The sequence below is a fragment of the Pseudoalteromonas sp. SG43-3 genome, assembly GCF_014164385.1.
Taxonomy (GTDB): Bacteria; Pseudomonadota; Gammaproteobacteria; order Enterobacterales; family Alteromonadaceae; genus Pseudoalteromonas; species Pseudoalteromonas distincta.
Genome location: NZ_JACJFC010000012.1, coordinates 57,672 through 115,342, shown reverse-complemented (window position 1 = coordinate 115,342; position 57,671 = coordinate 57,672). Strand labels below are relative to the sequence as shown.

Here is a 57,671-nt window from a genome sequence, read left to right as displayed (position 1 = left end):
GCAATAGAAAAAACCACCCTAATTCAAAAGTTAGCGCAATCGCTATCTAAAGGTAGTTTAGTAAAATCGGTAACAAAATTGGGGTTATCAACCGCCTTTTTATCGTCGTTCACTAACAATACCGCCGTTGTTGCATCGCTTATTACCGCGATAAAAGACAATCCTAATCACTCCCCTTCAAAGCTATTATTACCGCTGTCGTACACTGCTATTTTGGGCGGCACTATCACGCTTATTGGTACATCAACCAACTTAATCGTTAATGGCTTTGCAGTAGATGCGGGTATGGAACCGCTGGGCTTTTTTGACTTTACCTTAGTGGGTTTAGGCGCGTTAAGCGTAGGCCTAATTACCATTTTAGTGATGCTTAAATACTTACCCGACAACGGTAAAAGCGACCAAGAAGTCGTGCCTTTTTACCTAGAAGGTAAAGTACAAGCAAGCTCAAAATTAATAGGCCAAACCGTAGAAGAAAACGGCCTACGTGATTTAAAAGACTTATTCCTTGCTGAAATCATTCGCGATGGCAGCCGCATTTGCGCAGTCACCCCGCTGCAAATTATTCAAAAAGACGACGTGCTGCTGTTTGTAGGTGACATAAAATCGGTGCCATTACTTACCCGTTTCGACGGCCTAAAAGTAGTACACGAAAATCATCAAAAAGACATAGAACACTTAGTAGAAGTAGTTGTAAGTCAATCTTCAAAATTTATTGGTAAAACCGTAAAAGAAGCCCGCTTTAGAGAGCAGTTTCATGCAGCCGTTATTGCCATTCGCCGTGGACACGACCGCTTACAGGGCGGCCTTGGGCAAGTGCAATTACAAGCTGGCGACTCACTTATACTCGCACCAGGCAAAAATTTTTACACTTTGCCTAATTTAAAGCGCGAATTTGTGTATATTTCAGGGTTTGACTTACAAGCCCACCTTGCACCTAAGCAATCAAATATTGTGCTACTAAGCTTTGCTGCAGTACTGGGTTTAAGCATTATTGGCATAGTGCCGCTGGTTAAAGGCTTATTAGTATTACTGATTGGCTTAATGCTCAGCGGCACCATAAAACTTAACGAAGTAAAACGCCGTTTTCCTATCGAGTTATTGGTGGTTGTAGGTAGCGCCATTGGCCTTGCTAAATTAATGATAGGCACCGGACTTGCCGGGCAAATATCCGACGCCATGTTTATGGTACTTGGGGATTTTGGCCCGTACGGCGCGTTTATAGCTATATTTTTAATGACCGTATTATTTACCGAGCTTATAACTAACAACGCAGCAGCTGCCTTATCGTTCCCTGTTGCTTACTCGCTCGCGGTTGGTTTTAATGTAGACCCACTACCGTTTATTATGGCGGTTGCCTTTGGCGCATCAGCCAGCTTTATATCGCCATTTGGGTATCAAACTAATCTAATGGTTTATAGCGCGGGTAACTATCGCTTAAAAGATTACATAGTGATGGGCTTACCCCTTTCTATTATTTATTCAATCACGGTATTAACCTTGATCCCGCTGGTATTTCCGTTTTAATACCTGCGCTCACAGCATAAGAGACTCTCACTATGGATGAAAATATAGTTTGGCATAACTACGCAACGACAAAAGCACAGCGTAGTGAGCAAAAAAAACATAAGCCCGCTATTTTATGGTTTACCGGCTTTTCAGGCTCTGGCAAAAGCACCGTAGCAAACGCACTAGAAGCGGCGCTTAACCAGCAAGGTACGCACACTTACCTGCTCGATGGCGACAACGTACGCCACGGTTTGTGTAAAGATCTAGGCTTTAGCGACGAAGACCGCATTGAAAACATACGCCGTGTAGGCGAAACCGCAAAACTAATGACCGACGCTGGCTTGTTAGTACTTACTGCGTTTATATCGCCTTTTAGAGCAGAACGCGACATGGTGCGCAGCTTAGTAGACGAAGGCGAATTTATCGAAGTCTTTATCGATACCCCACTTGATGTATGCGAAAGCCGCGATCCAAAAGGCTTATACAAAAAAGCCCGCGCTGGAGAGATAAAACACTTCACAGGTATCGATTCAAACTACGAAGTGCCAAACAATCCAGAAATAATTTTAGATACAAGTAAAAACACCCTAGACCAATCGGTTACACAACTGATAACGTATCTAAAACAAAAGCACATAATATAGGTTAACCCCATGAATCAAACCGAACTGCTAGAAGAAACCCTCATCCTTGCCCGCAAAGCAGGCCAAGCGATAATGGGAATTTACGAAAAGGATTTTAACGTTGAGTACAAAGCCGATGAAAGCCCCGTAACCGACGCCGATTTAGCAGCTCATAAACTGATTGTGGCAGGGCTTCAACAGCTCACACCTGATATTCCAATACTCAGTGAAGAAAACGCCGACATAAGCTGGGATCTACGCCAAACGTGGAAAAGCTACTGGTTAGTTGATCCAATCGACGGCACTAAAGAATTTATTAAAAAGAACGGTGAATTTACCGTAAACATCGCCCTAATTAAAAACGGCATTCCTATTTTAGCCGTAGTAGATGCACCTGCCCTTGGCGTATCGTACTTAGCTGCCGAAGCCATTGGCGCATTTAAAGATAAAGGCGATGAGCGAATTGAGCTTAAAGTAACGACTAAACCTAACAAAGGGTTAATTCGAGTTGTAGGCAGCCGCTCGCACCCATCACCCGATTTAGCCGAGTTTGTAAAACGCTTTGATGAGGTTGAAATGGTGTCTAAAGGCAGCTCACTAAAGCTGTGTTTAGTCGCCGAAGGCAGCGCCGATATTTACCCGCGCTTAGGTCCAACTTGCGAATGGGATACAGGCGCAGGCCATGCCATCGCCGAAATAGCCGGTGCTAAAGTCACTAAGCTTGATGGCAGCCCGCTTATTTATAACACCAAAGATGAATACTTAAATCCGTATTTTGTGGTTTCGGCTTTAGAGGGATAAGAGCAGTTTTGAGTGGTTAGCTATCAGTTGTTAAAAAGACAATTGGTAGCTTTTTCTCTTCATATTATGAAAAGGTGACAACTACACGTTGAGAAGACTATTACCCTGTTGAAAGCGCTTATTATATGCCTCTAGTTTGCAGGCTTATTTCTGTATCTTCGCAACTTTCTTAACAAGTGTTCGGGATCTTCGTCAGAGCCTTTAGCTCTCAAATATTCTTCGGCTATTTCATATTGCGAACGTTTTTTCTTTTTGTTACCAATGGCTTCCATAGATAATGTCATCTCTAAAAATTTAACGTCTTCCTTTTTTGCTTCTCGCCCAGAAAAGTTTCCAATACCTTTAATGGGCTTCCCATAAAATGATTCTTCAAGATCAACTTTACCAGCTTGTAACATATACACTTCATAAATCTCTGATATTTTTAGTAGTAATTCAGGTGGTGGGTAAATCCCAAATTCCATAAAATATGCAAGTTTACCAAGTGGATTTTCCGACTCTATAGGGCGATTACTTTCTAAATTTAACTCACTATAAAAATGTTTATTGAGGTACTTCCACGCCTCCTCTAATTCATTAATGGTTTGCTCATTAATATCTAGATATTTACTCTTCATAGCCAACCTTTAAAATATTACTGTAAAAATGAATGCAGCAATTATGCTACCTAAAGTATTTAACGCTAATATACCACTTGGTTTCTCGTACCACTTTATTGAATTATTACTCATACTATTCCCCCTTAATTAGTTAAGTAATAATTATTAATTAAATAAACCTAATAAGTAAGGACACTCAAGCTTCTAGATATCCGTTGCCACACCTACTCAGATAAAATCTAAAAAACTATAAAATAAAGTAAGAGTTGGCGGGAGCTATGGCGTGTTGGGTTTTACTACTTTAGGTCTTGTTTTTAGTTTAGGACGAAAGCCAAAAAGAATGATCTAATCCAATTTACTAAGTACTTACCCCTCATTGCACACTTTTTAAAAGCAACAACCCTTAACGATTTTGCTGGGCGATAAACGCAAGCGAGTGCTGATTGAATAAGTCAGGGCGTTCCACATTACAGACATGGCCGCAATGGTGAATAGTTTGCAGTACGCTGTTTTTATGACGCTTAACCATTTCTTTAACAGGGCCAAGGAACATATGATCTTCCTTACCCATAATGTACAGAATGGGAATATCAATGTCTTTTTCTTTGAAATATTGCATTAAAGGATTTACGTCCATGGCTAATTTAAACCATTTTATAAACTCTTTTTGGCACAAGCGTTTTGCTTCACGAACAAACAAAAGTCGAGATTCTTTATGACGCTTTTTCGGCATCATAATAAAAGCAAATAAGCGATACAGCCACATATAAGGCAAGAAGTGTTTAAAAGTATTACCTAAATAAACCAATGTATTACTGCGCGTATTAAAACGAGTAACCGCTCCACCTAGCACCATGCTAGAAACATATTGCGGCGCAATTTCAGCAATATTTCGAATAAGAATTGTACCCAATGAAATACCAACAAAGTGTGCGCTGGAGATATAGTTATGATCTAACACATCAATGATGTCTTTAGAGACATTATTAAATGAATAATTATTATCAACAAAGTTTTGTACTAAGTTATTCGATTTACCGTGACCACGAAGATCTAGCAGCAATACATTATATTCTTTTTTATAGGCTTTAAGCTGACGAAACCAAATTGCCGAACTACCACCTGCTCCATGGACAAATACAACCCATGTTTTACTGGTTTCGTGCGCAAAAGTAGTATGGAAGAGAATCTCTTTGCTCATTGCAGTTAGTGGCCTATTTACTTCGTTTGGCATATTCAATTGCAGGAAGTATAACGGAGTTTAATAAAAATCTCTTATGAAGTTCAGATCAATGGCTTCTACTTAACAGCTTTTCGGGGCAGATTCTGATTTTTAAATGAAAACCAATAAAAATGACCTTCCCCTATTTTTACGTTATGAAAACCGCCTACCTCGGCTTTGCTGCTCGCGTGACACTATAGCGTGTTGGGTTTCGCTCCAACTAACCAACCTACCCCGTACAGTAACTCTATAATGTGGCTTGCCATTTAAGGCTTTTGCTCACTTTTACACCGCTGTTTCGTATTCATGACACTTACCCTTCAATTTGGTCTAATTAATTAGTCTACAAATCCTCTCAAAACATGAAATTTTTAGCTAAAAACTATATTCTTGCGCGCGATTATTATTTAAATAATGGATAAACACACACATGACAACATCTCAAGATGCAACGCTTTCAAATGCATCAACAAAAGGTGCACACACACCTTCAAACACACCCACTTCTAAATGGAACCTGCACGATACGCAGTGGACTTTAAGCCTTTTTGGTACCGCCGTTGGTGCGGGTATTTTATTTTTACCTATTAACATTGGTATTGGCGGTTTTTGGCCGTTAATTATTTTGGCATGCTTAGCATTTCCAATGACCTTTTGTGCACACCGTGGATTAGCGCGTTTTGTACTTTCATCAAAAAATAAAGATGCCGATTTTACCGATGTAGTTGAAGAACACTTTGGTGTGACTGCGGGGCGGTTAATTTCTTTATTGTACTTTTTATCTATATTCCCAATTTTGCTTATTTACGGTGTGGGCTTAACCAATACCGTTGATAGCTTTATGGTTAATCAAATGGGGATGGAATCACCTTCTCGCGTGTTGCTTTCGGGTGTATTAGTTGCAGGTATGATTAGCTTAATGATGGGCGGAGAGCGCTTAATGCTGCGTGCCTTTGCTATTTTAGTTTATCCGCTTGTGGGTATATTGTTCTTTTTATCACTTTATTTAATCCCAAGCTGGCAAATGCCAGATATGACACTGCCTGAAATGGGCAGCTTTGGTAAAACGTTGTGGTTATCGATTCCTATTATTGTGTTTTCGTTTAGCCACGCAGCGGCTATCTCAAGCTTTGTAAACGTGCAACGCGGTCACTACGGTGAACAAGCTACACATAAGTCTGAGGCGATTTTAAAGCGCACTAGCTTACTACTTATTACCTTTGTACTGTTATTTGTGTTCTCTTGCGTGTTGTCGCTTACAGGCGAGCAAATGGCCGCAGCTAAAGCCGCTAACGTATCGGTTTTATCCTACCTTGCTAATATTACTGATAACTCGTTTATTGCCACACTTGGGCCGCTTGTTGCCTTTATTGCTATTACATCGTCGTTTTTGGGTCACTTTTTAGGGGCACGTGAGAGCTTTACGGGTTTAGTAACTAAACAAACAAGCTTAAGCGCAAAAGCGGCCGATAAAATTGGTGTGCTAATTATGTTTTTAGCTATTTGGTTTTGCGCTGTTAAAAACCCAAGTATTTTAGACATGATGGATCAGTTATCGGGCCCTATCATCGCAATGATTTTATTCATCATGCCAATGATTGCAGTTTATAAAGTGCCTGCACTTCATAAATACCGCAACCGATTAAGCACGCTATTTATATTAGCGGTTGGCTCACTTGCTGTATTTGCACTTATTTACAGCATGATTAATTAATACGCTATATATTCAAAAGCCCAGCTAATTTAATTAGCTGGGCTTTTTTGTTTGTACGCTTTGTCTCAAATTATTTTTTTATAGTGTGGGTTCTGGCATGTTAAGTACAAATTAGCCTAAAAATAGCCCAACTATGCAATACAATAAATTATTACTAATAAGCGCATGTTTGCTCGCAACACTATTTGTAAACCCTTTAGTTCAAGCTTCAGAATCTCCAACAATTCTATCAATGAAAGAGCGCGCAGCGTTTATAGATAAAATAACTGAGCTTAGAATCAATAGCTTAATGCCCTCGTTAATGAAGCAGCACAACACTGATATGTGGCTTCTTATAAGCCGCGAATACAATGAAGATCCAATATTAAAAACAATGCTGCCTGCAACATGGCTTTCAGCCAGACGCACCACTATTTTGCTATTTGCTCTTAATAAACAAGGTGGGGTTGATGCTTACGCTATTGCGCCTTATAAAATAGGTAATGTATTTAAAAAAGGCTGGGATAAGCAAACACAACCTAGCCAGTGGCAGGCACTCAATACGCTTATTGAGCAATACAAACCTCGCAACATTGCGCTTAATACTTCTACCGACTGGGCACATGCCGATGGCCTTGTGCTAGGCGATTACAAAACCTTAATGGCTAACTTACCCGCCACTTATCATAATAAAATAATTTCTGCAGAGCCGCTTGCTGTTGCGTGGTTAGAACAACGCATTCCTGAAGAAGTTAAAATGTATAAACATATTGTGGCTATTGCCCATCATATTATTGCAGAGGGGTTTTCGGGTAAAACAATTACGGTGGGTGAAACAACTAGCGATGACTTGGTATGGTGGTTTAGAGAGCGTGTAAAAGAGCTAAAACTACAAACATGGTTTCATCCAAGCGTTGCTATTCAGCGCGCCGATACGAAGTCGTTTAATCATGAAGAAAGCTTCACTAATGGCTACGATGATAACGTTATACAAGCCGGTGACTTGCTTCATGTCGATTTTGGGATTACTTATTTGCGTTTAAATACCGACACGCAGCAGCATGCGTATGTGCTCAAAGAAAACGAAACGAGTGCGCCTAGTTACTTAGTTGAAGCACTAAAAAGCGGTAATAAACTCCAAGATATATTTACCAATCAATTTGCGGTAGGAAAAACCGGTAATGAAGTTTTAGCTGCAGCACGAAAAGCCGCTATTGCTCAGGGATTAAAACCCACTATTTATACTCATCCTCTTGGCTATCATGGTCATGCTGCTGGTACTACATTAGGTATGTGGGACTCTCAGCAAGGTGTACCGGGAGATGGGGACTATCCGCTACATTTAAATACAGCTTACTCAATTGAGCTTAACAATGCGGTGTTTATAAAGCAGTGGAATAAAGAAATAAGAATAATGCTAGAGGAAGATGCTATTTTTGATAAAAGCGGTGTCTGGTATTTAAATGGCCGACAAACACAATTATTGCTTGTAAAATAAAGCAAAAAAATGGCGCTCACTGAGCGCCATTTTTAATTTAATTCGTTGCTATTATTCTGTATCTGGCAGGTTACGGCCATAGAATATTTCTTGCATTTCGCGAGTCAGCTTAGAGCGGATCTCGTCTTCTTCTTCGTCCGATAACTCATCAGTAGAAAGGCCGAATAAATAGGTATTTAAGTCGGTTTCTTTTAACATCATTTTAGTATGGAACAGGTTTTCTTGATACACGTTCACGTCCATCATTTGGTACGCTTCTTTTGTATCTTCTGTCATGAAGTTTTGAATCGAGCTAATAGCATGATCAATGTAGTGCTTAACACCGTTTATGTCGCGGGTAAAACCACGAACGCGGTAGTCTATTGTTACTACGTCTGACTCAAGGCTATGAATTAAGAAGTTTAACGCTTTAAGTGGCGAAATAATGCCACAGGTAGATACTTCAATATCAGCACGGAATGTACAAATACCATCATCAGGGTGAGCTTCTGGGTATGTGTGTACACAAATGTGGCTTTTATCTAGGTGTGCAACAACTGAATCAGGTAATGGGCCTGGTGCTTCGTCAGCATCGTAATTTTGCTGCTCTTCTACTGGTTCTTCTGAAACCAAAATAGTTACACTTGCGCCTTGCGGTTCATAATCTTGGCGCGCTACATTTAAAATGTTAGCACCAATAATATCAACAACTTCACCTAAAATATCGGTTAGTCTATCTGCACTGTACTGCTCATCGATATATTCAATATATTCTTTACGTTGTTGCTCGGTCTTTGCGTAACAAATATCATAAATACTAAAGCTTAAACTTTTGGTTAAATTGTTAAAGCCATGAAGTTTAAGTTTATCGAAGGGTTTGTTCATAATAAACCAACCTATAAATTAGTGGGTTCTGCACCTGCAGAATGAAAAGTTCGCGGATTTTATACGAATTTTCCTCGTGGAAAAAGCGTTATTTTGCTTGATCTTGCACAACTTCGTGGCTATGCGTAATTTCTACTGTTTTATCAAGCATTAATGCAACCGAGCAATACTTTTCAGCAGAGAGTGAAACTGCACGTGCAAGGTGCTTTTCAGACACATTATTGCCTTTAACAACAAAGTGTAAGTTGATTTTGGTAAACACGCGCGGTGCTGTTTCGGCGCGTTCTGCACTGAGTTGCACTTGCACGTCTGAAAAATCTTGTTTAGCTTTTTTTAAAATACTAACCACATCAACTGATGAGCAACAGCCAACTGACATTAAAACCATTTCCATTGGGCTTGGTGCTGCGCTATCGCTGCCGCCATCAAACACAACATTGTGGTTAGAATTAGAACGGCCAATAAACGTATCGCCTTCAACCCATTTTACATTTGCTTGCATTGTTATATCTCAAAAAAATATTTTCTTGATTGTAAGCAACTTAGCCGTAGTTGCAAATGAAAATGCAACGCAGGGCTATAAAATGGCTAAGATTGTTGTGCTAAAGCGCTATCAAAGAGGTTTTTCACTAAACCTGCAAATTCATCTATAAAGGCATGCTGTTCAACCGTGACAGGCTGTGAGGTGATGCTGCTGAGGACTTCTTCTAAATCGTAAACTATGCCATCAACTTCACGTACAATTTGACTACGCTGCTCTGTGTTGAGGTCTGTGTGCTGCTCGCAAATAAGCATCACATTTTGTGCAATGACGTCTTCGATTAATTCCATTACTGTTGGAGCGCCTGGTTTTATTTCGCCTGGCTTCTCAAACAACGCTAAATTTTGAGTTAGATACATGATCAAATCATCGTACCCTTGCCTATCTAAAACCATTATGCGAACCACCTAAATATATTTAATTATGCTGATTTAAGCAGAAAGAGTCGATAATTACTAGCCTTGTACGATAGCAATACAAAAAAAGCAGCCGAAGCTGCTTTTGTAATGATTAAGTAGTATTACTGCTTAATCTATTTTTAAGCCTGGGCTTAGTGTTGCTGGCATCGCTACTTTTTCAAGCTCTACTGAAGCAACTGGGTATGCACAGTAATCAGCTGCATAATACGCGCTAGCTCTGTGATTGCCCGATGCGCCAATACCACCAAATGGTGCTGCGCTTGATGCGCCAGTAATTGGGCGGTTCCAGTTAACAATACCAGCGCGAATACGACGTAAAAAATGGTCGTAATCTGCTGCACTATCACTTAATAAACCAGCCGATAAACCAAAGGTTGTATCGTTTGCTTTATCAATGGCTTGGTCAAAGTCGTCAAAGCGGAATACTTTTAAAAGTGGTCCAAAATGCTCTTCATCTGGGAAGTCACTAATATTTGTACACTCAATAATACCTGGTGTTACAAAGCCAGTATTAGCTGTGTGCTCAAGCTCTACTAATACTTGAGCGCCAAGCTCAACAAGCTCGTTTTGCGCTTTAACCATGCCCGCTGCTGCCGCTGATGAGATCATAGAGCCCATAAATGGCTGGTCTGCATCATCGTAGTTACCTACTTTAATCGCTTTAGTTGCAGTGATAAGGCGCTCTAAAATTACATCGCCTTTGCTACCTTTAGGTAAAAACAGTTTACGTGCACATGTACAACGCTGGCCGCTTGAGATAAACGCTGATTGAATAATATCGTGAACAACCGCTTTAGTGTCTTCAACGTCAGTAATAATAAGTGGATTATTACCACCCATTTCTAGCGCTAAAATTTTACCCGGTTGACCCGCAAACTGTTCATGTAAAATATGACCAGTACGCGAAGAACCCGTAAAGAACAAGCCATCAATCCCTTTGTGAGCAGCAAGGGCTTTACCCGTTTCTACTTCACCTTGAACGAGGTTGATTACACCGGCTGGTAAGCCTGCTTTTTCCCACAGTTTAAGCGTAAGCTCGGCAACTTTAGGAGTCAGTTCAGACGGTTTAAATACAACCGTGTTACCTGCTAAAAGCGCTGGCACAATGTGGCCATTAGGTAAGTGACCCGGAAAGTTATACGGACCAAATACGGCTACAACCCCATGTGGCTTATGACGGATCATTGCACGGCCAAGTGGCATTGCGTTTTCTACGTCGCCAGTGCGCTCTAAAAATGCTTTTTCAGAAATGGCAATTTTACCAACCATAGCACCCGCTTCTGTGCGAGTTTCCCACAGTGGCTTACCTGTTTCTTGTGCGATAGTAATAGCGAGCTCTTCGCTGTTTTCTTTTAATTGCGCTGCGAATGCTTTAATTATTTCTAAACGCTCAGTAAAGCTTTTATCAGCCCATGCATAAAACGCTTCGCGCGCTGCATTTACTGCGGTGTCTACTTGCGCCGCAGTTGCTGATGATGCCTGCCAAATAACGTCGTTATTTGCAGGATTTACTGAATTAAATTCTGTGCCTTGGCCTTGTGACCATTGACCATTAATAAATTGTGCAGGATGAGTCATATACTTTCTCCTAAATTAAATCGTGGTTGCACTAACAATATCGCCAGTTTGCAAATGCAATGCATCTGCTACTTCTTGCGATAAAATAAGGCTTTTTGCGCGCTCGTCAAATGTCATTGGTGCAACGGTTGCTCTAAAATCTTCAAGCTTTTCGTTAGCTAGTAACACCATGGTGTCGCCAGTCATTTCGCCAATTTCAACGTTAAAGTTATTTGCATTACGAATCGTCGCAATGTTATCTACTTTTGCTTCAACCGTTGGGCCGCCGTCAAAAATGTCTACATAGCCATTAAACGTAAAGCCTTCGCTTTTTAATAACTCGATTGCTGGGCGTGTGTTGTCGTGTACTTTACCTATTACGGCTTGCGCATCTTTACTTAGCAAATTTACATAAATTGGGTATTTAGGCATTAGTTCAGCAATGAAAACCTTTTGGCCAATACCTGTTAGGTAGTCGGCTGTTGGAAAATCCATTGAGAAAAAGTGCTCTTCAAGCCACTGCCAAAAAGGGCTACTGCCGTTTTCGTCAGACACACCGCGCATTTCTGCAATCACTGTTTGTGCAAAACGCTCTTGATGCTGCTTTATAAACATAAAGCGCGCTTTTGAAAGTAGCTTACCGTTACAATTTTTACGATAGCCATCTTTTAAAAATAATGTGCAAAGCTCTGTAGCGCCTGTGTAGTCGTTACATAGCGTTAAAATATCAACCGCTTTGTATACGTTTAATGTGCGCGAAGAGTGAATCACTTTACTTAAGTGATAATGATAAAATGCATCATCAAGCCCTACAGCAGCTTCAATTGCAGACGTACCTACAACATCACCGGTTTCGCTATCTTCAAGAACAAACAGGTAGCCTTCGTCACCGGGTTGTGACGTTTGCTTAGCAAATGAACTTACAGAATGGTCTATTTTCTTTTGCAATAGTTCTTCGTTTAATGGCAAAGACGTAAAACCATGCCCCGATTCGTGGGCAATTTTCAGTAATGCTGAGTAATCATTTTGCTGGATTGGGCGAAGGATCATCATGAGTCCGCTTGCTCCCTTATAAATAACGGTAAATAGGAATTGCAGGGCAAGCGGTGCTTGCCCTTAATTGGTTGGCTTAAGTCGCTTATGCGTTTACTACGCTTGCTACTGCTTTTTCAAAGCGTGCCATACCTTCGCGAATGTCCGCTTCAGGAATTACTAAAGATGGAGTGAAACGTACTACGTCTGCACCAGCAACTAGTGACATAAGGCCTTGCTCAGTACCTGCCACTAAAAACTCTTTTGCACGACCTTTATATTGCTCGTTCACTACTGCACCAATTAATAAACCTTGGCCACGGATTTCGCTAAATACGTTGTATTTTTCGTTAACCGCGCTAAGTAGTTCATTAAATAATGCTGCTTTTTCTTTTACGCCAGCCAGTACGTCTGGGGTATTTACTGTATCAAATGCCGCTTCTGCAACAGCACAGGCAAGCGGGTTACCGCCATAAGTAGAACCATGTGTGCCTACTTTAAGGTGCTGTGCAATTTCAGTTGTTGTGATCATAGCGCCAATAGGAAAACCGCCGCCAAGTGCTTTAGCCGAAGTTAAAATATCAGGTACTACGTTTAAGCCTTGGTATGCATATAAATCGCCAGTACGACCAACACCTGTTTGAACTTCATCAAAAATAAGCAGTGCGTTATGTTTAGTACATAAATCGCGAACGCCTTGAGCAAACTCATCAGTTGGTGAAACAATACCGCCTTCACCTTGTAGAGGTTCCATCATTACGGCACATGTTTTATCGCTGATAAGCGCTTCAAAAGCAGCAAGGTCATTGTAATCACAATGTACAATGTCGCCAGGCTTAGGACCAAAACCATCTGAATATGCAGCTTGGCCGCCAACAGTTACGGTAAAGAATGTACGACCGTGGAAACCTTTGTTGAACGCGATGATTTGTGATTTTTCTGCGCCAAACTTATCAAGTGCAAAACGACGCGCTAATTTAAGCGCGGCTTCGTTTGCTTCTGCGCCAGAGTTGGCAAAGTAAACTTTTTCAGCAAATGTCGCATCAACCATTTTTTTAGCTAGGCGAAGTGCCGGCTCATTGGTCATTACGTTAGATAGATGCCAGATTTTTTCGCCTTGCTCTTTTAATGCGCCTACTAATGCAGGGTGGCAATGGCCAAGACAGTTAACTGCAATACCACCAGCAAAGTCGATAAACTCTCGACCTTGTTGATCCCATACGCGAGAGCCTTCGCCTCGAACAGGAATTACGCTTGAAGGTGCGTAGTTAGGAACCATTACGTGATCAAATAATTCGCGATTGACTGTCATTTTATTTCCTCTTAATTGTGAGCAACACAAAACATCAAAATAGGTGTTTGGTTAATATTTGTAACCAACTTTATAGGCAAGATCAGTAACCTGATAATTGCGCAAAATTGCTTTGTGGTTCAATTTTCAGACGCACATTATTTCAGAATTACTTATATCTGTCTCGTTAAAAACTTTCATGTATCCCTTGAAAATAAAGGGCTAAAGATATTATTTCATAGATAGTGAATAACTATTTGCATAGCTATTTATGCTTATTTTTAGGCAACTAACCGCATGAGTACAGAGGCGCACACGCTTTAATCGGCAAATATGTAATATAACAATAAGATGAGAATGAATGGTTAGTCGCAAAAAAAATTAACAAAAAATTCAGATTTTTAGTCAATTTGAATAGCTAAATTGGTAAAATTACTCGATTGGAGGGTTTTTAGTTCCGTTTTAGTGAACTTAAAGTGCGAAAACCAGCTTAGAGCTTCATCAGGTTCAATAAGTTGATGTTCTTTTAAATTAAGATATTGAGAATAGCACCGTGCCTTTAGCATTACTTCTGTTAATGGCAGTAATGTATCGCCCTTATCTACCCCATTTACTAGCTGCTGCATTACCCCTTTAAACGGTAAATATTTAAAAGCCATTTTGTCTATTACCTTAGCGCTTACTTCTATCGATTTATTGCTAAGTAGAGTAGTTAAAAATAGCGGGTCGGGCTGAAGCTCTAATAATGCGGTGTGTAAATCTTTTTGGTTTTCATTTCGGGCTAGCTGTACTTTACGTTGCCATATTTGCTCAAACGTTTTTAAGTACAAGCGCACTAATGCAATTCGCCCTACATCTAAAAGCATACCAAGAGTAAATGCATGTACGTCATTTACATTATTAATTTGTGCAATTTTTTGCGCAGCAATGGCGTTTGCCATGGCACTGTCACGTAAACGACGCTTTAATAACGAAAATGGTTCGGTGCTATGTGGCATCCAATGGCGGGCAGCAAATGTAGGAATAACTAGCTGTAAGTTATCAAGGCCAATATAACGAAGGGCAAGCGATGGTTTATCTACTTTTACAGACGTGTTTTTACTACGTTGATTACGATAGTAAGGTAAATTAACGAGCGTTACTAACTCCCTACCCAACCAGCTTATATCATTAACCAATGGCTCTAAACGCCCTACCGACGCTGACTTTACCGCTAATATATCGAGTATATTGGCAATACCATCTTCAATACCTATGGTGCTATGAATTACGCCATCTATATCTTCGAGCTGCTTATATATAGCTGTTTCAATTGTTTTGTGCAGTTGCTCACTGGCTTGAGCGCGGTACTTATGATGTGCAGTACTGCTTTGCTGGCGTTTATTCTGTGCGGCCACTTCAACCTGCAGCAAGGTACGCTGCTTCATGGGTTCGCCGTAATCTATATCTAATGTATGAATGAAACCAATTTGCTGATGCGCAAAGCTGTGCCCAAGCAATAAGTCATGAGCTCGTTGGCTTAGTATTTTGGCAGTACGCTGCTGGGCTACAAGTTCAGTCATGACATCCATTAATAAAGTATAAAATGCTATGTGTATTATAACATTAGAAGCGAGTTAAAAAGTTATCAAGCAGTTCTAAGCCTTGAGCAGTTAAAATAGCTTCGGGATGAAACTGCACACCTTCGATAGCAAGTTCATTGTGTAACAACCCCATAATTTCGTCAAACTCGCCTTGCTCAGTTTGAGTCCATGCGGTTACTTCAAGCTCTTTAGGCAGAGTTTGCGCTTTAACCACTAAAGAATGATAACGACATACCGTTAACGGATTAGCTAAGCCTTTAAACACCCCTTTATTAGTATGAACTATGGGTGATGTTTTACCGTGCATTACTTTTTTAGCACGTATTACATCTCCACCTAAAGCTTGTGCGATAGTTTGATGCCCCAAGCAAATCCCTAAAATAGGATATTGCCCTTTTAGTTGCTCAACAACATTTAGTGAAATACCCGCTTCGTTAGGGGTGCATGGCCCTGGCGATAACACGATGTGCTGCGGGTTTAACTGTTTTATTTGTGCAATGCTTAGCTCATCATTACGTTTCACTAAAACGTCTTGATCTAAACGCTGAAAATATTGCACTAAGTTGTAAGTAAACGAATCGTAGTTGTCGATCATCAACAGCATTACACAACAGACCTTATAAATTATTGACCACTACTTTACACAAGTGGTACTAAGCGCTGCATTCTACCACTATTAATTAACCAACATAAATTAGCAAAAAGCGTTAAAAATTAACTCTTTTAGCTAAAATGCTTAAAAGCCTTTAGCGGGTATTGGTTTACTAAACTTTAACTCTGGTTAAGAGATTTACTAACGTATTGAATCATGATGATATTTAAATTTATTTTCTCTAGCCAGAGATTCCTTGCACCTTGAGCAATAATATCGAACCCTAAGCTTTTTACGATTAGTTAATACACCTACGTAGGCTGTATACCCCAACAATAAATTATTGACCTCTAAAGTACGTGCATTTATTGATCGCACTATTAAATACTTTGGTGAAATGCCTTACTGAGCAAAATAAACAGATTGTTTGTGCTACATCAAATTAGTGGCTCGATGGTTGAATTATATCTATGTAAGCCCCAGTGTATTATATGAAAGGCAGTAATTCACTTATACAACTCACTTACTTGTGAGCTCATTTATATCCTACTAAGGAGCGAATATGTTAGGCGAAGACCACTCATTAACAAATGACTTTCCAGAGTACTTAAAGACCATTGCCGAGTTAAATGAAAGCGATACTGAATTTGCAAAAAAAGCAGATAAGTACGACAAGCTAGATAAAGAGATTAGAGTGTTAGAGCTCAAAGATGCGCCCATAAGCGATGAACAAATGCATCTATTAAAACACGAACGTACAGAATTAAAAGATTGGTTATACGAGCGCTTGCAGCAAGAGCAGTAATGCCACTAAAAAAAGAGCTCACTGATGAGGTGAGCTCTTTAGATCAACAATGGGTATTTTCTCTAAAACTTTACAAAGCCACCCACAGGTTTCATAAATACACTGCTTGGGCCTGCAAAGGCTTGTGCAAACTCTTCTGATAATTGACTAAATACCGTTACTTTATCCATATCAACTACGCTTAAAAATAGTGGGCCACTTTCGCCCCAACCAGCAAGATGCGCTTTAGCAGCATCTTCATCTTGGTAACGCTCGTAAATATGTACATTGCGCTTGTCATCACTTACTGTCCACTCATACACTAAAGTGCCCGCTTCACTTTTAGCCAAAGTAACTAATTGTGCCATTACCAGTAAAAACTCATCGTATTTACCTTCTTTAATTTGGCCTTGTACTGTCCAGGTAACATGCTTTTTCATTATGCTTTACCTAATTTAAGCTGTGCTAAAATACTGTCTAACGTATCTACGAGTTGTTGATTTTTAGCATTATTAAGTGCATCAACATGAGGAGGCGCAAAGCGTCCTGTATCGTTATCAAAATACAGGCCTGCGGCATCTTTAAATTCATCACTAAGCGCTGCGCGACAAAAAATATCTGCGCCAATTTTTAAATCCCCACCATCTATACCGTAAGCGTCTTTTACCATTTTGCTTCCCAGTAACGATTTAGGGTTTACCGATACAACTAATGGCCCAATATCTTTAAGCTCAAGCCCTAAATGACGTGACCACATAGTAATAGCCAATTTACTTTGTGCATAAGCCGCACTATCAGAAAGTTCAGTGTTACCTATAAGTGCATTTAAGTTAACGCTTGATTGCGCAGCTGATGACACATTAACCACTCGCGAATCATGACCAAGGACAGGTAATAATAGTTTTGTAAGAAGATATGGCGCAATCGTGTTTACAACAAAGCGAGCATCAAGGCCGTCAATTGTTGTAGCATCAACTAATTGATAAACGCCTGCATTATTAATAAGTACGTCGAGCTGGTTATTATTTTCGGCCATATCGGCTAATACATTTTTTGCCAAAGTTTGAACTTGGCTCATATCGCTTAAATCAGCAATATAAGTATGTGTACTTGCATTTGGGTATTGCTCGGTTAAAGCTACTTGTAGCGCATTGAGCTTTGCTTGGCTGCGGCCATGTAATAATACGGTGTGACCTTGTGCTAATAACATCTTTGCAGTTTCTAGCCCAATGCCATCGGTTGCGCCGGTAAGTAAAATTGTTTTGTTCATGTTGATCTCTCCTTACTTTATTTTCGCTATATTAGCACCCCGACTTACTGCTGATAATTAGGCCAATAGTTGAATCAGTTTATAGAATTAATTGATAAAGCTAAGCCTATGTTAGTTAATATAAAAGCATTCCTTTAAGAGGAAGATGAGTGTTTAAGCTGAATATTTTTTATGCTTTTATTTGAATTACTCAGCAATCATAACTATTGTTTTTAAACCACCTTAATAGTAGTATTTATCATATAAATACACTTTTCGAGAAATAACATGAAAGTTTTAGTTACTGGCGGCATGGGTTACATAGGTAGCCACACATGTATTGCATTGCATGAAGCAGGTATTACACCTGTTATTTATGATAACTTGTCTAATGCAAGTGCGCGGGTACTTGACCAACTCGAAAAGATTACAGGTACTCGGTTTGAGTTTATTTTGGGCGACATACAAGACGAGCAACAGTTTAAGCTCGCTCTAAAACACACTAAAGCCGAAGCTGTTTTTCACTTTGCAGCTTTAAAAGCCGTTGGCGAATCTACCGAGCAACCGCTGCGTTATTATCAAAATAACGTGTCGGGCACATTAAGCATGCTACAAAACATGCAAGATGAAGGCGTTAACCATATTATATTTAGCTCATCGGCTACAGTATATGGCGAGCCAGACTACCTCCCTATTGACGAAAAGCATCCTATACGCGCAACGAACCCTTATGGTTGGACTAAAGTCATGGTTGAACAAGCCATGCAAGACGTATGTAATGCCAACAGTCAATTTATGGGTATTGCGCTTCGTTACTTTAACCCAGTAGGTGCACACCCAAGTGGTTTATTAGGTGAAAGTCCTAATGGTATTCCTAATAACTTAATGCCATTTATTGCCCAAACTGCAGTAGGTAAACGTGACGTGGTTAATATTTTTGGTGACGACTACGACACCGAAGATGGCACAGGCGTGCGCGACTATATTCATGTTTTAGATTTAGCTAAAGGTCATGTTGCGGCATTTATGCAGCATAAAACAGATACCGCCTTTCATGCTTACAACTTAGGCACAGGGCAAGGTTATTCTGTGCTTGATATGATCAACGCATTTAGCGTATCAGCCAATAAAGATATTCCGTATAAGATTGCACCGCGCCGAGCAGGTGATATTGCCTGTAACTACGCCGATGCTACAAAAGCGCAAAACACACTTAACTGGTACGCAGAACTAACACTTAGCGACATGACAAACGACACATGGCGCTGGCAAACTAATTACCCAAGTGGGTTGGAGAGTTAATATGGCTTTATTAGAAAGTACTCACAGACGTAAAAATCCGCTAACGGGTCGTTGGGTATTAGTGTCACCACATCGTAATAACCGTCCATGGTTAGGCGCAACAGAAGCCGTTAACGAAAACGTATTACCAAAACACGATGAAAACTGCCCACTTTGCCCAAGTAATACCCGTGCAAATGGCGACAGTAACCCTGATTATAAATACACACACGTATTTAGAAATGACTTTGGTGCATTAACGCCTAATGCCAGCGAGCAATTACAAAGCTTAGAATCAGACAGCGATTTATTTATTGCCGACGAAGCCAGTGGCGAATGCCGCGTAATTTGTTTTTCTCCAGAGCACAACAAAACACTACCAGAGCTTAGCCAAAACGCATTGCACGAAGTAGTGAAAACCTGGAAACAAAATTACACAGAGCTTGCACAGCAGTACGAATGTGTACAAGTTTTTGAAAATAAAGGCGAGATCATGGGCTGTTCGCAACCTCATCCTCACGGCCAAGTTTGGGCTCACTCGCATTTATCAACCGAAATAGAAGCCGAAGATACCCAGCAGCTCGCCTATTATAAAAAGCATGGCACAGCTATGCTTGCCGATTACGCGCAAAAAGAGCAAGCAGATCAAACACGTGTTGTATTTGAAAACGAACATTGGCTTGTTGTAGTGCCATTTTGGGCAGCATGGCCGTTTGAAACAATGCTAGTAACTAAAGATAACATTCAAAACTTTAGCCAGCTAAACGATGCGCAAACAGACTCTTTGGCTCAGGCACTTAAAGTATTAACCACTAAGTACGACAACGTATTTAATTGCAGCTTCCCATACTCAATGGGATGGCACAATGCACCGGCTAACAGAGGCTCTGATGAGCAACATTGGCGTTTGCATGCCCATTTTTATCCGCCGCTACTTCGCTCTGCTACTGTTAAAAAACACATGGTAGGCTACGAAATGCTAGGCGAAAGCCAGCGCGATTTAAGCGCAGAAACAGCTGCTTCTATTTTAAAAGCAGCCAGTACAACACACTATAAAGATACAGCAGGACACACAGATGAAGCTTAACGAATTCCAACAACAATTTTTGTCACTGTATGGCGCGCCTGCTCAAGGTATTGCAGCAGCACCGGGGCGTGTAAACCTTATTGGCGAATTTACCGACTACAACGACGGTTTTGTTTTACCCTGTTCGTTAGAGTTTCGTACCCAAGTGATGTTTAAAGAGCGCGACGACAATATTATTACTGTGCATTCTTTAAATTACCCAGGCGAAAAAGACAGCTTTAGTGTTGATGAAGAAATCACTGAAGGCCAGTCGCAATGGGGTAACTACATTCGTGCTGTTACTTATGTTCTTAAAAGAGCGGGCTACACACTGCGTGGCGCCGACCTACTTATTGACAGCAACTTACCGCAAGGTAGTGGCTTGTCGTCATCGGCCGCACTAGAAGTTGCTGTAGGCGGTATGTTTAACCATATTGCACAGCTTGGTTTACCGCCAGAGCAAATTGCGCTATTTGGTCAAGAAGCCGAAAACGACTTTATGCATTGCCAATGCGGCATTATGGATCAGCTTATTTCAGCTAAAGGCGAGAATGGTCATGCACTATTAATCGACTGTGAAAACCTCGCAACCAAATCAGTTAAAGTTCCTGATGATTTAAATATTGTTATTGTTAATTCAAACTACCCGCGTAAGTTGGTTGATAGCGAATACAACCAGCGCCGTATTGACTGCGAACAAGCTGCTGTAAAAATGGGTGTAGAAACACTTCGCCAAGCCACCATGGCTGGCCTGCAAGCAGTAAAAGCGACATTAAGCGAAAACGAATATAAACGTGCACACCACGTAATTAGCGAAAACGACCGTGTAATTGCAGCAACTACTGCACTACAAAATAACGATATGGATGCACTTCGCACGCTAATGGCAGCATCGCATCAATCACTTAAACACGACTTTGAAGTAACCGTACCTGCAACCGATGGCTTAGTAGAAATTTGTAAAGAAGCGATGGGCGAGCGTGGCGCAGTTCGTATGACAGGGGGTGGTTTTGGTGGCGCAATTGTATGTTTATGTCGTGATGCGGAAGTACCACTAATTAAAGCAGCGGTAGAAAAGCATTACTTTGAACGCTTTAATTTAAATGCTGATATTTACGTATGTTCAGCGGGTTCAGGATTACAAATTACGTCTTTTTAAATAAACTTAAGGAATAAGCATGGCAAAGGTTAATTGGGGAATTATTGGGTGTGGCAATATAGCTCACACCTTTGCTACAAGCATTGCGCATTGCAGTGATGCACAGCTTATTGGCGCGGCATCAACGAGTATACAGCGCGCTAAAGAATTTGCCACACCGTACAATATTCAAGGCTATGAAAGCTATCAAGCTCTTATGCAATGCCCAAATATAGATGCTATTTATATTGCCAATACCCACGATCAACACTTTAAAACTATCGCCCAATGCTTAAAACACAATAAGCACGTGCTAAGCGAAAAACCAATCACCGTTAATGCTAAGCAGTTGCAAAGTCTCACTGAGCTTGCCAAGCAACAAAACTGCTTTTTAATGGAAGGCGTTTGGATGCGGTTTTTACCAGCCATAGTAAAATTACAACAGCTCCTAAGTGAAGGTGTTATTGGTAATGTGCACAGTGTTAATGCCAACTTTAGTTTACCCGGCAGCTTTGCCGACAGCCACCGATTAATGAACCCTGTAACAGCGGGTGGCGCCCTACTCGATTTAGGTATTTATCCTATTTCGATTGCTGATGTGGTATTTAATAAAGCCCCTAAACACATCAAATCCTTTGTACATAAAAGCACAACCGACGTTGATGAGCGAAGCACTGCTATAGTTGATTACGGTAACGGGCAATTTGCATCTCTTGCCAGCGCACTGCAGCAAAATGGCCCAACAGAAGCATGTATTAATGGTGAGCTTGGCTATATTCGAATACCTCAGTTTGTAGGTGCACAAACGTTAGAGCTACACATAAAAGACCAAGACCCTCAGTACCTTGAATACGACTTTAGCGACGATGAAAACTTTAAGTTTGAAATTGCACATGTCACGCAGTGTATATTACAAAAACAAACCCAAAGCAGCGTGTTGCCCCTCAGTACTAGCTTACGAGTTATGAATATAATGGATACCTTACGAGCACAATGGCAGTTGCAATATAGCAATGCCGTCGAGTCGGCTGAACTGACTAATTAAAAAATAAAAATACACAACAAGGACACACAATGACACACACACTCAAGGCGCTTTCAAAAGCCATATTACTTGCAACGTGCAGTTTATCTGCCAGTGTAGCTGTTGCTGAATCTAATAAACCAGAGCAGCTATACCCGCCACTCACTAGCGAAGTACTGCCAGAGCTTGCAGCTAAAGGTAGCTACAATGTAGGTGTGCAAACACTTGATTTAGTTAACCCTGCGCAATTTGACCCCGCTACACAAGGTCAAAAAGATCGTCCTTTAAAAGTAGAGGTGTGGTATCCGGCTGCAAATACAGCAAAAGCGCCACTTAGCAGCTACACAGATGAAACTCGCTCAGGTAAAGAGTTTACTTTGCAAGCCGATGCAATGCGTGATGTCGCCATTAATAATAAAGAGCACTACCCTGTGATAGTGCTTTCGCACGGTTATACCGGTTACCGTACAATTATGTACTATCTTGGCGAGCATTTAGCGTCGCACGGTTACATTGTGGTAGCTATTGACCATACTGACTCAACCAATGCCGATGTTGATTTTAAAAACGCACCGTTCTCTGGCTTTTTTAGCACGCTTATAAATCGCTCACGCGATCAGCAGTTTGTAATTAATTACTTTAATGAGCAAAACAACTTTGCCAGCAAGCAGATAGATAACAAAAGCGCAGGTGTAATTGGTTACTCAATGGGTGGCTATGGCGCGGTAAATACGATAGGTGGTTGTTACGCTTTTAATGAGCAAACTACGGCTATGTTTACGGGTATGAAAGACCCAGCTCAAATTAAAAAAGTACAGCAATTACTAAACAGCTGCGCTGGTGGACAATACCAAAACCCAAAAATAGACCCTCGTATAAAAGCGATGGTGGCCTTTGCACCGTGGGGCGGACAGCACGCTATATTTGATGCCAAAGCAATGGCAAATATTAAAGTACCTTCGCTTTATGTAGCCGGTAACTTAGATGACATTTCAGGCTATGAAGGCATTAAAAGTCTTTATGAACAAACAGGCAGCAAATATAAGTACATGCTTACTTACAAAAATGCACGCCATAATATTGCACCACACCCAGCCCCTGCTATTGCAAAAAGCAGCAGTGAGCTAGATATAGGCCATTACTACGAGCCTTCGTGGTCTATGCGCACACTAAACGAGACCAACAAACACTTTGTACTTGCCATGATGGATTGCCACGTAAAAGGCATAGCCAGCGAGTGTAAATACTTAGATTTACCACAAAACGGCGACCAAGCTGTTGTTGATGGTAAGCCGCTGCCACAGTGGCGCGGGTTTGATAATCGCTTTTCTACCGGTATGGATTGGCAACAAGCTAAACCTCACACCAAGTAATAATAAGCTTTAAGCGGTTATTTTAATCAATAGCCGCATACGCCCTTAAAATAATGCAAAAATAAAACGCCTTTTATATAAAAGAGTTACCAGCAAATATCAGCGTGTTTATTTTTTAATCTGCTATTTTAAGAAAAAACCATTGCCATTAACTTCGGTTAAAGGCAATCTAGTCATATATAAGATAAGATAAATAACACAAATATCATGTCCAAATACATACTCTCAATTGATCAAGGAACCACAAGCTCTCGGGCCATCTTGTTTACAAAAGATGCAGACGTTTTTGGTACAGCACAACAAGAATTTTCGCAGCATTTTCCACAAAATGGTTGGGTAGAACACGACCCTAACGATATTTGGCAAACAGTGCTTAGCACTAGTAGCGAAGTGTTAACTAAAAACGATGTAAAGCCTGAAGAAATTATTGCCATTGGTATCACCAATCAGCGCGAAACCACTTTGGTATGGAACAAAAAAACAGGCAAAACAATTTATAACGCTATTGTATGGCAAGACCGTCGCACCAGTGACTATTGCGAAAGCCTAACAACTGATGAGCTTTGCCAAACAATAAGCGATAAAACAGGCTTATTACTCGACCCTTATTTTTCGGCCACTAAAGTTCGTTGGATTTTAGATAACGTTGAAGGCGCACGCGAACAAGCCCTTGCAGGCGAACTCGCCTTCGGTACGGTTGACACTTACCTACTTTGGCAGCTAACTGGCGGTAAAGAGCACCGAACCGATGCAACCAATGCATCGCGCACCATGTTATTTAATATTCATACCCAGCAGTGGGATCAAGAGCTTTTAGAGTTATTCGATATTCCAGAATCTATGCTGCCAGAAGTAATGGATTCAGCTGACGAGTTTGGTTCAACCAGCGCTGACATTTTTGGCGCGCCAATTCGTGTTTGTGGTATTGCAGGCGATCAACAAGCTGCGCTTGTAGGACACGCATGTTTTGAACAAGGCATGGCTAAAAGTACTTACGGTACTGGCTGTTTTTTAATGCTTAACACTGGCGAAAAAGCACTGACCTCAGAAAACCGCTTACTGACCACTGTTGCTTATAGATTAAACGGCAAGCCAACTTACGCCATTGAAGGCAGTATATTTATGGCTGGCGCAACTATGCAGTGGATTGTTGAAGGCTTAAAACTACTTAGCCATGCTGGCGAAAGTGAGTCGATGGTTAAAGATGTACCGCTCGATCATGGTGTATTTTTAGTGCCTTCGTTTACTGGTTTAGGCGCTCCTTATTGGGACCCTAATGCACGTGGCGCTATTTTAGGGCTAACACGCGACTCTGGTATTAGCACTATTGTTGCTGCAGCGCTGCAATCAGTTGGCTACCAGACCAAAGATTTACAAAAAGCGATGGAGCGTGATGGCCTTCGCCCAAGTGTGCTTCGTGTAGATGGCGGTATGGTAAAAAATAATTGGGTTATGACCTTTTTATCAAATATTTTAGGTGCAACAGTTGAGCGACCAACAGTGACCGAAACCACCTCTTTAGGGGTCGCTTATTTAGCAGGCTTGCAAGCAGGTGTGTACGAGTCAACTGAACAGTTATCTAAAATGTGGACATGCGACCGTCGCTTTGAGCCCACCATGAGTGCCGACGAGCGTAACGATCTATACGCAAAATGGCAGCACTGCGTAGCTCAAGTGTGCTTAACGAATAAAAACTGCCCGCAGTAAATACTAAGTGGTTAAGGCCAGTACTTTAGCCACTTTGCTTTTTTAACTTAGCTAAATGCTAGATTTAAAAGGCATGTTTTACTGCTTTAAATTGAAAATGGATTGGCGTCAAAATTAACGAATAAAAAACTGGGTTTTCTATTGTCAAATGAAAACAGCAGCTTTATGATGTTTATGTCTTATTTATATTACAAATAAAAAGGTTAGCTCAGTGGAATTAGCAGATAACGAATATGACTTACTAGTCATCGGTGGCGGTGTAAACGGCACTGGAATAGCAGCTGATGCAGCTGGCAGAGGGTTAAAAGTTCTATTGTGCGAACAATCAGACCTTGCCTGTGCAACATCTTCAAACAGTTCTAAGCTGATCCACGGCGGTCTGCGCTACCTTGAGCATTACGAATTTAGATTAGTAAAAGAAGCGCTAGCAGAGCGTGAAGTGCTACTTAAAAACGCACCTCATATTATGTGGCCGCTAACCTTTAGATTGCCGCATCAAAAACACCTCCGCCCTGCGTGGATGATTCGTATTGGCTTGTTTATGTATGACAACCTAGCAAAACGCGAAACACTAGCGGGTTCTCGAAGCATTAAATTTGGTGAAAATAGCGTTTTAGAACCCTCTATTACTAAAGGTTTTGAATACTCAGATGGCTGGGTTGATGACTCTCGCCTAGTCGTTTTAAACGCCCTAGCAGCGCAGCAAAAAGGTGCTGTTATTACCACGCAAACTAAGTGTGTACATGCTAAACGTGAGCAAGGTAAATGGCAGGTAACGCTTGAGCAGCAAAAGAGTAAAGCTAAATACACCATTTCTGCCAAAGGGATTGTTAATGCTGCGGGTCCTTGGGTTGCTAAATTATTTGACGAAGCACTAACAGAAAAATCACCACAAAATATTCGCCTTGTAAAAGGTAGCCACATTGTAGTGCCTCGTATTCACGATGAAAAACAAGCTTATATTTTACAAAATAAAGATCAGCGTATTGTGTTTGTTATTCCGTTTGAAGATGACTTCTCACTTATTGGCACAACCGATGTAGAACACAAAGGTGAAGCACAAGACGTTAAAATTAGTGATGAAGAAATTGATTACTTAATTGATATTACTAATACCTACTTTAAACAACCGATTAAACGCGAAGACATAGTACATACCTTTTCTGGTGTACGCCCATTACTTGATGACGAATCAGTTAATGCACAAGCCGTTACTCGCGATTATAAATTAGAGCTTTCGAGTGATGCTAAGCAAACACCTCTACTGAGTGTGTTTGGCGGAAAAATTACAACTTATCGCAAACTTGCCGAAGCTGCGGTTAATAAGCTTGAAGATTTTTATCCGCAAATGAGCAATGCGTGGACCAAACATAGTCCGCTCCCTGGTGGTGATTTTAGCTCTGTAGAAGCACTTAAATCAGAGCTAAAAGCAAAATACGCATGGCTACCTGAAATAACACTTAAACGCTTTGTACGCACTTATGGTACTCGTGCTAAACATATTTTAGGTAGTGCAACTGGGCTGAGTGATTTAGGCCAGGATTTTGGCCATGGTTTATTTGCAGCAGAAGTAGATTACTTGCTAAATGAAGAGTGGGCAGAAAACGCATACAATATTTTATGGCGCCGCAGTAAATTAGGACTACGTTTTAATGAGGCGCAAGTTGCTGCGCTTAATGATTATATTGAGCATAACCAAGCAGCTAAAAGCGCTTAACTATCAAGTTATAATAGCTTCCTGTTAACCCCTTTATAATTTAACCGTTATAAAGGGGTTTATTTTTTTGACTCTAAATTAAATAAATAATTAAAGCCACTAAGCGTCGCTGTTTTAATATCAAACTCAACACACTTCACACCTATTTGGTTAAGCGCCGTAGTAAAACACTTATTCAGCTGCTTTGTGCCAATCACCACAACTTGTGTATCACTTAATAATTGCCATTCACTAGCGTGGCGAGCTGCTCGTACATCGCTGCCAATTAATACACCCGACAAATAGGCTTTAGCTTGTACTGGCGTTAACTCCTTTGAAAGCTGGCGGGTACGCACACTAAAAATACCATGTGCCAAGTTACCGCTATCACTACCTAAAGTTAGCTCACAGCCTTGCTCAAATGCTTTAAAGTCAAACTCACCTTCTGCACAGTCGTTAGGAATTAAAACACTTTGATGACATAACAAATCATATAGCTCGCCGGTCATGGCTGTTTTAAAGCAAATGATTTCGCCATTATTTATAAGCACCCATTTGGTATGTGTGCCAGGCAAACAGAGTAATATTTTACCTTGTTGATACTCTGGGTTTTGCTTTAAAAACCCTAAAATTTGCAGCTCTTCGCCGCGCATTACATCAAACAAGCCATTTTGCAGCGTACACTTTGTGCCAGGTAACGCTTTAATAATATGCCCATCGCAATCAAAGCTAACAGCAGCATTAAGTAACCCTTCGGGATTAATTGGGCATTCTAAATAAGGTGTTTCGTGCCAGCCGATGCTTGAGGTAATTTGTCCTGCAATATATATAGGTAAGCTGCCATACTCTTGCTTCCACACCGCAATGGTGTCGATTAGGGTTTGCTCAAAATTTTGATTTGCCTTAACAACGCCAGGGCCATCACGTTGTGCTAATAGTTTAAGTGTTAATTGCGCTTGTACTTCGCACAAATAAGCGCGTAAATGGCTCGTGCCCCAGTCAACAGCAATAAAAAGAGATGAAGTAGCCAAGCTTTAAAGCCTCCCACCGTCAATTTTAATACTTTGCCCGGTGATCATACTGCTTTCATTGGCGGCTAAAAAGAGTGCCAAATTAGCAACATCTTCAGGAGTTACTAATTTTTTAAGCGCCATGGCTTCCATCCACTTAACTTGCTCTTCTTCGGTAAACCAGCTTGCTAGTTGACGGTCGGTAGCCACCCACCCTGGTAAAATAGCGTTAACGCGAATACCAAACTCGCCGTAATCGCGAGCCAGTGCCTTAGTCATACCAATTAGGCCTGCTTTTGCGGTTACATAGCCTGCCATTTGAGGTTGCCCCATAATAGCGTTAATAGAACTAAAGTTAATGATACTGCCCGCTCCATCGCCCTTCATAAAAGACATAGCAACTTGAGAGGCAAAAAATGCAGGGTTTAAGTTTATTTGTAAGCACTGATCCCAGTCTTGCACTGTAACGTCTTCGCTTGCTTGACGGCGATCGTTCGCTACATTATTAACTAGTACATTAATGGCACCAAAAGCGGCGCATGCATCCACAAGTGATTGCTGAAGTGCATGAGAGTCAGTTACATCAACTTGCCTATACCATAGTTTTGCATTGGGTAAATCACGAATAAGCGATTGCGCTGCCTTATCATCAATATCTATAAATGCTACTTTTGCATTTTGGTTTACAAAGGATTTAACCATTGCTCTACCAATGCCTGATGCACCGCCTGTAATAAAAATAACTTTACCAGAAAGACTATGATATTGAGCTAGGGTGTTCAAATTCAACTCTCCATACAGCGCATTTTCAATTTTATTTAAACTCTTTATAAACTTACATTTACAGTATAAAGAGCCAAACTAAGTCGTTATTGCTGTGTTAAAATATTTAGCTAATTAAAAGTTTATATCATATCCTTGAGTACATTAATATGATATATGATATATAATAAAGCAATATATCAACTCGGAATCCTGCGCAATGAAAAGCCAACCCCGTCAAAATTTAACACAACAATTAACCCACGATTTGGGTTTTGCTATTGTGCGTGGTGTTTACCCTGTAAGCGAAGGCCTGCCTTCTGAAGCCGATTTATGTATAAAGTATGATGTAAGTCGCAGCGCTACCCGCGAAGCGGTAAAAATGCTCTCTGCTAAAGGGTTAATTTCATCGCGTCCTAAGCAAGGTATTCGTGTATTACCTGAAAGTAGCTGGAACATGTTTGATACCGACGTACTACGTTGGATTTTAAGCAGTAAGCCATCACTGTCGTTATTAAAAGAGTTTACTCAAGTACGCGTAGCCCTTGAACCACAAGCGGCCGCTCTTGCAGCACTAAATGCAACTGCTGAACAACTCGCTGATATAGATAGTGCCTTAGCCCGTATGGCTGAAGCAGACGAAGGCTTAGACGACCCATTAGAAGCCGACATTGCTTTTCATACCAGCATATTAGTGGCCAGTAACAATCGCTTTTTTGTGCAGTTAACTGAGTTTATTAGTACAGCTCTTAGAGTAAGTATTCGTTATACAAACCACATTAAAGGTGTACCGGGCGCAGATGTTGCTAAGCACGCTGATATTTTAGAGACTATAAAGTCACGCGATCCTGAGCGCGCTAAAAAAGCAGTAGAAACAATTTTAGAAGAAGCACTACAGTTAATTGAATCTAAATTAGTGTAATGTTAGTTCAACATATTATATAAATATTGAGTCCATCGAATTTACTCTTTGCAGTATATTTTATGGACTTTTTTATTGCCTATAAAACTTAAATTACAGGCATTAAAAAATCCGATATCGGTCTCCTGATATCGGATTTTTAATTATTTAAATCAGCTTAATAACTCGGGTTATTAACTAAGATAAAACGCCTTTTTACAGACTAGAATTACAATCCTAATTTCTTCTCAAGATAGTGGATGTTAGTACCACCATTTTGGAAGTTTTCATCTGCAAGAATTCTCTTATGCAAAGGAGTATTAGTTTTAATTCCGTCAATTACTAGCTCGTTAAGTGCATTGCGCGCGCGGGCAATAGCTACGTCACGGTTTTCACCGTAAGTGATTAACTTACCAATCATTGAATCGTAATGTGGTGGAACCGTATAGTCAGCGTAAATATGGCTGTCCCAACGAATACCTAAGCCACCAGCAGGATGGAAACGTGTAATTTTACCCGGTGAAGGGATAAACGTTTCAGGGTCTTCAGCATTAATACGACACTCAATAGCATGACCACGAATAACAACGTCGTCTTGCGTGAATGATAATGGCTGACCCGCAGCAATTTTTAACTGCTCTTTGATTAAATCAATACCAGTAACCATTTCAGTTACAGGGTGTTCAACCTGAATACGTGTATTCATTTCGATGAAGTAAAACTCGCCATTTTCGTATAAAAACTCAAACGTACCTGCACCGCGGTAACCGATTTCGATACATGCACGTGTACAGCGTTCACCAATAAATTTACGTGTTTCTGCAGTAATACCTGGCGCTGGTGCTTCTTCAACTACTTTTTGGTGACGACGTTGCATAGAACAATCACGTTCACCTAAATGCACTGCATTACCTTGGCCATCTGCTAATACTTGAACTTCGATATGGCGTGGGTTTTCAAGGAATTTCTCCATGTAAACCATGCTATTACCAAAGAACTGCTTAGCTTCTTGCTGTGTTAATGCAATTGAATCAATAAGTTCAGATTCGCTACGAACAACACGCATACCACGGCCACCACCGCCACCAGCGGCTTTGATGATTACCGGGTAACCGATTCGTTTAGCGATTTGCATGTTACGTTCTTTATCATCTGATACCGGACCATCAGACCCTGGTACACATGGAACGCCTGCTTTACGCATTGCTGAAATAGCAGAAACTTTATCACCCATAAGGCGAATAGTGTCACCTTTTGGACCAATAAATACAAAACCACTTTGCTCAACTTGGTCGGCAAAATCAGCGTTTTCTGCAAGGAAACCGTAACCTGGATGAATCGCTACAGCGTCAGTTATTTCAGCCGCAGCAATAATGCGCGGGATATCTAAATAACTTTCAGTTGCTGATGGTCTACCAATACAGATGGTTTCATCTGCAAGCAATACATGCTTAAGATCGCGATCCGCCGTTGAATGCACAGCAACCGTTTTGATCCCAAGCTCTTTGCAGGCGCGCAATATACGAAGTGCAATTTCACCTCGGTTTGCAATGACTACTTTATCTAACATTAGAGTTGGCCTTTTAGGTTACGCTATTATTCAATGATGAATAGAGGTTGATCAAATTCTATTGGCTCGCCATTTTCAGCTAAGATAGCTCTTACTGTACCGGCTTTATCTGACTCAATTTGGTTCATCATTTTCATAGCTTCGATAATACAAAGCGTATCGCCAACTTTAACTTGCTGACCAACTTCTACATACGCTGGAGCTTCAGGAGACGCTGCTGCATAAAAAGATCCAACCATTGGTGATTTAACTTGATGGCCAGTAGGTTCTGCTGGAGCTGCTGCTTCAACTGCTACAGGAGCTGCTGCAACTGGAGCAGGGGCTGCTGGCGCCGGTGCATATTGCTGTGGAGCAAATTGCGGGTAACCAGGGCCTGCGCTCATGTTGTTACGGTTAATACGTACTGATTCTTCACCTTCAGTGATTTCTAGCTCAGCAATACCTGATTCTTCTACTAATTCGATAAGCTTCTTTATCTTGCGAATATCCATTACACGACCCGCCTGTTTGTTTGTGTGTTAATTTAAAATTAAATCGAGTTTTTCAACCGGCTCACAGCGGCATTTAATGCTGCGTGGTAACCCATTGCACCTAATCCACATATCACGCCTTGTGCCACATCAGAAAAATACGAATGATGACGAAAGGCTTCACGTGCGTGCACATTACTTAAGTGCACTTCAAAAAACGGAATATCAACACTTAGCAATGCATCACGTAATGCAACGCTTGTATGCGTAAATGCAGCAGGGTTAATTATTATGTAATCAACCGCTTGCCAAGCACTGTGTATTCGCTCAATGAGGGCTTGCTCACTATTACTTTGAAAATGTGCTAACTCAACATCTAGACTATCAGCGGCACTGGTTAGTTCGCTCATAATTTCACTTAGCGTTTGAAAACCGTATTTATCCGGTTCACGCTTGCCAAGCATGTTCAAATTTGGACCATTTATAACTAAAAGGTTAAATTTTGCAGCCATAATACGCGATATATCCTATAAGTAATGAGTTAAGCGGTTGCTAAGTAGTTTTTCGCTTTTAAGTAAGCAGAAAAAAGTAATGTAGCAACAAATTCTCACGTTAACCAACTATTATAGTGATTTCGATGTAAATAGCAGCAAAATACTGGTCCAATCTCTATTTTGGGAACGAAGAACTAGGAGGGAGTCGTAAGCCACTTGGTATATCCAAGTGGCTCTATTGCACTATTATTGTGCGCTGGCGCGCACTGTAGCAAGGTGTTTAGCAAAATCTTCTGCGTTTAAAAAGCCGGTTACACGTTGTGTAGTTAGCTCTTTACCTTGGGTGTTAAAAAACAAAATACTAGGTAAACCAAACACGGTGTACTCTTCCATTAACTCAATTGTTTTATTGTCACTGTTTGTTAAATCAACTTGAATTAGCTGATAATGGCTAAATTCACTTTGCACTTTGGCATCTGGAAACGTGTAATGCTCAAACTCTTTACACGCCACACACCAGTCAGCATATAAGTCGACCATAACCATTCGACCTTCATTACTCGCTTGCGCTACGGCTTCTTTTAGCTCAGCTAAATCCGCCACCTTTTTAAACTCATTACTTTGTGAGCTAACTTGCACAGCTTGTACTGGCCAAAAGTAGTTTTTAGTTAACGTAAACCCTGTCATAACTAATAGCGTTGCAGCAAACCATAATGCAGTTTTTAACTTGCTTTGTGTTTGGCTACTTTGCCAGTGATGTAGGTAAAGTGCCGTTGCTAATGCAAGCACACCTGCCATTAATAATATAATGTCGGCGCTTACTAGTCGCTCAAGTAATATAAGCGGCACAACGAGCATCACAAAACCAAACAAGGTTTTAACTTGCTCCATCCAACCACCTGCTTTAGGCAGCAATTTACCGCCAGATGTACCAAGTAATAAAAGTGGTAACCCCATACCTAAACTAAGCACGTATAGTGTTAAACCACCTACTAAGTAATCACCACTTTGCGCAACAAATAAGAGCGCCGCCGACAGTGGCGCAGTAGTACACGGTGATGCTATTAATCCCGACAGTACGCCCATTAAAAATACGCCAACGTAGTTGCCGCCTTTTTGATTGTTACTTACTTGAGTTAGCTTGCTCATCATACTGCTTGGCAGTTTTATTTCGTACCAACCAAACATCGACATAGCCAATAATACAAATAGTAAACTAAAGCTAACTAGTACAAATGGATGCTGTAAATACCCCTGAACTTGCCCACCAAGCGCCGCAACAACTAAACCAAGCGCTGCATAGGTAACTGCCATACCTTGTATATATACAAACGACAACGCAAACGCTTTTTTAGTTGAAAGGTTTTGCTGACCCGCAATTAAGCTCGACAAAATAGGAAACATAGGGAATACGCAGGGCGTAAAAGCAAGACCTACGCCTACTACAAAAAATATGAGTAAATTAGTTATTAAGCCCTGACTTGCTAATTGCTCAGTAAAAGTAAGTTCTTTTTCGGCATCATCCGAATTTGTTGAAGGTTCAGTAGTTGGCTCGTTGAGTGCTGCAAATGTACTTTGCGCAGTTGCTGCTTCATCTGTAGTGTTATTTTGGTCTACATTTTTAACCTGTGCACCACTAATAACACTAAGTGGGATGCTGATTACTTCTGGTGGATAGCAAAGCCCTGCTTTTGCACAGCCTTGGTAACGAACCTTAACCACGGCGCCTTCGGTTACATTACTTAGCTTACTAATAACACTCGCGGAATTAAAAAAAACCTCTGTTTTGCCAAAAAATTCATCTTCAATAATTTCGCCACGGCCAGAGTCGCCTACTTGAATGTTTGCACCTTTGGCGATAATTTCTATTTTCTTTTTATATAAATAATAGTCTGGCGCTATATCCCAACCTACAAACAAGGTACTGCCTTGTTGGTCAAAATCAAAAACAAACGCTTGGTCTACAGGTAAAAAAGTCTGTTGAGGAGGCCCAAGTAGATCACCAAGCACATTATTAGTCGCAGCCTTTACGGGTACGGTTAATAATGTAACCAACAATAAAAAGAAAAAACGCATTAATTCAGTACCTCGTCCATCCAATTAAAATACGCCAAATTACCAGTTGAAACTTCTACAACCTGAATCTCCGGCACTTCGTAGCTATGTAGCTCTTTTATTGTTAAAAACACATCGTTCATTTTATCTGCTTTTGTTTTTATAAGTAGCTTGGCTTCAGTTGCTTCTGCTACTTCGCCCTCCCACATATAAATAGAGCCCATGTTAGGTAAAATATTTACACAAGCTGCTAGCTTTTTTTCTACCAACGCCCTTGCTAGGCTGCGTGCTTCTGCTTCGTCTTTGCAAGTCGTAAAAATCATTTTAAAATGCGTAGTCATTATGAACCTATTCTTATTGGACAGTGTCTAGCTTCATAGTATCTGATAGCCGATACAATGTGTAGACGCTTAAATATCAGTAAAATGACTATACCGATGCCCTAACCTTGAAAAGAGACCTAGTCACCCTCATTTATATTTCATCAACTCTTTTGAGTGTCATTATTTAGAGAGCGCTATGTTTAGATTTTTATTTGTGTTGTTTATCATCATCCCTATTATCGAAATCGCCTTACTGATTCAAGTAAGCGATGTGATTGGCGGATTTGCAACAATTGCACTTGTTGTTATTACCGCGATTTTAGGTGCCAAAATGGTTAAAACACAAGGTATGGGTGCGCTGCAAAACGTACAAGCGCAAATGGCGCAAGGGCAAATGCCAGCCAAAGAATTATTTACCGGAATATGCGTTGTAATTGCAGGGGTATTATTACTTACCCCTGGCATTATGACCGACGTGTTTGGGTTACTATTATTAACGCCTGCAATTCGTAACAAACTGGCCGCAGGCCTTGCTAGCCAAGCAACTGTTAGAATGAGCGCAGGTAGGCAACAAGGGCCATCGCCGTTTGCTGGGCAGCAACATGCTGAACGAGAGCAAGGGCAAATGGAACGACCAACGACTATTGATGGCGAATATGAGCGAAAAGATTAAAAATTTATCATTTTTTCTCTTGGAATTTCACACTCTACCCCCATTAATGAATGCAAATTAGAAAAGCTTTTTTCTGTACTGTTCAGAAACTGTTAGGAGAACTAAAAAACATGAACATTCGTCCTTTACAAGATCGCGTAATCGTTAAACGTCTAGAAGAAGAAACAAAATCTGCTGGCGGTATTGTATTAACTGGCTCTGCAGCTGAAAAATCAACTCGCGGAGAAGTTGTAGCCGTAGGTAATGGTCGCGTTTTAGATAACGGTGACGTGAGAGCGTTAGAAGTTAAAGCCGGTGACACTGTGTTATTTGGCTCATATGTTGAAAAAGTTGAAAAGATCGAAGGTCAAGAGTACCTGATCATGCGTGAAGATAATATTTTAGGCATTGTAGGCTAAACCTACTTTTCGTTTATAAACATTTAAGAATTTAGAGGAATTTAAAACATGGCAGCAAAAGAAGTACTTTTTGCAGGTGACGCACGCGCTAAAATGCTAACTGGCGTAAACATCCTGGCAAACGCAGTAAAAGTTACATTAGGTCCTAAAGGCCGTAACGTTGTACTAGACAAATCATTTGGCTCTCCAGTTATCACTAAAGATGGTGTTTCTGTAGCAAAAGAAATCGAACTTGAAGACAAGTTTGAAAACATGGGCGCACAAATGGTTAAAGAAGTTGCATCTAAAGCCAATGATGCAGCCGGCGATGGTACAACTACCGCTACAGTACTTGCACAGTCTATTGTTAATGAAGGCCTTAAAGCTGTTGCAGCAGGCATGAATCCAATGGATCTTAAGCGCGGCATCGACAAAGCAGTTATTGCTGCTGTTGCAGAGCTTAAAGCGTTATCTGTTCCTTGTTCTGATACTAAAGCAATTGCACAAGTAGGTACTATTTCTGCTAACTCTGATCAAGAGATTGGTAATATCATTGCTCAAGCAATGGAAAAAGTAGGCCGCAACAGTGGTGTTATTACTGTAGAAGAAGGTCAATCACTTGAAAACGAACTAGATGTTGTTGAAGGCATGCAGTTTGACCGTGGTTACTTATCTCCTTACTTTATCAACAGCCCAGAAAAAGGCACTGTTGAACTAGATAACCCATTTATTCTACTTGTAGATAAAAAAATATCTAACATCCGTGAATTATTACCAACATTAGAAGCGGTTGCTAAAGCAAGTAAACCACTACTAATCATTGCAGAAGACCTTGAAGGCGAAGCACTAGCTACATTAGTAGTTAATAACATGCGCGGTATTGTTAAAGTATCAGCTGTTAAAGCACCTGGCTTTGGCGATCGTCGTAAAGCAATGCTACAAGATATTGCTGTATTAACTGGCGGTACTGTTATTTCTGAAGAAATCGGCTTAGAGCTTGAAAAAGCAACAGTTGAAGACCTAGGTACAGCTAAACGCGTAATTATCACTAAAGATGATACAACTATCATTGATGGTGCTGGCGAAGAAGCGGGTATTACTGGTCGTGTTTCTCAAATTAAAGCACAAATTGAAGAAGCTACATCTGACTACGATAAAGAAAAACTTCAAGAGCGCATGGCTAAACTAGCTGGCGGTGTTGCAGTTATCAAAGTAGGTGCTGCTACTGAAATCGAAATGAAAGAGAAAAAAGACCGCGTTGAAGATGCATTAAATGCAACTCGTGCAGCGGTTGAAGAAGGCGTAGTACCTGGCGGCGGTGTTGCACTTGTACGTGCTGCTAGCAAGCTAGTTGATTTAGTTGGCGACAACGAAGATCAAAACCACGGTATTAAAGTTGCACTTCGTGCGATGGAAGCACCACTTCGTCAAATCGTAACTAACGCAGGCGACGAAGCATCAGTTGTAATTAACGCAGTTAAAGGCGGCGATGGTAACTACGGTTACAACGCAGCAACTGGCGAATACAACGACATGATTGAAATGGGTATCCTAGATCCAACTAAAGTAACACGCTCTGCGCTACAGTTTGCAGGGTCTATTGCGGGTCTAATGATCACTACTGAAGCAATGGTAGCTGAAATCCCTAAAGACGAATCTGCTGGTGCACCTGATATGGGCGGCATGGGCGGAATGGGTGGTATGGGCGGAATGATGTGATAAACATCACCGTTTAAGCACCTCCCTTATATAAAAAACCAGCTTCGGCTGGTTTTTTGCTTTTTAGTATAAAAATCATTGATATTGTTTAATTTATACCCATACCTAAGTTACGTATAACTCAGATTTATATTAAATGGATTTATTAAGTAATAACACAATATTCATCTTCTTTGTTTTTGTTGCCCTTGTGACTGGGTTATTTTCATTCGTAGTTTGGGCTATGCTCAAAATGGTCACGTGGGGTAAAAGTATGTCTAAGGGGCTTATTTATTTTTAGCATTCTTTCCGCTTATTTCTATTATTCCTATCCCACCACCTACATACGAAAATGTACAAAAAGCAAAACAAGAACAAAGAAAACGCAAAGAAGACTCAGGTGATCCACCCGATGATGAAGACGAACTCGTAAGTTAATTCATATTACATACTGCGGGCATATACCCTACTTGATCGTTTGCTAAATATGATAAAAAGCACATTTATTTAATAGTACGGAGTAAACCAAACATGACTAACGTTCAACAGCATATCGGCAGCATTGCATTAGTTGTTAAGGACTACGGCGATGCCATTGAGTTTTATACTCAAAAGCTCAACTTTGAGTTAGTAGAGGATACTGATTTAGGTGATAGTAAACGTTGGGTATTAATTTCACCTCCAAATTCAAACGGAGCTAATTCGAGCAGAACTAATCTACTGCTTGCTAAAGCCACAACGCCCGAACAAATTAGCGCTATTGGTAATCAAACGGGTGGTCGCGTGTTTTTATTTTTGCATACTAATGATTTCTGGCGAGATTATAATTTAATGCTTTCTAAAGGCGTTACATTTAACGAAGAGCCTAGAGTAGAGCCCTATGGCACCGTAGTGGTTTTTGAAGACCTATATGGTACAAAATGGGATTTATTACAGCTTAATAATCAGTGAGATAAAGTGACGCTTAAACTCACGTCACTTTATTAACTAACTCTCTTACAACTGGGAATAAATCACTGGGTAGCATTCCCCTTTGCCCATCTCGCTCACTTGCGATATCACCGGCTTTAGCGTGCAGTGTTACACCATAGCGTGCTGCTTCATCAATAGTTAAACCTTGAGCAAGTAATGCCCCAATAATACCAGTGAGTACGTCGCCACTGCCGCCAACTGCAAGTGCTGGGTTGCCATCCTCACACACCCACGTGTGCTGGGCATTATCTATTAATGTTCCTGCGCCTTTTAATACACAAGTCGCGTTATAGCGCTTGGCGCAAAGGCGAGCATAATTAAAGCGGTCTGATTCTATGTCGCTGGTACTAACACTTAGCAGTCGCGAAGCTTCGCCTGGATGTGGCGTAAGTACGCATTGCTCTAACACATACGATGAGGCTTGCTTAGCGAGTAAATTAAGGGCGTCTGCATCTATAACCAATGGCATTTTATTGTTTTGGCAATATTGCATTACTTCATCGAATGTTTGTTGTGCCCACTCGTCTTGCCCAAGCCCTGGGCCAATAACAACGCAGCTTGCCCACTCTAGCGCTTGATGTAAGTTATTACTGCTTACCATAAGCTCTGGTCTGCCAATACTAATAGGCGTTATTGAGCTTTCGTGTGTATACACCCTTACCATGCCAGCACCCGTTCTAAGAGCTGCTTCACTACTTAACCTAATTGCACCTGCAGTACCTTGATTGCCACCAACACATAAAAGCTTGCCATGGCTGCCTTTGTGACTATTGATTGCCCGCGTGGCAATTCCTTTAAAGCTATTAATATTTATCAAGGTTCCTGATGATTGAGCTATACAAGTAAACGCATCGCCAATTGCTAAATCATCAAAAACTAACTTACCGCTATATTGTTTACCTGCCGTCGTTGTGAGCCCTTGCTTTATACCTACAAAAGTAACGGTTGAAGTAGCTTGTACTGCGCACCCTAAAGGCTGTCCTGTATTTGCTTCAATGCCTGATGGAATATCAATGCTTATTACGGGCTTACCACTGTTATTTACAGCGTTAATTATATTCGCAAAATTATCGCGCACGGCGCTATTAAGCCCAGTACCAAGGAGCGCATCAATAACGATATCGCACTCATTAAGAGCATCTTTTGTAAAATGAGAAACCACCCCACCCGCTTCTATCCATAGCTGCTGCGCTTTTGCAGCATCACCTTTTAATGTTTTTTCGGGTTCAGCAGCGGATACTGTTACCTTTTTACCTGATTGCATAATAAGCCTAGCTACAACGTAACCGTCTCCAGCGTTGTTACCATGGCCAACAATGACTAATGTATGCTGTGCATCAAATAACTGCCATTGCTTATATACAGCCTCTCCTGCACGCTGCATTAGTGTAAATAAATCACAATGACTGTTTTTAGCCGCTAAAGCTTCATTGTCTCTTACTTGTTGTGCGGTAAATAAGGTTTTATTAAGCATAAAGGCTCCTTTAATAGGTGATACTTCACCTTATCAAATACTTATATCTAGCGGCTAGTTCTGTTGGCAATTTTAAACTGTAATTTTATTTAAAGTCTAACTTAGTAAAACATTGCCACTTCAATTTGAACATGGCTCACTTGAGCACGCCTAACTTGAGCAAGGTGAGCTAATTAAAGTATAATGCAGTTAATTAAAGGCTTGGTTTACTTGTAATCCAAGCCTGTTTATTTTTAGGTAGAGAAAAGCATGGCACAAACTCGCGGTAACTTATTTATTTTATCAGCCCCTTCAGGTGCTGGTAAATCAAGCTTAATCAATGCGTTATTAAAAAAACACGCTGACATGAAAGTATCTGTATCACATACAACTCGCGCCCCTCGCCCAGGTGAAGAAAATGGCGTGCATTATCACTTTGTATCTACAGACGAATTTAAAGCGCTTATTGCCAAAGATGACTTTTTTGAATGGGCTCAAGTATTCGATAATTACTACGGCACATCAAAGCAAGCTATTGAGTCGCAACTTGATGCGGGTATTGATGTGTTTTTAGATATTGATTGGCAAGGCGCTCAGCAAGTGCGCAAAATTATGCCAAGCGTACAAACTATTTTTATTCTACCGCCTTCAAAAGAAGAATTAGAGCAACGCTTAAATAATCGTGGGCAAGATTCGGCTGAGGTTATTGCCTCTCGTATGGCAAAAGCACAATCTGAAACATCACATTATAACGAATACGACTATGTAATTGTTAATGATGACTTTGAGACTGCGCTTGGCGACATAGAAATGATTGTAATGGCTCAGCGCTTAACCCTAAAAGCGCAAGAAGAACGCCATCAAGTTTTACTAAATAGCCTGCTTAAATAATTTAAGTCTATTTAAATCAGGCTTAGACAAGTAAAACTGATAAAAATTGAACACTGGCTATTGGCGAAAGTGGCTGCTTGCAGTAAACTACGTCTTTGATTTAAATTATTTTTGGAGTGCTGTGATGGCCCGCGTAACAGTTGAAGATGCAGTAGATGCAGTTGGTAATCGTTTTGACTTAATTTTAGTTGCGGCTCGTCGTGCCCGCCAAATTGCTGTTGGTGGTAAAACTCCACTAGTAGACCCTGAAAACGATAAGCCAACGGTAGTTGCTTTACGTGAAATTGAATTAGGTTTAGTTGATAGCTCTTCAATGGACTTAATTGACCGTGAAGAACAACAACACCAAGAAGCAGCTGAATTAGCTGCTGTTGCCGCTATTGTTGGTGGCAACCAATAATCGACCTCCCGGTCTGATTTAGCCAACGGCGCAGTATTTCTACTATAGCCGTTGGCAATCCTCTCTTTTCATCGTATATTCGTAGCTTACCTAATTTACTTCACTAGGGCTGTTTATCTTTCGAGGTTAAATTTGCAGTAGTATGTTTGGTATTTAGGCAAGGCAGAGCCTATGTAGTGTGGTTATTCCCCATAAATAGGCGATAACGCAGCATAAATGCAAAACATGCGCTGCCTAAAGGGTTCTGCCTAGGGGCACTTTACTCTTTGTTGCTCGATTTTTACTTAGCCCGCTAGGCTAAAAACCTCGCGCCACAATTAAATCGCCCCTAGATTGAACAAATTTTAATCCTGAAAGGTCAACAGGCCCTAGAACATTGGAGTGTGAATGTATCTTTTTGAAGGTCTTAAAAAGAAAATCTCAGAATACTTGCCCGCTGCTGATGTAGAGCTGGTTCAAAAATCTTACGTGGTAGCCCGAGAGGCCCATGAAGGACAAACTCGCTCGAGTGGCGAACCTTACATAACGCACCCAGTAGAAGTAACCCAAATTCTTGCAGGCATGCATCTTGACCATGAAACGCTCATGGCCGCGCTAATGCATGATGTAATTGAAGATACTGATTTTAGTCAACAAGATTTAGCCGAGATATTTGGCGAAACTGTTGCAGAGCTAGTTGAAGGTGTGAGTAAGCTCGATAAGCTTAGCTTTAAAGATAAAAAAGAATTCCAAGCTGAAAACTACCGCAAAATGATTATGGCAATGACTCAGGATATTCGAGTCATTTTAATCAAGCTTGCTGATAGAACACACAATATGCGTACTTTAGGCGCATTGCGCCCAGATAAGCGCCGCAGAATAGCGCGTGAAACACTAGAAATTTACGCACCAATTGCAAACCGCTTAGGTATTCACGATATTAAAAATGAACTTGAAGACTTAGGTTTTCAAGCTTTATATCCTATGCGTCATCGCGCACTTAAATCGGAAGTTGCTAAAGCACGCGGTAATCGCAAAGAAGTTATTACTAATATCCAACATGAAATAGAAGCACGTCTTGAAGAATCAGGCATTAAAGCAACTGTGTCAGGCCGTGAAAAACATTTATATAGTATTTATAAAAAAATGCTTAATAAAGAACTGCTATTTAACGAAGTTATGGATATTTACGCGTTTAGAATTGCAGTTGACTCTATGGATACGTGTTATCGTGTATTAGGTGTAGCTCATAGTCTTTATAAACCTATTGAAACACGCTTTAAAGATTATATTGCAGTACCAAAAACAAATGGTTACCAATCGCTTCATACTTCATTAGTTGGTCCTCACGGTATACCTGTTGAAATTCAAATTCGTACTCATGATATGGATCATATGGCCGACAAAGGTGTAGCGGCGCATTGGATGTATAAAAAAGCAGGTGATGGCGCAGGTAATACTTCGCAGCAACGTGCTCGCCAGTGGATGCAGAGCTTATTAGAGCTTCAGCAAAGTGCGGGTTCATCATTTGAATTTATTGAAAATGTAAAAACTGAGCTATTCCCAGAAGAAATTTACGTATTTACACCAGATGGGCGTATTGTTGAGCTACCAATGGGTGCTACCGCAGTCGATTTTGCTTATGCCGTGCATACAGATGTAGGCAACACCTGCGTAGGCGCTCGCGTTAATCGCAAGCCGCACCCTTTAAGTAGGCCCTTAGATACAGGGCAAACTATAGAAATAATAACAAGCTCAGGCGCTCACCCTAATGCAACATGGCTAAACTTTATTGTTACTGGTAAAGCGCGTTTGGGCGTTCGTAACTACCTTAGAAGCCAGCATCATGAAGAAGCTATGCTTTTAGGGCGCCGCTTACTTGATTCAGCATTAGGTGAAAACAAACTAGATAGCATTGCTGATGAAAATATAGCGAGAGTACTTGAGGAGCACGAACTAACAACGCTTCTTGAATTACTTGTAGAAATTGGCTCTGGTAACCTAATGAGCATGTTAATTGCCAAACGCCTGTTACAAAATGACAGTGACGACTTAACTGATATTACCAGCCAAGCCAAAGCGACCATTATTGGTACTGAGGGCATGCTAGTTAATTACTCCAAGTGTTGCCGACCTGTACCTGGCGATGCTATTACAGCTCATGTAAGCCAAGGTAAGGGCCTGACCGTTCACCGCCAAGAATGTAAAAACATCCGTGGCTGGGAAAATGAGCGCTCTAAATACTTAGTTGTAAAATGGGACGATAACCCAGAGAAAGAATATATTGCAGCTCTGAGAGTTGAAATTATTAATCATCAGGGGGCTCTGGCTAAATTAACCAATGTTGTTACTACAACCCAAGCCAATATTGTAGAAATAACCACCGATGAAAAAGAAAGTAATTTATACGTGATAGATTTAGGGGTTACCGTTAAAAACCGTATCCACGTTGCTAACATTATGCGCCGCATTCGCGTTATGCCTGATGTACAAAAAGTCTATCGTAAAAAGTAAAATAGGAAACACATGAATAAAGCATTTATCTCTACCGACAAAGCACCTGCTGCCATTGGCACTTACAGCCAAGCAGTTAAAGTAGGCACCGCTGTTTATTTATCTGGTCAAATTCCATTAGTGCCAGAAACGATGGAAATGATTTCAGAAGACTTTAGTGAGCAAACGCATCAGGTATTTAAAAATATCACTGCGGTATGTGAAGAAGCTGGCGGGCAAATTCAAGATTTAGTGAAAATAAATATTTATCTAACTGATTTATCTAACTTCGCTACTGTAAATGAAGTGATGAGCCAATACTTTAAGCAACCTTACCCAGCGAGAGCTGCATTAGGTGTTCGTGCACTTCCAAAAGGTGCACAAGTTGAAATAGATGGAATAATGGAACTTCCTTCTACCAATTAAGTATTACAGGCTATAGAGCCTCTCTATAGCCTTTTTTTCCCTCTCAGCACTTCGTTCTCTGTGACTTCTTGACTCAAATGTAAATTTCTAGCAATCTGTAGTTGTGTTTTAAAAAACAAACTTAACTTAAGTAGTAAAAAAGGATTAACTCGTGTTTAAGCTTGCCAACAATGGAAATGTTTTACTTGATGTAAAAGAACATATTCCTCCCAGCGCTGCATTTATTTTAGAGGCTCTCGAAAAGTCAGCTTTTTGCGACTGCAAAATAGATCATGACGCTATTAATGATTTTTTTAAAAACGAAAACACACAACACACTCTGGTTGTAGCAACAAAACACAATGCCACTTTAAATGTAACAATTAGCGACGATAAAATGTTGGCCATTGGCGAGCTAACCCTTGCCCAAGGCGGAAAATTATTAAGTTTAGAAGATGCAAAAAAACAACTCGTTAAAGCAGGAATTGTGCGTGGCTATAAGCAAGCATTTTTAGAGTTGCTACTGCAAAAACAGTTTGAACATACAGCGGGTTCTGTCGTTAAGGGAGTATTAGCTAAAGGCAGACTACCAAGTGATGGTTTGGCTACTAAACTAATAACAACCGTAGAGACTTTAAAAGACCGTTTAAAAACTCCCAAGCTCAAAGAAGATGGCAGCGTGGACATGCGCGACTTTGGCAAGCTTGCAAGCGTAGAGCCAGGCTCTGTGCTTATTCGCCAACAACCTGCAACCCCTGGTAAAGAAGGCTTCACCGTAATAGGTGACATACTGCCCGCAAAACCCGGAGAAAATAAACAATTAGTGGCAGGCGAAGGCACCGAAATATCAAAGCTGAATCCGCTTGAACTAGTCTCTACTATTGCAGGTGTTCCGGTTGAAATTAATAATGGTATGCGTGTCGACGATATTTTTACCATTTCAGATGTAAACGTAAAAAGCGGCCACATTGACTTTCAAGGCAGTGTTATTGTTACCCGCAATATAGACCCTGGAATGAAAGTAACAGCCAAAGGCGATATTACTATATTTGGCACGGTTGAATCAGGAGAGCTTACCGCAGGCGGAAACATCACCGTTAAACAAGGCATTATTGGCCATCAAAAAGCCGACGAACAATCCCTGTCTTGTAAGCTTATTGCACGAGGTGATATTCACGTCTCTCATTCACAGTATTGCTACCTAGAAGCAAATAATATTTTTATTGATCGCCAAACAAGCCACTGTGTAATGAAAGCTAAACGCTTACTGCAAGTTGGTCAATCCGACTTACCTAAGGGTAAAATATTTGGTGGCGAAATACTTGATGCAACAACCCTCATTGCTGGCGAAATAGGGAATGAATCAGGCGCTAAAATGATTATTAACCTAGCGGCTTCTGGCGCCGAAATAACAGCAGATACTGATAATTGCTTTAAAGACTTAGCTAAAACAGATGCACAGCTAGACACGTTGCAAGCAGCATTAGAAAAAACTGATTTAGTGAAGGATGCCGAAAAGAAAAAACTATTAATTACTAAAATTGGTGCTACTCAAAAGCATTATTGTGAGCAGGCAGAGCAATTAGAAAAACGTCTTTCAAACTTAGATCACGACTTACACGATTTACTTAACGATGCTAATTTAGCGGTAAATTCTGTTTTGCATTCAGGTGTAGAGATTCATATTTTTGATAAAGTACTCAAAACAATCCGCAACTACCCTCCGTGCAACGTTAAACTTTTGAATAACAAAATTGAAATAGAGTTCAAAACAAGCTAATAACTGAGTGCTCTATTGAGCACTCAAATTAATTCACGTTTAAAGTAAACCGCTTACCTCAGCATGTGTTTGCTGCGGCCATACACCCACTTGTACTTGACCAATATGCTGTTTTTGTAGCAAGAGCATAGCTAAGCGCGACTGCCCTATTCCACCGCCAATTGTTTGCGGAAATTTACTTTGTAGTAGCGCTTTATGCCAATCAAACTCTAAGCGGTCTTCATCTCCAGTTGTACTTAACTGCGCTTTTAAAACCTCAGGACTTACACGTATACCCATTGATGAAATTTCAAATGCGTCTTCAAGTACTGGGTTCCATACTAAAATATCACCATTTAAACCCATATATTGATCGCACGTTGGCGTAGACCAATCATCGTAATCTGGGGCTCTTACATCATGGATTTTGCCATCACCAAGCGCGCCACCAATACCAATTAAAAATACAGCACCATATTCTTGTGCAATGGCTTTTTCGCGCTGTTTAGCGCTAAAGTCAGGGTACATTTTACGTAGCTCTTCACTGTGCACAAACTTAATGTCGTCCGGTAAAAAAGGCGTCAAACCATAAGACTCTCTTACAAAAGCTTCCGTCTCTTTTATCCCTTTATAAATAGATTGAACAGTTTGCTTTAGTGTTGCCAGCGAACGCTCTGTGGTTTCGTTAATTACTTTTTCCCAATCCCATTGATCTACATATACAGAATGAATAGGACTTAATGAATCTTCATCTGGGCGCAAAGCTTTCATTTGAGTGTAAATACCCTCACCAACACCAAAGCCATAAGTTGCGAGTGTTTTACGTTTCCACTTAGCCAATGAATGCACCACTTCGTAGCGGCTATCTGTAATCGCTTTTACATTTACAGCAACTGCGTTTTCATGGCCGCTTAAGTTATCTTGCGTGCCGTCACCTACTTTAGCCAAAATAGGGGCTTGAACCTCAACCAGCCCAAGTTGGGTTTCTAGTTGCTGTGAAAAAAATTGCTTAACTTTACTTATTTGCTGCTGTTGCTGCACATAGTGTGAACTCATAATAATTGGCCTCATTCCCAGTTATTGTTACTTGCTTAATTGATAAAAAGCGCCCTAATGAGCGCCTTTAATGAGGTTAATGTAACGATTTGATGAATTAATTCAATATCCCATAATAAAAATAGCTTTAACATATTAAAACCATCAATTAAGTGGTATAAAAATCATATATTCGATAATTTTATGAGAAAAATATAATGGAAAATTATTTAATCGATAATCTCGATAAACAGATACTTCATGCATTAATGGAAAATGCCCGTACTGCGTACGCCGAATTAGCAAAAAGATTTAATGTAAGCGCTGGGACAATTCACGTAAGAATTGAAAAAATGAAGCAAGCAGGGATCATTACAGGCACCCAATTAACGATTAATACTAAACAGCTAGGCTACGATGTGTGTTGCTTTATAGGTATTAATTTAAATAACGCACGTGATTACCCACAAACACTTATAAAGCTAGAAGCATTGGAGGAAGTGGTAGAGGCTTATTACACAACAGGTAACTACAGTATATTTATAAAGGTAATGACAAAGTCCATTGATCACTTACAAGATGTGCTGATTAATAAAATACAGGCAATAGAAGCTATTCAGTCAACAGAAACTCTTATTTCTCTACAAAATCCAATTAGCCGTACGGTAATGCCTTAACTGCAAAAATCTCGTATAATTGCCGAAAAAAGAGGATAACCATGCAGCAAACTCGCTACCAAAGAATCGAAGACGTACTTTCGCGCCGTCAAACAGACTTAACCGTGTGCTTAGAAGACGTGCACAAACACCATAACTTATCTGCAATAGTACGAAGTGCTGATGCGGTTGGTTGTCATCACGTACATGCTGTATGGCCTGAAAAGCAAAAATGGCTAACTAATAACACCTCAGGCGGCAGTAAAAACTGGCTAGAGACGCACTTACATAGAAATATTGATGATGCTGTTACTGCAATGCGTGAACGCAATCCAGAAATACAAATATTAGCAACTCACTTATCAGAAGATGCCGTTGATTTTAGAGAAGTAGATTACACCAAGCCAACGGCTATTATTGTTGGACAAGAAAAAACAGGGATATCAGAAAAAGCCCTAGAATATGCCGATCAAAATATTATTATTCCAATGCAAGGCATGGTGCAATCACTAAATGTTTCAGTTGCTGCTGCGCTAATATTGTTTGAAGCACAGCGCCAACGCGAGCTGGCTGGTTTATATAATAGAGATATGTTGAGCGCCGAAGTTAAACATCCACTTTACTTTGAAGGCTGCCACCCTATTATCGCAAGGCAGTGTAAACAAAAAAAATTACCTTATCCTGCACTTGATGAAAACGGCGAAATAGTCGCTGACGAGCAATTTTGGCAAGCTTTAAAACATACTTGATGGACTAAAGCTCTGTAAGTACACTTAACTTATTCACAAATAATAAGATTGATATAATTTGTCTAAACCTAGCTTAAATCAATACCCAATTACAGAGCTCAAAGGGGTCGGCCCAAAAATGGCTGAGCGTTTGTTAAAGCTAGGTATTTTAACTGTGCAAGATATGCTTTTTCATTTGCCACTTCGCTATGAAGATCGCACTCGCTTATACGCGATTAATGAGTTGTCACTACATAGCCACGTGAGTGTTGAAGCAACAATTGAAACAAGCCAAATCACGTTTGGAAAAAGGCGCATGCTTGTTTGCCAAATCAATGATGGTACTGGCAGGCTAACACTACGATTTTTTAATTTTACCGCTGCACAAAAAAACGCATTTAGCGCTGGTAAAATAATACGTTGTTTTGGTGAAGTGCGCCGTGGCCGTGTTGGCTTTGAAATGAGTCATCCTGAATACAGCATCAGCGATACCTCTAACGAGCAGCCGGTAGCGACAACATTAACGCCCGTTTATTCAACAACCGAAGGCTTAAAGCAACTATCGATTAGAGCTTTAAGCGAACAGGCTATTGATTTACTAAATAAATACTCAGTAGAAGAACTACTGCCTTCACAGTGGCAGCCATCAAATATGCCGCTAAGTGACGCCTTATTATTACTGCACCGCCCACCAAATAATGTTGATGTAGCTGCATTAGAGCAAGGTACTCACCCTGCTCAACAGCGCCTTGTATTTGAGGAGTTACTTGCTCAAAACCTCAGCTTATTAAAAGTGCGAGAGCAAGGGCAACAAGTGAAAGCCGTGGCATTAAATCCGGTAAACACATTAGAAAGCCAATTTTTAGAGCAACTTCCTTTTGCACCCACAAATGCGCAAAGCCGCGTAGTTGCTGAGATTAAAGGTGACATGCAACACGCGTATCCCATGATGCGTTTAGTACAAGGCGATGTAGGCTCTGGTAAAACCCTAGTAGCAGCACTTAGTGCACTAACAGCCATTGCGCAGGGCTTTCAAGTCGCTTTAATGGCTCCTACTGAAATTTTATCAGAGCAACATGGTGTTAATTTTACAACGTGGTTTAATCAACTAGGTATAACAGTTGCTTGGCTTGGCGGTAAAACAAAAGGCAAAGAGCGCGTAGCAACACTTGAAAAAATAGCCTCTGGTGAAGCGCAAATGATTGTAGGTACTCACGCTTTATTTCAAGATGAAGTTAAGTTTAATAACTTAGTGCTTATCGTTATTGATGAACAACACCGCTTTGGTGTCCACCAGCGTTTATCACTGCGTGAAAAAGGTAAGTTTGGTGATTGTTACCCTCATCAACTAGTCATGACCGCAACACCCATTCCACGTACACTCGCCATGACCGCCTATGCCGACTTAGAAACCTCTGTGATTGACGAGCTGCCACCTGGGCGTACGCCAATCACAACAGTGGCACTTCCTGATACTCGCAGAGACGATATTATTGCCCGCGTTAAATTAGCGTGTAACGAGCAAGGCCGCCAAGTTTATTGGGTGTGTACACTTATTGATGAATCTGAAGTACTGCAATGCCAAGCAGCGGAGGACAGCGCACTGCAGTTAAAAGAAGCATTACCAGAGCTAAACGTAGGCTTAGTACATGGGCGAATGAAATCAGCTGAAAAACAAGCCATTATGAGCGAGTTTAAGGCAGGTAATATACATGTTTTAGTTGCCACGACGGTTATTGAAGTTGGTGTAGATGTCCCTAATGCGAGCTTAATCATTATAGAAAACCCTGAGCGCTTAGGCTTAGCACAGCTGCATCAGTTACGTGGGCGAGTTGGCCGTGGCGCTACTGCATCGCATTGCGTGCTTTTATACCACGCACCACTGTCTCATACCGCTCAAAAGCGATTAGGTGTACTACGCGATAGTAACGATGGCTTTGTGATAGCAGAGCGCGATTTAGAAATTCGTGGCCCTGGTGAAGTACTCGGTACAAAACAAACAGGGTTAGCCGAGTTTAAAATTGCCGATCTTACCCGCGATAAGCACATCCTCAACCAAGTTAGACCGATTGCACAGCAAATGCTTAAGCAACACCCAGAGGTTGTTGACCCGCTAATTCAACGTTGGTTGGGTAATAAGCAAAATTACGCGCAAGCGTAACCACTCTATTTTCTATATTTTTGAGTTTACTAAGTTAATTTACTAAATTAGCTTACTAAGGATATAAAAAAGTCAGCTCTAAACAATATAGAGCTGACTTCTGATATCTCAATAGAGCAGCATAAAAGCGATTTTCGCCCTTTACTGCTCTTAGTTAAATTTAAGCTTTATTAAGCTCAAATATAAGCGATGTTTGCGGGAATGAAATTGGCATTTGTAAACCAAACTGCATTAGCGCTTCACCTGTAAATGTTTGACCATTTACCGCAGCAATAGAAGATGGGCGATACTCTTCAAATTTTACCGGCCACACTAAATTAAGCGTGTACTGCGCATCGGCATCTAGGCCAACAAAACGAAGCTTATTAGGCGCTGTACGCGGTGTTTCGCGAACGCTGTTATAGGCAAATAACGCTTTTGTTTTTTGCGCATCAATTAAACCAAAGTTAATTGATAAATCGTCGCTATCTAGGCGGTATAAATCGGCAGCATGAATAAACTCACGATGCTCTTTATGAAGTGCTATTGCGGCTTTAAGTGCATTGTATTCGTGATCGGTCAGTTCACGTGGGTCCATTTCGATTCCCATGTGGCCAAACATTGATACCGCAGCACGCATTTCAATACTTACATTACGCCCTGTGATATGACAATCGCGTGGGCCTACGTGTGCACCCATAACCGACGATGGGAAAAAGAAAGAACATCCACGCTGTATTTCAAGGCGATCTAGCGCATCGTTTGAATCTGACGTCCATACACGATCTGTGTGTGCAAGTACGCCGTAATCTACACGTGCACCACCTGACGAACAGCTTTCTATTTCAAGACCAGGGTGCGCCGCTTTAATACGGTCAATTAAACGATAAAGTGCCAATGTTTGCTGATGCACAGCAGGCTTGCCATCAAAATTACCCGCATGGTTAATATCGCGGTTCATATCCCATTTAATGTACTTAATAGTTGGGTATTCAACTAAAATATCGTCGATGGCTTTGTATAGGTACTCAACAACCTCAGAGCGCGTTAAATCAAGTACTAGCTGATTTCTAAAGCTTAACTGTTCGTTGTTTTGGGAGCCTAAAACCCAATCAGGATGCGCGCGGTATAAATCACTATCTGGGTTGACCATTTCTGGTTCAAACCAAATACCAAACTCCATACCTAAGCTATTCACATGATCTATAACGGGTGATAAACCATCGGGGTAAATTTTGTAATCTACTGTCCAATCACCTAAACCAGCGTTATCGCCACGGCGGCCTTTAAACCAACCATCATCAAGTACAAAACGCTCAATACCTAACGGCGCTACTTTGTCGGCTAGCTGCTTAAGCGTGTCTACGTCGTGATCAAAGTATATGCCTTCCCATGTGTTGTAATGCACAGGACGTGTTTTTTCACGCTGTGCTTGGCTAAGTAAATTAGCTTTAACAAAACGATGAAAATTACGAGAAAGCGCACTAAAACCTTCACTCGAAAACGAGCCATAAATGCTCGGGCTTTGATATGTTTGACCTTTAGCAAGCATAAGCTCACCAGGAAGTAATAGCTCACCCATTTGTACATAACGACGACCTTCAGCTAAAAGCTCTGCGCGTAGTTTATTGTTACCACTCCAACCTAAATGAAAGCCGTAACATTCGCCGTGTTGCTCGCCTGCATTTTCGTTATGCACTAATAAACCAGGAAATACATCGTGTGATGTTTTGCCTTTACGGTTTTCGCGAACAAAACTGCCTAAAACTAAATCAACCGATTGACGTTGAAATTCATTTGACCAACGACCTTCAAAGCTCACTATTTTGCTTACGCTATCTGGTAGCTGAAATGTTGGTGCTGCGCAAAAGTTCACGCTTAGCGGTAAGTCGCCTAAATTAGTTAATACAGTATGTGCGCTTAGTACATCAGTGTTTTTATCAAGTGTAATGCTGTGCACGACTTCAATACTACGAAGCTTATCTACGCTTACAAATTCAAGTGTTGCGGCTGAAGGCTGACGCACTTCTTGAAGCTCTGGCCCTACTGACCATGCGATTGAGTCGTTTACTAGCTCAAGCCCTGGCGCACCAGTAAAGCCCTCACCGAGTAGTGGAGATAGAGAAATAGGCGCTTCTTCAACCACGGCACATTTTACTTCTTGACGCGTAGCAAGCTGAGTTAGCATTGTTTCTGTTGTTTGCTCAGATAGGCGTTTACCAAAGTACAGTAACGCCGGTGTTTTGCTCTGGCAGTCGAAAATAACGGTGCTGTTTACACTGTCTAATCGATAAAATGATTTAGTGTCGGCCATGATTTTCCTATCCTCTTGTTCATTGTGTGAGTTATAAATATAACGAAAATTAGTAAGCTACACTATGTACTAAATGTATCTCATTGCTTGAGCCACAATCGATCAGACAGTGACATTCAATAATAATAGTATATATCATATAAATTAGATTTTGATAGTCTTTACATCGCAAATAGTCAGATAAACTCACTGGAAATACCACAGTAATAAAAAGTATTAACCTAACCTTAGCTTTGAAGTTGCCATGTTGCTTTTAATACATATAAAAAATCGGCCAGAGTTGCCCCATGACCGATTTTGTCAGCTTAAACTATTTACAATCTATTTTTGTACTTGTACTTGTCCTGCGTCATCAAGTGCCGGTGTTTTACCTGCCCACTGCGCATTCAAACCAAATACCACTTTATTTACTATCAATGCAAAAGCTACACATACAATCAGTGTAATTGGCATTAAATGAATGTAATGAATGTCAGTATGTAGTGGTGAGTTTGCAAACGTAAGCATGCCGTACATTACAACACCTAAAATTACTGCTGCAATACCTGCACGTGCATCAACATTTTTAAATAATAAGCCCACTACAAAAATTGAGAATATAGGCATACTTAATAAGCCGTTTAATTGCTGTAGTAAGTTAATAATACTGTCGGCTTGCTGGTAAATTGGTACAAGTACCAGTGTTAAGCTTGTTAGTAGCAATGTTACGTAACCACTTAGCTTTACAACACTTGGCTCTTTATTAAAGTAAGCTTCGTGAATGTCACACACGTATAGTGCTGTAGCTGAATTTAATAAGCTGTTGTAAGTAGACAGCACTGCCGCCGCCATTGCCGCTGCAAACACACCGGTTAACCATGCTGGCATTACATCACCTACAATTCGACCATAAGCAGCGTCGCCAATATCGCCGTAAAGTTTAAACGAAATGATACCCGGTAATACCACAATGGCAGGGACGATTAAAAAACGAATTCCCGCTGCGGCAAATATACCTTTTTGCGCTTCTTTAACATTAGGAGCAGCCATGGCTCGTTGCGTAATTGTTTGGTTAGTACCCCAGTAATACATTTGAATAAAGATCATACCGGTTAAAAGTGTTGGCCATGGAATAGGTGAATCAGCATCGCCGATGAGTGTTAAGCGCTCCTCAGGAATACCCGTAAAGTCATAATCAATCGCATTTAGTGCTAAAAACACCACTAAAACAGCCATACCTAGTACCAGTAAGCCGTTATAAGTATCAGACACTGCAACTGCACGTAGACCACCAAAAAACGCATAAATAGCACCTACAATGGCAAATGCGGTGGCAATATACATTAGCGGAATATCAACCTTAAACATGGTTTGCATAAACAGCGCACCTGAGTAAATTACCGCTGGCATGTAAATAAGTGCATTACCTAAAAAGAATAATCCCCCAATAACAGCGCGAATATGTTTGTTGTTATAGCGCTTTTCTAAAAGCTCTGTGGTCGTTGTACAGTTGTATTTATAATAAACAGGAATAAACACTTTGGCTAAAATAATTAAGCCAATAATCGCCGCAAGCTCCCACCAAACAAGCAAAGCCATTTGGTTACCATTCATACCCACTAGTTGGTCGGTACTTAAGTTAGTAAGTGTTATTGAACCTGCAACAAACATCCAAGTAAGGCCACCGCCCGCTAAAAAATACTCTTTGGTTTGGCTTTGTCCGTTATTACGATTTTGACCTCGGCATTTCCAATAAGTAAGGCCACCAATTAAAGCGGTGACAAAAACAAAAACCACCAGCTGTAAAATGTTATCTGACATGTGTGTGTCTCCTACGCGTTACGCGCAATGTCTGTGTAATAAAAAAGTGCACGCTACAGCGCGTGCGCATCTCGACTTAGTTCTAACTTAATTTGCTTTAAAGGCATAAGTTCGGGACGTTGGTTGTGCAGCTTTACCAATGCATTTAACTGAAACAGTGAAATAAGCATACTGTTAAGCACACTTAGGTAACCTTGCTTGTGTAAGTTTGCAACGGTATCGCTATCTAAAGTTTGCAGTTTGTCTTCATCAACGGTGCTCAAACCTTGAATAGTTTGGATTTCGCCTTGTTCAAACTGCAATACAATATCTATGTTTTTAATAAGCCCTAAGCGCGCTACTTCTTGGGTAAATTGATACGTTTGATAGTCATTTTTTAAGTCGCTTTCTAACAGTTTTTGCTGTGCACTTAAAAATAAACTCGGGTTACCTTTAGCATCAAATAGTGCCTCGCCTTGCTGCGTATTTACGGCTGAGCTTTGATCATCAATCGCAATAAAGTAGTCGCTGCTATTTGCTTCACGGGTCATTAAATAAAGAGGGTGAGTTTGTATACATACCGGTGTGTAAAGTGCCTGCCATTGGTTGTTATTAACCAATAAACTTTGACCTGCACTAAAGCTGGTTAACGCTGATACGGTATAACTACCATTTTGTGTATTACGTGCTAAAAAAATAGGTAAGTCGCAGGCTGCTTTTGCCACTTCGTTAGCTCTTAAATTAACTAAATGCTGCGTTTTTGCATATTCAACACCTGCATTAGGGTTAATTTTTAATGTTTGGTGTTTGGTGTTTACTAGTTCACTAATAGCCATAGTTACACATCCTTAAACTGGGTTAGCCGCTAACCACTGCTCAATATAAGCGCGGTGTGGCGGCAAAGTTTGCAACATCTGCTGTGTAAGCTGGCTGTTACGTTCAATTATTTGTTTGGCTTGCGCGTCTTGTGAATACAAATAAGCCTGTTTAGTAAAGTCTGGTTTGAAGCCCATACCATATAAAACGTACTGGTAGCTGGCGGCTGGGAATAACTCTAATGCGCCATGAAAATCTTGAATAAGCGGGCCACGGCTTCCCCAAAGCAGTAAATCTTCTTGCAGGGTTTGTGGAATAGTATTGGGCTGTACATGTGCTTGCCAGTAAGGTTCTGGGCGCTTGGTTAGCATGTAATGCAGCTTTAAAAAGTCGATAATACGCTGCCAGCGGTAATCCATCTGCTCGTTAAAGCGTTTAGCTACTATAGGCATTACTTGTGTATCTGCTGGCATGTGCTCTGCTACAAAGCGTGCTGAAATTTCAACAAGCATAATAGCGGTTGCTTCAAGCGGCTCTACAAACCCTGCTGACATACCCACTGCAACACAGTTTTTATGCCAAAACTTCTCACGGTAGCCCGACTCAAAGCTAATTTTACGGGCAGTTAAACCGTTTGCTGCATCGCCTAAATAGTTTCGTAAGTTTTGCTCTGCTTCATCGTCTGATAAAAATTTGCTTGAATATACATGCCCTACACCACGGCGATGCGTTAAACCTATATCCCAAATCCATCCAGCGTTTTGCGCTGTTGCTATGGTATGGCTGGCTAAGGAGTCATCGTTTTCATCGTAAGGGACTTGCATCGCCAGTGCGCTGTCGTTAAATAGCACGTGGTCCATTTTTTTAAACGGTACGTTGAGCGCTTGGCCTAATAACAATGATGAAAAACCAGTACAGTCTATAAATAAATCGGCGCTTATAATGCGGGTTTGATCTTTTAGAGTAAGCTCATTTATTGCACCATCGTCATCAAGTTTTACCTGATCAACAGTACCAATAATATGCTCTACACCAAGCTTACTTTTACAATGTTGTTTAAGCATTTCTGCAAAAGCGCCGGCATCTAAGTGATAAGCGTAATTACAGTTACCTTGATATTCACCTTGCGCTATACCTCTTGGGGCTAAGCTTGCTTCGCAAATATCATGTTGAAAATTAGTTTGCTGTGCAAAGTCTTCAACATTATCTAAATAAGGGGCTAAATCTATGCGGCCGTAGCCTAGCGGTACAGTAAATGGATGGTAGTAAAAGTCATTGTTGCCGTGCGTCCAATTTACAAATTTACCACCTTGCTTAAAGGTAGCGTTACAGGCTTTAAATACATCAACTTCACGCAAACCTATTTGCTGAAGTGTGTTTTTCATCGTGGGCCAGGTACCTTCACCTACACCAATTGTTGGAATATCTGACGATTCAACCAACATCACTTTTAAGCCATCACCATTTTTACCTTGGTGATACGAAGCTATAATTGCAGCGCTCAACCATCCTGCTGTGCCGCCACCAATTACTGCGATTGTTTTTATTGTTTTATTCATAATGGACTACTCTTTGAGTATCTTTGATAACGTTTTATACAACAAATGCCCGGTAGGGCATTTGGATTTAATGTGGCTTCATTTTAGCCAATTAGGTTAACTAATATACATTACTGTTAAATTAACCTAATTGGTATTAGCACTAATGTACTGCAATGAAACAAGAGGCGAGAAGTTCGCCTCAAACATTAATTAAAACGATCCGCGAATACCAAACGCGTAACGTGAGCCATTATCTTCCACTGAATAAATTTGGTTAGCAAAACGACCTGTTTGTACTAACTCTTCTTCAGTGATATTGATGCCTTCTGCAAAAATAGTGAAGTTTTCGTTAATATCGTAGCTTGCACTAATATCCCACTGGCCGTACGTTTCTACGTTCACTGGTTCACCATTGAAGCCGTTATCAACTAAGCGTAAAAAGCCTTCACGGTTGTTAAATGCAACACGTGCTTGCCAGTTGTCTTGCTCATAAAACAATACTAAGTTTTGTGAATCGCCCAAACCTTCAAGTGCAAATGTTTGAGTTGTATCATCACCTACACTAATGTCGCTATTCACAACAGTCGCATTGGCAATAAAGCCAAAGCCATTTTCAAACATGTGAGTAACACCCACTTCGAAGCCTGTTACGGTTGCAGACTCACCATTTTGAGGACGGCTTACAGTGTAAACTTCTGAGCTACCAATAAGTTCGTCATCTGTTTGGTCTGTACATGTAGTACACGCAAAATCAGGACCTGAACGGTCAGACATTTCGTATGTTTCTGCACCCGTTAACGTAACAATAAAGTCGTCAACTTCTTTACTAAATACTGCA

The 57,671-nt window shown here is 40.7% G+C and carries 52 protein-coding genes (2 of these 52 cut by a window edge); 26 read left to right on the top strand and 26 right to left on the bottom strand.

All coding sequences use genetic code 11. The features are described from left to right. The 3 genes in view from H5157_RS12810 to cysQ are tightly spaced (at most 32 nt apart) and all read left to right on the top strand, a layout consistent with a single transcriptional unit that may run on beyond the window. Window positions 1–1,524, top strand: partial view of an SLC13 family permease gene (locus H5157_RS12810; protein ID WP_182712486.1) — the 3' portion only. The gene continues 201 nt to the left of window position 1, outside the view; 1,524 of the gene's 1,725 nt are visible here — the last part of the coding sequence; its start codon lies beyond the left edge, outside the window; its stop codon occupies window positions 1,522–1,524. Between the two features lie 32 nt (window positions 1,525–1,556). Next, on the top strand, window positions 1,557–2,150 hold the full coding sequence (cysC, locus tag H5157_RS12805; RefSeq protein ID WP_008133444.1) for an adenylyl-sulfate kinase: 594 nt from the start codon (window positions 1,557–1,559) through the stop codon (window positions 2,148–2,150). A 9-nt stretch (window positions 2,151–2,159) separates the two neighbouring features. After that, complete coding sequence (gene cysQ, locus H5157_RS12800; RefSeq protein ID WP_182724809.1) at window positions 2,160–2,930, top strand: 3'(2'),5'-bisphosphate nucleotidase CysQ; 771 nt, start codon at window positions 2,160–2,162, stop codon at window positions 2,928–2,930. A gap of 131 nt (window positions 2,931–3,061) precedes the next feature. Here the strand turns inward: cysQ and H5157_RS12795 are convergent, their stop codons facing one another. After that, the gene (locus H5157_RS12795) at window positions 3,062–3,547 is read right to left on the bottom strand and encodes a hypothetical protein (protein WP_165723695.1); all 486 of its coding nucleotides are present in this window, start codon (window positions 3,545–3,547) and stop codon (window positions 3,062–3,064) included. A 385-nt stretch (window positions 3,548–3,932) separates the two neighbouring features. After that, window positions 3,933–4,730, bottom strand: a complete 798-nt coding sequence (locus H5157_RS12790) for an alpha/beta fold hydrolase (protein WP_182724808.1) — start codon at window positions 4,728–4,730, stop codon at window positions 3,933–3,935. 451 nt (window positions 4,731–5,181) lie between these two features. On the opposite strand from H5157_RS12790, the gene H5157_RS12785 reads away from it, so the two are divergent. Continuing rightward, entirely contained in the window at window positions 5,182–6,465 is a 1,284-nt protein-coding gene (locus H5157_RS12785) for an aromatic amino acid transport family protein (protein ID WP_182712482.1), read from the top strand. A 133-nt stretch (window positions 6,466–6,598) separates the two neighbouring features. Beyond that, the gene (locus H5157_RS12780; protein WP_182724807.1) at window positions 6,599–7,942 is read left to right on the top strand and encodes a M24 family metallopeptidase; all 1,344 of its coding nucleotides are present in this window, start codon (window positions 6,599–6,601) and stop codon (window positions 7,940–7,942) included. 51 nt (window positions 7,943–7,993) lie between these two features. On the opposite strand, the gene speD is transcribed toward H5157_RS12780, so the two are convergent. The 8 genes from speD to H5157_RS12740 all read right to left on the bottom strand — a co-directional run bounded on the left by speD (window position 7,994) and on the right by H5157_RS12740 (window position 15,833). Continuing rightward, complete coding sequence (speD, locus tag H5157_RS12775) at window positions 7,994–8,806, bottom strand: adenosylmethionine decarboxylase (protein ID WP_024597058.1); 813 nt, start codon at window positions 8,804–8,806, stop codon at window positions 7,994–7,996. A gap of 88 nt (window positions 8,807–8,894) precedes the next feature. Then, window positions 8,895–9,308 (bottom strand): OsmC family protein, encoded by a 414-nt coding sequence (locus tag H5157_RS12770; RefSeq protein ID WP_002958863.1) that lies wholly within the window; start codon window positions 9,306–9,308, stop codon window positions 8,895–8,897. An 86-nt stretch (window positions 9,309–9,394) separates the two neighbouring features. Continuing rightward, window positions 9,395–9,742, bottom strand: a complete 348-nt coding sequence (locus H5157_RS12765) for a DUF3802 family protein (protein WP_002958862.1) — start codon at window positions 9,740–9,742, stop codon at window positions 9,395–9,397. Between the two features lie 132 nt (window positions 9,743–9,874). Further along, window positions 9,875–11,344 carry a succinylglutamate-semialdehyde dehydrogenase gene (gene astD / locus H5157_RS12760; RefSeq protein ID WP_182693187.1) on the bottom strand — a complete coding sequence of 490 codons (1,470 nt, stop codon included), beginning with the start codon at window positions 11,342–11,344 and terminating at the stop codon, window positions 9,875–9,877. A gap of 15 nt (window positions 11,345–11,359) precedes the next feature. Next, window positions 11,360–12,376, bottom strand: coding sequence for an arginine N-succinyltransferase (astA, locus tag H5157_RS12755; RefSeq protein ID WP_024597056.1), 1,017 nt, complete (start codon window positions 12,374–12,376; stop codon window positions 11,360–11,362). An 85-nt stretch (window positions 12,377–12,461) separates the two neighbouring features. Continuing rightward, complete coding sequence (locus tag H5157_RS12750) at window positions 12,462–13,667, bottom strand: aspartate aminotransferase family protein (protein ID WP_154903751.1); 1,206 nt, start codon at window positions 13,665–13,667, stop codon at window positions 12,462–12,464. A gap of 380 nt (window positions 13,668–14,047) precedes the next feature. Further along, complete coding sequence (locus tag H5157_RS12745; RefSeq protein WP_002958858.1) at window positions 14,048–15,208, bottom strand: HDOD domain-containing protein; 1,161 nt, start codon at window positions 15,206–15,208, stop codon at window positions 14,048–14,050. Window positions 15,209–15,251: 43 nt separating this feature from the next. Further along, complete coding sequence (locus tag H5157_RS12740) at window positions 15,252–15,833, bottom strand: aminodeoxychorismate/anthranilate synthase component II (protein WP_024596662.1); 582 nt, start codon at window positions 15,831–15,833, stop codon at window positions 15,252–15,254. A gap of 550 nt (window positions 15,834–16,383) precedes the next feature. On the opposite strand from H5157_RS12740, the gene H5157_RS12735 reads away from it, so the two are divergent. Beyond that, window positions 16,384–16,626, top strand: a complete 243-nt coding sequence (locus tag H5157_RS12735) for a YdcH family protein (protein ID WP_002958856.1) — start codon at window positions 16,384–16,386, stop codon at window positions 16,624–16,626. A gap of 62 nt (window positions 16,627–16,688) precedes the next feature. On the opposite strand, the gene H5157_RS12730 is transcribed toward H5157_RS12735, so the two are convergent. Next, the gene (locus H5157_RS12730) at window positions 16,689–17,045 is read right to left on the bottom strand and encodes a putative quinol monooxygenase (protein WP_182695908.1); all 357 of its coding nucleotides are present in this window, start codon (window positions 17,043–17,045) and stop codon (window positions 16,689–16,691) included. Further along, entirely contained in the window at window positions 17,045–17,875 is an 831-nt protein-coding gene (locus tag H5157_RS12725) for an SDR family NAD(P)-dependent oxidoreductase (protein WP_182712479.1), read from the bottom strand. The genes H5157_RS12730 and H5157_RS12725 overlap by 1 nt, the downstream gene beginning before the upstream one ends. Window positions 17,876–18,142: 267 nt before the next feature. On the opposite strand from H5157_RS12725, the gene galE reads away from it, so the two are divergent. The 7 genes from galE to glpD all read left to right on the top strand — a co-directional run bounded on the left by galE (window position 18,143) and on the right by glpD (window position 27,160). Then, entirely contained in the window at window positions 18,143–19,156 is a 1,014-nt protein-coding gene (galE, locus tag H5157_RS12720; protein ID WP_182724806.1) for a UDP-glucose 4-epimerase GalE, read from the top strand. Between the two features lies 1 nt (window position 19,157). Further along, a complete protein-coding gene (locus tag H5157_RS12715; protein ID WP_182720190.1) occupies window positions 19,158–20,222 on the top strand; it encodes a UDP-glucose--hexose-1-phosphate uridylyltransferase in 1,065 nt (354 codons plus the stop codon). Beyond that, window positions 20,212–21,360 (top strand): galactokinase, encoded by a 1,149-nt coding sequence (galK, locus tag H5157_RS12710; protein WP_024606495.1) that lies wholly within the window; start codon window positions 20,212–20,214, stop codon window positions 21,358–21,360. The genes H5157_RS12715 and galK overlap by 11 nt, the downstream gene beginning before the upstream one ends. A gap of 19 nt (window positions 21,361–21,379) precedes the next feature. Further along, entirely contained in the window at window positions 21,380–22,384 is a 1,005-nt protein-coding gene (locus tag H5157_RS12705; RefSeq protein ID WP_182724805.1) for a Gfo/Idh/MocA family protein, read from the top strand. A gap of 29 nt (window positions 22,385–22,413) precedes the next feature. Further along, on the top strand, window positions 22,414–23,736 hold the full coding sequence (locus H5157_RS12700; protein ID WP_182724804.1) for a dienelactone hydrolase family protein: 1,323 nt from the start codon (window positions 22,414–22,416) through the stop codon (window positions 23,734–23,736). A 207-nt stretch (window positions 23,737–23,943) separates the two neighbouring features. Next, the gene (glpK, locus tag H5157_RS12695) at window positions 23,944–25,443 is read left to right on the top strand and encodes a glycerol kinase GlpK (RefSeq protein WP_182724803.1); all 1,500 of its coding nucleotides are present in this window, start codon (window positions 23,944–23,946) and stop codon (window positions 25,441–25,443) included. Window positions 25,444–25,654: 211 nt separating this feature from the next. Continuing rightward, entirely contained in the window at window positions 25,655–27,160 is a 1,506-nt protein-coding gene (gene glpD / locus H5157_RS12690; RefSeq protein WP_182724802.1) for a glycerol-3-phosphate dehydrogenase, read from the top strand. Window positions 27,161–27,219: 59 nt separating this feature from the next. On the opposite strand, the gene H5157_RS12685 is transcribed toward glpD, so the two are convergent. Both H5157_RS12685 and H5157_RS12680 read right to left on the bottom strand, forming a co-directional pair. Continuing rightward, window positions 27,220–28,170, bottom strand: a complete 951-nt coding sequence (locus H5157_RS12685) for a 2-dehydro-3-deoxygalactonokinase (RefSeq protein ID WP_182724801.1) — start codon at window positions 28,168–28,170, stop codon at window positions 27,220–27,222. A 3-nt stretch (window positions 28,171–28,173) separates the two neighbouring features. Then, entirely contained in the window at window positions 28,174–28,932 is a 759-nt protein-coding gene (locus H5157_RS12680; RefSeq protein ID WP_182692714.1) for an SDR family NAD(P)-dependent oxidoreductase, read from the bottom strand. Window positions 28,933–29,131: 199 nt separating this feature from the next. Here H5157_RS12680 and H5157_RS12675 point away from each other — a divergent pair, with 199 nt between their 5' ends. Continuing rightward, on the top strand, window positions 29,132–29,833 hold the full coding sequence (locus tag H5157_RS12675; protein WP_024596672.1) for a FadR/GntR family transcriptional regulator: 702 nt from the start codon (window positions 29,132–29,134) through the stop codon (window positions 29,831–29,833). A gap of 208 nt (window positions 29,834–30,041) precedes the next feature. Here H5157_RS12675 and accC read toward each other — a convergent pair whose 3' ends face one another. From accC to cutA, 5 genes are all read right to left on the bottom strand, one after another. Further along, window positions 30,042–31,382: an acetyl-CoA carboxylase biotin carboxylase subunit gene (gene accC, locus H5157_RS12670; RefSeq protein ID WP_002958843.1), complete on the bottom strand. Its 1,341-nt coding sequence runs from the start codon at window positions 31,380–31,382 to the stop codon at window positions 30,042–30,044. A 26-nt stretch (window positions 31,383–31,408) separates the two neighbouring features. Beyond that, on the bottom strand, window positions 31,409–31,873 hold the full coding sequence (gene accB, locus H5157_RS12665; protein ID WP_002958842.1) for an acetyl-CoA carboxylase biotin carboxyl carrier protein: 465 nt from the start codon (window positions 31,871–31,873) through the stop codon (window positions 31,409–31,411). Between the two features lie 38 nt (window positions 31,874–31,911). After that, window positions 31,912–32,364: a type II 3-dehydroquinate dehydratase gene (gene aroQ, locus H5157_RS12660; RefSeq protein WP_002958841.1), complete on the bottom strand. Its 453-nt coding sequence runs from the start codon at window positions 32,362–32,364 to the stop codon at window positions 31,912–31,914. Between the two features lie 228 nt (window positions 32,365–32,592). Beyond that, complete coding sequence (locus tag H5157_RS12655; RefSeq protein ID WP_182724800.1) at window positions 32,593–34,422, bottom strand: protein-disulfide reductase DsbD; 1,830 nt, start codon at window positions 34,420–34,422, stop codon at window positions 32,593–32,595. Continuing rightward, entirely contained in the window at window positions 34,422–34,742 is a 321-nt protein-coding gene (cutA, locus tag H5157_RS12650) for a divalent-cation tolerance protein CutA (RefSeq protein WP_002958839.1), read from the bottom strand. The genes H5157_RS12655 and cutA overlap by 1 nt, the downstream gene beginning before the upstream one ends. 178 nt (window positions 34,743–34,920) lie before the next feature. On the opposite strand from cutA, the gene H5157_RS12645 reads away from it, so the two are divergent. From H5157_RS12645 to H5157_RS12630, 4 genes are all read left to right on the top strand, one after another. Continuing rightward, complete coding sequence (locus H5157_RS12645; RefSeq protein ID WP_002958838.1) at window positions 34,921–35,397, top strand: FxsA family protein; 477 nt, start codon at window positions 34,921–34,923, stop codon at window positions 35,395–35,397. 110 nt (window positions 35,398–35,507) lie between these two features. Beyond that, a complete protein-coding gene (locus tag H5157_RS12640; RefSeq protein ID WP_002958836.1) occupies window positions 35,508–35,795 on the top strand; it encodes a co-chaperone GroES in 288 nt (95 codons plus the stop codon). A gap of 48 nt (window positions 35,796–35,843) precedes the next feature. Then, the gene (gene groL, locus H5157_RS12635; RefSeq protein ID WP_002958835.1) at window positions 35,844–37,493 is read left to right on the top strand and encodes a chaperonin GroEL; all 1,650 of its coding nucleotides are present in this window, start codon (window positions 35,844–35,846) and stop codon (window positions 37,491–37,493) included. A 510-nt stretch (window positions 37,494–38,003) separates the two neighbouring features. Then, window positions 38,004–38,423 carry a VOC family protein gene (locus H5157_RS12630; RefSeq protein ID WP_182720184.1) on the top strand — a complete coding sequence of 140 codons (420 nt, stop codon included), beginning with the start codon at window positions 38,004–38,006 and terminating at the stop codon, window positions 38,421–38,423. A gap of 19 nt (window positions 38,424–38,442) precedes the next feature. Here the strand turns inward: H5157_RS12630 and H5157_RS12625 are convergent, their stop codons facing one another. Then, on the bottom strand, window positions 38,443–39,918 hold the full coding sequence (locus tag H5157_RS12625) for an NAD(P)H-hydrate dehydratase (RefSeq protein ID WP_182724799.1): 1,476 nt from the start codon (window positions 39,916–39,918) through the stop codon (window positions 38,443–38,445). Window positions 39,919–40,167: 249 nt separating this feature from the next. On the opposite strand from H5157_RS12625, the gene gmk reads away from it, so the two are divergent. The 5 genes from gmk to H5157_RS12600 all read left to right on the top strand — a co-directional run bounded on the left by gmk (window position 40,168) and on the right by H5157_RS12600 (window position 45,845). Beyond that, window positions 40,168–40,788 carry a guanylate kinase gene (gene gmk / locus H5157_RS12620; protein ID WP_182724798.1) on the top strand — a complete coding sequence of 207 codons (621 nt, stop codon included), beginning with the start codon at window positions 40,168–40,170 and terminating at the stop codon, window positions 40,786–40,788. Between the two features lie 124 nt (window positions 40,789–40,912). After that, window positions 40,913–41,188, top strand: a complete 276-nt coding sequence (gene rpoZ, locus H5157_RS12615) for a DNA-directed RNA polymerase subunit omega (RefSeq protein ID WP_002958829.1) — start codon at window positions 40,913–40,915, stop codon at window positions 41,186–41,188. Between the two features lie 387 nt (window positions 41,189–41,575). Beyond that, window positions 41,576–43,681: a bifunctional GTP diphosphokinase/guanosine-3',5'-bis pyrophosphate 3'-pyrophosphohydrolase gene (spoT, locus tag H5157_RS12610; RefSeq protein WP_002958827.1), complete on the top strand. Its 2,106-nt coding sequence runs from the start codon at window positions 41,576–41,578 to the stop codon at window positions 43,679–43,681. Between the two features lie 12 nt (window positions 43,682–43,693). After that, on the top strand, window positions 43,694–44,086 hold the full coding sequence (locus H5157_RS12605; RefSeq protein ID WP_002958826.1) for a RidA family protein: 393 nt from the start codon (window positions 43,694–43,696) through the stop codon (window positions 44,084–44,086). A gap of 151 nt (window positions 44,087–44,237) precedes the next feature. After that, window positions 44,238–45,845, top strand: coding sequence for a DUF342 domain-containing protein (locus H5157_RS12600; protein WP_182692454.1), 1,608 nt, complete (start codon window positions 44,238–44,240; stop codon window positions 45,843–45,845). Between the two features lie 39 nt (window positions 45,846–45,884). Here the strand turns inward: H5157_RS12600 and asnA are convergent, their stop codons facing one another. Then, the gene (gene asnA, locus H5157_RS12595; protein ID WP_024595832.1) at window positions 45,885–46,880 is read right to left on the bottom strand and encodes an aspartate--ammonia ligase; all 996 of its coding nucleotides are present in this window, start codon (window positions 46,878–46,880) and stop codon (window positions 45,885–45,887) included. A gap of 197 nt (window positions 46,881–47,077) precedes the next feature. On the opposite strand from asnA, the gene asnC reads away from it, so the two are divergent. Genes asnC through recG form a run of 3 tightly spaced genes read left to right on the top strand, consistent with a single transcriptional unit; the run spans window position 47,078 to window position 50,404 of the window. After that, the gene (asnC, locus tag H5157_RS12590; RefSeq protein ID WP_024595831.1) at window positions 47,078–47,536 is read left to right on the top strand and encodes a transcriptional regulator AsnC; all 459 of its coding nucleotides are present in this window, start codon (window positions 47,078–47,080) and stop codon (window positions 47,534–47,536) included. A gap of 41 nt (window positions 47,537–47,577) precedes the next feature. After that, entirely contained in the window at window positions 47,578–48,264 is a 687-nt protein-coding gene (trmH, locus tag H5157_RS12585) for a tRNA (guanosine(18)-2'-O)-methyltransferase TrmH (protein ID WP_007580009.1), read from the top strand. A gap of 58 nt (window positions 48,265–48,322) precedes the next feature. Beyond that, window positions 48,323–50,404 (top strand): ATP-dependent DNA helicase RecG, encoded by a 2,082-nt coding sequence (gene recG, locus H5157_RS12580; RefSeq protein ID WP_182712474.1) that lies wholly within the window; start codon window positions 48,323–48,325, stop codon window positions 50,402–50,404. 160 nt (window positions 50,405–50,564) lie between these two features. Here recG and H5157_RS12575 read toward each other — a convergent pair whose 3' ends face one another. The 5 genes from H5157_RS12575 to H5157_RS12555 form a co-directional block, all read right to left on the bottom strand. Beyond that, entirely contained in the window at window positions 50,565–52,697 is a 2,133-nt protein-coding gene (locus H5157_RS12575; protein ID WP_182724797.1) for an alpha-galactosidase, read from the bottom strand. 321 nt (window positions 52,698–53,018) lie between these two features. Then, window positions 53,019–54,497, bottom strand: coding sequence for an SLC5 family protein (locus tag H5157_RS12570; RefSeq protein WP_002958818.1), 1,479 nt, complete (start codon window positions 54,495–54,497; stop codon window positions 53,019–53,021). A gap of 53 nt (window positions 54,498–54,550) precedes the next feature. Further along, complete coding sequence (locus H5157_RS12565; RefSeq protein WP_182716042.1) at window positions 54,551–55,312, bottom strand: SapC family protein; 762 nt, start codon at window positions 55,310–55,312, stop codon at window positions 54,551–54,553. A gap of 12 nt (window positions 55,313–55,324) precedes the next feature. After that, window positions 55,325–56,851 (bottom strand): tryptophan halogenase family protein, encoded by a 1,527-nt coding sequence (locus tag H5157_RS12560; protein ID WP_154903749.1) that lies wholly within the window; start codon window positions 56,849–56,851, stop codon window positions 55,325–55,327. 192 nt (window positions 56,852–57,043) lie between these two features. Continuing rightward, on the bottom strand, window positions 57,044–57,671 hold the 3' end of the coding sequence (locus H5157_RS12555) for a TonB-dependent receptor (protein ID WP_182724796.1). Its footprint extends 2,120 nt past the window's final position; only the last 628 of its 2,748 coding nucleotides appear in the window; its start codon lies off the right edge, out of view; its stop codon occupies window positions 57,044–57,046.

Bases quoted from the DNA above. Each gene is read 5' to 3' on its own strand.
- cysC (WP_008133444.1), top strand. From the start codon at position 1,557: ATGGATGAAAATATAGTTTGGCATAACTACGCAACGACAAAAGCACAG.
- cysQ (WP_182724809.1), top strand. From the start codon at position 2,160: ATGAATCAAACCGAACTGCTAGAAGAAACCCTCATCCTTGCCCGCAAA.
- H5157_RS12795 (WP_165723695.1), bottom strand. From the start codon at position 3,547: ATGAAGAGTAAATATCTAGATATTAATGAGCAAACCATTAATGAATTA.
- H5157_RS12790 (WP_182724808.1), bottom strand. From the start codon at position 4,730: ATGAGCAAAGAGATTCTCTTCCATACTACTTTTGCGCACGAAACCAGT.
- H5157_RS12785 (WP_182712482.1), top strand. From the start codon at position 5,182: ATGACAACATCTCAAGATGCAACGCTTTCAAATGCATCAACAAAAGGT.
- H5157_RS12780 (WP_182724807.1), top strand. From the start codon at position 6,599: ATGCAATACAATAAATTATTACTAATAAGCGCATGTTTGCTCGCAACA.
- speD (WP_024597058.1), bottom strand. From the start codon at position 8,806: ATGAACAAACCCTTCGATAAACTTAAACTTCATGGCTTTAACAATTTA.
- H5157_RS12770 (WP_002958863.1), bottom strand. From the start codon at position 9,308: ATGCAAGCAAATGTAAAATGGGTTGAAGGCGATACGTTTATTGGCCGT.
- H5157_RS12765 (WP_002958862.1), bottom strand. From the start codon at position 9,742: ATGGTTTTAGATAGGCAAGGGTACGATGATTTGATCATGTATCTAACT.
- astD (WP_182693187.1), bottom strand. From the start codon at position 11,344: ATGACTCATCCTGCACAATTTATTAATGGTCAATGGTCACAAGGCCAA.
- astA (WP_024597056.1), bottom strand. From the start codon at position 12,376: ATGATGATCCTTCGCCCAATCCAGCAAAATGATTACTCAGCATTACTG.
- H5157_RS12750 (WP_154903751.1), bottom strand. From the start codon at position 13,667: ATGACAGTCAATCGCGAATTATTTGATCACGTAATGGTTCCTAACTAC.
- H5157_RS12745 (WP_002958858.1), bottom strand. From the start codon at position 15,208: ATGACTGAACTTGTAGCCCAGCAGCGTACTGCCAAAATACTAAGCCAA.
- H5157_RS12740 (WP_024596662.1), bottom strand. From the start codon at position 15,833: ATGCTGTTGATGATCGACAACTACGATTCGTTTACTTACAACTTAGTG.
- H5157_RS12735 (WP_002958856.1), top strand. From the start codon at position 16,384: ATGTTAGGCGAAGACCACTCATTAACAAATGACTTTCCAGAGTACTTA.
- H5157_RS12730 (WP_182695908.1), bottom strand. From the start codon at position 17,045: ATGAAAAAGCATGTTACCTGGACAGTACAAGGCCAAATTAAAGAAGGT.
- H5157_RS12725 (WP_182712479.1), bottom strand. From the start codon at position 17,875: ATGAACAAAACAATTTTACTTACCGGCGCAACCGATGGCATTGGGCTA.
- galE (WP_182724806.1), top strand. From the start codon at position 18,143: ATGAAAGTTTTAGTTACTGGCGGCATGGGTTACATAGGTAGCCACACA.
- H5157_RS12715 (WP_182720190.1), top strand. From the start codon at position 19,158: ATGGCTTTATTAGAAAGTACTCACAGACGTAAAAATCCGCTAACGGGT.
- galK (WP_024606495.1), top strand. From the start codon at position 20,212: ATGAAGCTTAACGAATTCCAACAACAATTTTTGTCACTGTATGGCGCG.
- H5157_RS12705 (WP_182724805.1), top strand. From the start codon at position 21,380: ATGGCAAAGGTTAATTGGGGAATTATTGGGTGTGGCAATATAGCTCAC.
- H5157_RS12700 (WP_182724804.1), top strand. From the start codon at position 22,414: ATGACACACACACTCAAGGCGCTTTCAAAAGCCATATTACTTGCAACG.
- glpK (WP_182724803.1), top strand. From the start codon at position 23,944: ATGTCCAAATACATACTCTCAATTGATCAAGGAACCACAAGCTCTCGG.
- H5157_RS12675 (WP_024596672.1), top strand. From the start codon at position 29,132: ATGAAAAGCCAACCCCGTCAAAATTTAACACAACAATTAACCCACGAT.
- accC (WP_002958843.1), bottom strand. From the start codon at position 31,382: ATGTTAGATAAAGTAGTCATTGCAAACCGAGGTGAAATTGCACTTCGT.
- accB (WP_002958842.1), bottom strand. From the start codon at position 31,873: ATGGATATTCGCAAGATAAAGAAGCTTATCGAATTAGTAGAAGAATCA.
- aroQ (WP_002958841.1), bottom strand. From the start codon at position 32,364: ATGGCTGCAAAATTTAACCTTTTAGTTATAAATGGTCCAAATTTGAAC.
- H5157_RS12655 (WP_182724800.1), bottom strand. From the start codon at position 34,422: ATGCGTTTTTTCTTTTTATTGTTGGTTACATTATTAACCGTACCCGTA.
- cutA (WP_002958839.1), bottom strand. From the start codon at position 34,742: ATGACTACGCATTTTAAAATGATTTTTACGACTTGCAAAGACGAAGCA.
- H5157_RS12645 (WP_002958838.1), top strand. From the start codon at position 34,921: ATGTTTAGATTTTTATTTGTGTTGTTTATCATCATCCCTATTATCGAA.
- H5157_RS12640 (WP_002958836.1), top strand. From the start codon at position 35,508: ATGAACATTCGTCCTTTACAAGATCGCGTAATCGTTAAACGTCTAGAA.
- groL (WP_002958835.1), top strand. From the start codon at position 35,844: ATGGCAGCAAAAGAAGTACTTTTTGCAGGTGACGCACGCGCTAAAATG.
- H5157_RS12630 (WP_182720184.1), top strand. From the start codon at position 38,004: ATGACTAACGTTCAACAGCATATCGGCAGCATTGCATTAGTTGTTAAG.
- H5157_RS12625 (WP_182724799.1), bottom strand. From the start codon at position 39,918: ATGCTTAATAAAACCTTATTTACCGCACAACAAGTAAGAGACAATGAA.
- gmk (WP_182724798.1), top strand. From the start codon at position 40,168: ATGGCACAAACTCGCGGTAACTTATTTATTTTATCAGCCCCTTCAGGT.
- rpoZ (WP_002958829.1), top strand. From the start codon at position 40,913: ATGGCCCGCGTAACAGTTGAAGATGCAGTAGATGCAGTTGGTAATCGT.
- spoT (WP_002958827.1), top strand. From the start codon at position 41,576: ATGTATCTTTTTGAAGGTCTTAAAAAGAAAATCTCAGAATACTTGCCC.
- H5157_RS12605 (WP_002958826.1), top strand. From the start codon at position 43,694: ATGAATAAAGCATTTATCTCTACCGACAAAGCACCTGCTGCCATTGGC.
- asnA (WP_024595832.1), bottom strand. From the start codon at position 46,880: ATGAGTTCACACTATGTGCAGCAACAGCAGCAAATAAGTAAAGTTAAG.
- asnC (WP_024595831.1), top strand. From the start codon at position 47,078: ATGGAAAATTATTTAATCGATAATCTCGATAAACAGATACTTCATGCA.
- trmH (WP_007580009.1), top strand. From the start codon at position 47,578: ATGCAGCAAACTCGCTACCAAAGAATCGAAGACGTACTTTCGCGCCGT.
- H5157_RS12575 (WP_182724797.1), bottom strand. From the start codon at position 52,697: ATGGCCGACACTAAATCATTTTATCGATTAGACAGTGTAAACAGCACC.
- H5157_RS12570 (WP_002958818.1), bottom strand. From the start codon at position 54,497: ATGTCAGATAACATTTTACAGCTGGTGGTTTTTGTTTTTGTCACCGCT.
- H5157_RS12565 (WP_182716042.1), bottom strand. From the start codon at position 55,312: ATGGCTATTAGTGAACTAGTAAACACCAAACACCAAACATTAAAAATT.
- H5157_RS12560 (WP_154903749.1), bottom strand. From the start codon at position 56,851: ATGAATAAAACAATAAAAACAATCGCAGTAATTGGTGGCGGCACAGCA.